The 57,671-nt window shown below is 68.0% G+C and carries 42 protein-coding genes and 1 pseudogene (2 of these 43 cut by a window edge); 21 read left to right on the forward strand and 22 right to left on the reverse strand.

The features are described 5' to 3' along the window. Both AC1AXT_RS01335 and AC1AXT_RS01340 read left to right on the forward strand, forming a co-directional pair. Nucleotides 1-200 carry the end of an ABC transporter substrate-binding protein gene (locus AC1AXT_RS01335; protein ID WP_476540000.1) on the forward strand. The gene continues 796 nt to the left of window position 1, outside the view, so the window shows 200 of its 996 coding nt (coding positions 797-996); its start codon lies beyond the left edge, outside the window; the stop codon is at nucleotides 198-200. Further along, a complete protein-coding gene (locus AC1AXT_RS01340) occupies nucleotides 197-904 on the forward strand; it encodes an ABC transporter ATP-binding protein (protein WP_476540002.1) in 708 nt (235 codons plus the stop codon). The genes AC1AXT_RS01335 and AC1AXT_RS01340 overlap by 4 nt, the downstream gene beginning before the upstream one ends. Before the next feature lie 114 nt (nucleotides 905-1,018). Here AC1AXT_RS01340 and mfd read toward each other — a convergent pair whose 3' ends face one another. The 6 genes from mfd to AC1AXT_RS01370 all read right to left on the reverse strand — a co-directional run bounded on the left by mfd (nucleotide 1,019) and on the right by AC1AXT_RS01370 (nucleotide 11,163). Next, on the reverse strand, nucleotides 1,019-4,597 hold the full coding sequence (gene mfd, locus AC1AXT_RS01345; RefSeq protein WP_476540004.1) for a transcription-repair coupling factor: 3,579 nt from the start codon (nucleotides 4,595-4,597) through the stop codon (nucleotides 1,019-1,021). Next, nucleotides 4,587-5,186 carry an aminoacyl-tRNA hydrolase gene (gene pth / locus AC1AXT_RS01350; protein ID WP_476540006.1) on the reverse strand — a complete coding sequence of 200 codons (600 nt, stop codon included), beginning with the start codon at nucleotides 5,184-5,186 and terminating at the stop codon, nucleotides 4,587-4,589. Before pth ends, mfd begins: the two co-directional genes overlap by 11 nt. Nucleotides 5,187-5,344: 158 nt before the next feature. Further along, nucleotides 5,345-5,881 carry an N-acetyltransferase family protein gene (locus AC1AXT_RS01355; RefSeq protein WP_476540008.1) on the reverse strand — a complete coding sequence of 179 codons (537 nt, stop codon included), beginning with the start codon at nucleotides 5,879-5,881 and terminating at the stop codon, nucleotides 5,345-5,347. 89 nt (nucleotides 5,882-5,970) lie between these two features. After that, nucleotides 5,971-9,204, reverse strand: coding sequence for a UPF0182 family membrane protein (locus tag AC1AXT_RS01360; protein WP_476540010.1), 3,234 nt, complete (start codon nucleotides 9,202-9,204; stop codon nucleotides 5,971-5,973). A gap of 90 nt (nucleotides 9,205-9,294) precedes the next feature. Then, nucleotides 9,295-10,635 (reverse strand): glycoside hydrolase family 3 N-terminal domain-containing protein, encoded by a 1,341-nt coding sequence (locus AC1AXT_RS01365; protein ID WP_476540012.1) that lies wholly within the window; start codon nucleotides 10,633-10,635, stop codon nucleotides 9,295-9,297. 66 nt (nucleotides 10,636-10,701) lie between these two features. After that, entirely contained in the window at nucleotides 10,702-11,163 is a 462-nt protein-coding gene (locus AC1AXT_RS01370) for a nucleoside 2-deoxyribosyltransferase (RefSeq protein ID WP_476540013.1), read from the reverse strand. 194 nt (nucleotides 11,164-11,357) lie between these two features. Here AC1AXT_RS01370 and AC1AXT_RS01375 point away from each other — a divergent pair, with 194 nt between their 5' ends. The 6 genes from AC1AXT_RS01375 (at nucleotide 11,358) to pgl (ending at nucleotide 17,472) form a co-directional block, all read left to right on the forward strand. Next, nucleotides 11,358-11,657 (forward strand): FeoA family protein, encoded by a 300-nt coding sequence (locus AC1AXT_RS01375; RefSeq protein ID WP_476540016.1) that lies wholly within the window; start codon nucleotides 11,358-11,360, stop codon nucleotides 11,655-11,657. A gap of 71 nt (nucleotides 11,658-11,728) precedes the next feature. Then, nucleotides 11,729-13,771 carry a ferrous iron transport protein B gene (gene feoB, locus AC1AXT_RS01380; RefSeq protein WP_476540017.1) on the forward strand — a complete coding sequence of 681 codons (2,043 nt, stop codon included), beginning with the start codon at nucleotides 11,729-11,731 and terminating at the stop codon, nucleotides 13,769-13,771. Then, nucleotides 13,768-14,109 carry a hypothetical protein gene (locus tag AC1AXT_RS01385; RefSeq protein WP_476540019.1) on the forward strand — a complete coding sequence of 114 codons (342 nt, stop codon included), beginning with the start codon at nucleotides 13,768-13,770 and terminating at the stop codon, nucleotides 14,107-14,109. Before feoB ends, AC1AXT_RS01385 begins: the two co-directional genes overlap by 4 nt. A 38-nt stretch (nucleotides 14,110-14,147) precedes the next feature. Then, nucleotides 14,148-15,707 (forward strand): glucose-6-phosphate dehydrogenase, encoded by a 1,560-nt coding sequence (gene zwf, locus AC1AXT_RS01390; protein ID WP_476540021.1) that lies wholly within the window; start codon nucleotides 14,148-14,150, stop codon nucleotides 15,705-15,707. Next, the gene (locus AC1AXT_RS01395; RefSeq protein ID WP_476540022.1) at nucleotides 15,704-16,678 is read left to right on the forward strand and encodes a glucose-6-phosphate dehydrogenase assembly protein OpcA; all 975 of its coding nucleotides are present in this window, start codon (nucleotides 15,704-15,706) and stop codon (nucleotides 16,676-16,678) included. Before zwf ends, AC1AXT_RS01395 begins: the two co-directional genes overlap by 4 nt. Beyond that, nucleotides 16,675-17,472 (forward strand): 6-phosphogluconolactonase, encoded by a 798-nt coding sequence (gene pgl, locus AC1AXT_RS01400; RefSeq protein ID WP_476540024.1) that lies wholly within the window; start codon nucleotides 16,675-16,677, stop codon nucleotides 17,470-17,472. The genes AC1AXT_RS01395 and pgl overlap by 4 nt, the downstream gene beginning before the upstream one ends. A gap of 81 nt (nucleotides 17,473-17,553) precedes the next feature. Here the strand turns inward: pgl and gndA are convergent, their stop codons facing one another. Both gndA and AC1AXT_RS01410 read right to left on the reverse strand, forming a co-directional pair. Beyond that, on the reverse strand, nucleotides 17,554-19,011 hold the full coding sequence (gene gndA, locus AC1AXT_RS01405) for an NADP-dependent phosphogluconate dehydrogenase (RefSeq protein ID WP_476540026.1): 1,458 nt from the start codon (nucleotides 19,009-19,011) through the stop codon (nucleotides 17,554-17,556). A gap of 59 nt (nucleotides 19,012-19,070) precedes the next feature. Further along, nucleotides 19,071-19,742 (reverse strand): Type 1 glutamine amidotransferase-like domain-containing protein, encoded by a 672-nt coding sequence (locus AC1AXT_RS01410; protein WP_476540028.1) that lies wholly within the window; start codon nucleotides 19,740-19,742, stop codon nucleotides 19,071-19,073. A gap of 233 nt (nucleotides 19,743-19,975) precedes the next feature. Here AC1AXT_RS01410 and brnQ point away from each other — a divergent pair. Next, a pseudogene (brnQ, locus tag AC1AXT_RS01415) lies at nucleotides 19,976-21,319 on the forward strand (branched-chain amino acid transport system II carrier protein); the annotation flags it as partial. A gap of 454 nt (nucleotides 21,320-21,773) precedes the next feature. Here the strand turns inward: brnQ and AC1AXT_RS01420 are convergent. Further along, nucleotides 21,774-24,671, reverse strand: coding sequence for a heavy metal translocating P-type ATPase (locus AC1AXT_RS01420; RefSeq protein ID WP_476540030.1), 2,898 nt, complete (start codon nucleotides 24,669-24,671; stop codon nucleotides 21,774-21,776). A gap of 220 nt (nucleotides 24,672-24,891) precedes the next feature. On the opposite strand from AC1AXT_RS01420, the gene AC1AXT_RS01425 reads away from it, so the two are divergent. Further along, complete coding sequence (locus AC1AXT_RS01425) at nucleotides 24,892-25,788, forward strand: SDR family NAD(P)-dependent oxidoreductase (protein WP_476540032.1); 897 nt, start codon at nucleotides 24,892-24,894, stop codon at nucleotides 25,786-25,788. Between the two features lie 11 nt (nucleotides 25,789-25,799). On the opposite strand, the gene AC1AXT_RS01430 is transcribed toward AC1AXT_RS01425, so the two are convergent. Further along, on the reverse strand, nucleotides 25,800-27,611 hold the full coding sequence (locus AC1AXT_RS01430) for a DEAD/DEAH box helicase (RefSeq protein WP_476540505.1): 1,812 nt from the start codon (nucleotides 27,609-27,611) through the stop codon (nucleotides 25,800-25,802). A 200-nt stretch (nucleotides 27,612-27,811) separates the two neighbouring features. On the opposite strand from AC1AXT_RS01430, the gene AC1AXT_RS01435 reads away from it, so the two are divergent. After that, nucleotides 27,812-28,756, forward strand: a complete 945-nt coding sequence (locus AC1AXT_RS01435; protein WP_476540034.1) for an AraC family transcriptional regulator — start codon at nucleotides 27,812-27,814, stop codon at nucleotides 28,754-28,756. On the opposite strand, the gene AC1AXT_RS01440 is transcribed toward AC1AXT_RS01435, so the two are convergent. Both AC1AXT_RS01440 and AC1AXT_RS01445 read right to left on the reverse strand, forming a co-directional pair. Then, the gene (locus AC1AXT_RS01440; RefSeq protein ID WP_476540036.1) at nucleotides 28,757-30,109 is read right to left on the reverse strand and encodes a uracil-xanthine permease family protein; all 1,353 of its coding nucleotides are present in this window, start codon (nucleotides 30,107-30,109) and stop codon (nucleotides 28,757-28,759) included. A 448-nt stretch (nucleotides 30,110-30,557) separates the two neighbouring features. Then, complete coding sequence (locus AC1AXT_RS01445) at nucleotides 30,558-31,643, reverse strand: YeiH family protein (protein ID WP_476540038.1); 1,086 nt, start codon at nucleotides 31,641-31,643, stop codon at nucleotides 30,558-30,560. 239 nt (nucleotides 31,644-31,882) lie between these two features. On the opposite strand from AC1AXT_RS01445, the gene AC1AXT_RS01450 reads away from it, so the two are divergent. Then, a complete protein-coding gene (locus tag AC1AXT_RS01450; protein ID WP_476540040.1) occupies nucleotides 31,883-32,938 on the forward strand; it encodes an alpha/beta hydrolase in 1,056 nt (351 codons plus the stop codon). Nucleotides 32,939-32,950: 12 nt separating this feature from the next. Here the strand turns inward: AC1AXT_RS01450 and AC1AXT_RS01455 are convergent, their stop codons facing one another. From AC1AXT_RS01455 to AC1AXT_RS01470, 4 genes are all read right to left on the reverse strand, one after another. Further along, the gene (locus AC1AXT_RS01455; protein WP_476540042.1) at nucleotides 32,951-34,174 is read right to left on the reverse strand and encodes a metal ABC transporter substrate-binding protein; all 1,224 of its coding nucleotides are present in this window, start codon (nucleotides 34,172-34,174) and stop codon (nucleotides 32,951-32,953) included. A gap of 438 nt (nucleotides 34,175-34,612) precedes the next feature. Then, the gene (gene ychF / locus AC1AXT_RS01460; RefSeq protein ID WP_476540044.1) at nucleotides 34,613-35,707 is read right to left on the reverse strand and encodes a redox-regulated ATPase YchF; all 1,095 of its coding nucleotides are present in this window, start codon (nucleotides 35,705-35,707) and stop codon (nucleotides 34,613-34,615) included. 240 nt (nucleotides 35,708-35,947) lie between these two features. Beyond that, on the reverse strand, nucleotides 35,948-36,739 hold the full coding sequence (gene proC, locus AC1AXT_RS01465) for a pyrroline-5-carboxylate reductase (protein ID WP_476540046.1): 792 nt from the start codon (nucleotides 36,737-36,739) through the stop codon (nucleotides 35,948-35,950). Nucleotides 36,740-36,791: 52 nt separating this feature from the next. After that, nucleotides 36,792-38,129: an alpha/beta fold hydrolase gene (locus tag AC1AXT_RS01470; protein WP_476540048.1), complete on the reverse strand. Its 1,338-nt coding sequence runs from the start codon at nucleotides 38,127-38,129 to the stop codon at nucleotides 36,792-36,794. Nucleotides 38,130-38,234: 105 nt separating this feature from the next. Here AC1AXT_RS01470 and AC1AXT_RS01475 point away from each other — a divergent pair, with 105 nt between their 5' ends. Both AC1AXT_RS01475 and AC1AXT_RS01480 read left to right on the forward strand, forming a co-directional pair. Beyond that, nucleotides 38,235-40,694 carry a sensor histidine kinase gene (locus tag AC1AXT_RS01475; protein ID WP_476562919.1) on the forward strand — a complete coding sequence of 820 codons (2,460 nt, stop codon included), beginning with the start codon at nucleotides 38,235-38,237 and terminating at the stop codon, nucleotides 40,692-40,694. 5 nt (nucleotides 40,695-40,699) lie between these two features. Continuing rightward, nucleotides 40,700-41,407: a response regulator gene (locus tag AC1AXT_RS01480; protein WP_476540051.1), complete on the forward strand. Its 708-nt coding sequence runs from the start codon at nucleotides 40,700-40,702 to the stop codon at nucleotides 41,405-41,407. Between the two features lie 18 nt (nucleotides 41,408-41,425). Here the strand turns inward: AC1AXT_RS01480 and AC1AXT_RS01485 are convergent, their stop codons facing one another. The 5 genes from AC1AXT_RS01485 to AC1AXT_RS01505 form a co-directional block, all read right to left on the reverse strand. Beyond that, nucleotides 41,426-44,071 carry an ABC transporter permease gene (locus AC1AXT_RS01485; RefSeq protein WP_476540053.1) on the reverse strand — a complete coding sequence of 882 codons (2,646 nt, stop codon included), beginning with the start codon at nucleotides 44,069-44,071 and terminating at the stop codon, nucleotides 41,426-41,428. 63 nt (nucleotides 44,072-44,134) lie between these two features. After that, entirely contained in the window at nucleotides 44,135-44,878 is a 744-nt protein-coding gene (locus AC1AXT_RS01490) for an ABC transporter ATP-binding protein (RefSeq protein WP_476540055.1), read from the reverse strand. A gap of 204 nt (nucleotides 44,879-45,082) precedes the next feature. Beyond that, nucleotides 45,083-45,898, reverse strand: a complete 816-nt coding sequence (locus AC1AXT_RS01495; protein ID WP_476540057.1) for a CbiQ family ECF transporter T component — start codon at nucleotides 45,896-45,898, stop codon at nucleotides 45,083-45,085. After that, complete coding sequence (locus AC1AXT_RS01500; RefSeq protein WP_476540059.1) at nucleotides 45,895-47,391, reverse strand: ABC transporter ATP-binding protein; 1,497 nt, start codon at nucleotides 47,389-47,391, stop codon at nucleotides 45,895-45,897. The genes AC1AXT_RS01495 and AC1AXT_RS01500 overlap by 4 nt, the downstream gene beginning before the upstream one ends. A 203-nt stretch (nucleotides 47,392-47,594) precedes the next feature. Further along, nucleotides 47,595-48,908, reverse strand: a complete 1,314-nt coding sequence (locus AC1AXT_RS01505) for an O-acetylhomoserine aminocarboxypropyltransferase/cysteine synthase family protein (protein ID WP_476540061.1) — start codon at nucleotides 48,906-48,908, stop codon at nucleotides 47,595-47,597. 307 nt (nucleotides 48,909-49,215) lie between these two features. Here AC1AXT_RS01505 and AC1AXT_RS01510 point away from each other — a divergent pair, with 307 nt between their 5' ends. The 7 genes from AC1AXT_RS01510 (at nucleotide 49,216) to AC1AXT_RS01540 (ending at nucleotide 57,189) form a co-directional block, all read left to right on the forward strand. After that, nucleotides 49,216-50,085, forward strand: coding sequence for a pyridoxamine kinase (locus tag AC1AXT_RS01510; RefSeq protein ID WP_476540063.1), 870 nt, complete (start codon nucleotides 49,216-49,218; stop codon nucleotides 50,083-50,085). A 102-nt stretch (nucleotides 50,086-50,187) separates the two neighbouring features. Beyond that, nucleotides 50,188-50,625 (forward strand): YraN family protein, encoded by a 438-nt coding sequence (locus AC1AXT_RS01515; protein WP_476540065.1) that lies wholly within the window; start codon nucleotides 50,188-50,190, stop codon nucleotides 50,623-50,625. Further along, complete coding sequence (locus AC1AXT_RS01520) at nucleotides 50,625-52,151, forward strand: YifB family Mg chelatase-like AAA ATPase (RefSeq protein ID WP_476540067.1); 1,527 nt, start codon at nucleotides 50,625-50,627, stop codon at nucleotides 52,149-52,151. Before AC1AXT_RS01515 ends, AC1AXT_RS01520 begins: the two co-directional genes overlap by 1 nt. A gap of 34 nt (nucleotides 52,152-52,185) precedes the next feature. Next, complete coding sequence (locus AC1AXT_RS01525; RefSeq protein WP_476540069.1) at nucleotides 52,186-53,538, forward strand: DNA-processing protein DprA; 1,353 nt, start codon at nucleotides 52,186-52,188, stop codon at nucleotides 53,536-53,538. Nucleotides 53,539-53,580: 42 nt separating this feature from the next. Further along, a complete protein-coding gene (locus AC1AXT_RS01530) occupies nucleotides 53,581-55,455 on the forward strand; it encodes an FAD-binding protein (protein WP_476540071.1) in 1,875 nt (624 codons plus the stop codon). 76 nt (nucleotides 55,456-55,531) lie between these two features. Continuing rightward, nucleotides 55,532-56,479, forward strand: a complete 948-nt coding sequence (locus AC1AXT_RS01535; RefSeq protein ID WP_476540073.1) for a succinate dehydrogenase/fumarate reductase iron-sulfur subunit — start codon at nucleotides 55,532-55,534, stop codon at nucleotides 56,477-56,479. Nucleotides 56,480-56,508: 29 nt separating this feature from the next. After that, complete coding sequence (locus AC1AXT_RS01540) at nucleotides 56,509-57,189, forward strand: O-methyltransferase (RefSeq protein WP_476540075.1); 681 nt, start codon at nucleotides 56,509-56,511, stop codon at nucleotides 57,187-57,189. Between the two features lie 99 nt (nucleotides 57,190-57,288). On the opposite strand, the gene AC1AXT_RS01545 is transcribed toward AC1AXT_RS01540, so the two are convergent. Next, nucleotides 57,289-57,671, reverse strand: partial view of an LOG family protein gene (locus AC1AXT_RS01545; protein ID WP_476540507.1) — the 3' portion only. The gene runs 295 nt beyond the window's last position; the window shows 383 of its 678 coding nt (coding positions 296-678); its start codon lies off the right edge, out of view — the gene reads right to left on this strand; its stop codon occupies nucleotides 57,289-57,291.

Genomic DNA, 57,671 nt, shown 5'->3' on the forward strand with positions numbered 1-57,671 from the left:
TCATCTACGACGCCTATGCGGGCTTCGGCGCCTCCGAGGGCATCATGGACGTCATCAAGGGCTTCAGCGTGCCGACGATCCTGCCGGTGGACGCCGACGGCCGCGCCATGCTCGACGAACTCGCCCGGCAGTACGTGGACTTCGGATTCATCGACGAAGCCCCCGACCTGGACGACTACGTGATGGACTGCACCGCATGAGCGCCGGCGACGGGGCCCTGGTGGCGCAGCTGGACGGCATCGGCGCCCGGTACGGCAGCACCGAGGTGCTCCACGACGTTTCGCTCTCCGTCCATCCAGGCGAATTCGTGGCGGTCGTCGGGCGTTCTGGCTGCGGCAAGTCCACGCTGCTGCGCATCATCGCCGGGCTCATGGAGCCGAGCGCAGGCCATGCCGCGTCTACCGAGCGCAAGGCGATGATGTTCCAGGATGCGCGGCTGCTGCCATGGAGCCGCGTGAAGGACAACGTCATGCTGGGACTGGCCGGCGGCAAGCGGCAACGTGAACAGGCCGCCAGCCACGCATTGCGGCTCGTGCAGCTCGAGGACCATGCCGGCAAATGGCCGGCCGGCCTGTCAGGCGGCCAGCAGCAGCGCGTGGCGCTCGCCCGGGCGCTGGCGCGCCAGCCTGACCTGCTGCTGCTCGACGAACCGTTCGGCGCGCTGGATGCGTTGACCCGGTTCGACATGCAGGACCTGCTGGTCCATGTGAAGGCCGCCACCGGCTGCGCCGTGGTGATGGTGACGCACGACCTTGCGGAAGCCGTCAGGCTGGCGGATACGGTCATCGTGCTGTCCGGCGGCCGCGTGGACGGCGTCGTATGCCCCGGGCGCGAATCGCTGGACGAATTCGGGCGCCCCCGTGACCATGCCGTCATCGAGGACCGGCTGCGAGCGCTGTTGTAGGGACGCGCGACCGGGCCGGAAACCGGGAGGGGCCGCAAGCCATCGCCATTGGCTTGCGGCCCCTTCATGCATCATGCTTTCCGTCCCGGGCTTTCTGGCACTGGGCTCCTTGTACTAGCCTTTCTGCGAGCGGGGAGCGGGCTTCCATGCCAGGTCGGCGAGCAGCTGCTCGGTCCAGGCCAGCACGGCCTGTTCGGGCATCGGCCCCGACCCCAGCGAGCCTGCGAACGGCGTGGGAACCGTATAGGTTTTCGTCAATGGCCGGTATTGCGAGCCCGGGTAGATGCGCGCCATGCGCATCTGCACCGAATCGGGCGGCTCGATCTTCCCGATGCGTATCGTCTTGCCCTGGGCGATGATGTCGGTGATGCCCATCGACCGGGCCTGTTCGCGCAGGCGTGCGATGTCGAACAGGGCGTTGAACGCTTCGGGAGGTTCGCCGTAGCGGTCCTTGAGTTCTTCTTCCAGGGCCTTCAGGTCGCCTTCGCTGCGTGCGCCGGCGAGCTTGCGGTAGATTTCCAGCCTCAGCTTGTCGGAGTCGATGTAGTCGACGGGGATGGAGGCTTCGACGGGCAGGTCGATCGTGACGGCGAGCGGCTCGACGCGGTCGGGCTCCTTGTATTCGTCGATTGCCTGGGAGACCATCCTGACGTAGAGGTCGAAGCCGACCCCTTCGATGTGGCCGCTCTGCTCGTCGCCAAGCAGGTTGCCGGTGCCCCTGAGCTCGAGGTCCTTCATGGCGACGTCGAACCCGGAGCCGAGGGCGGTGTTCTGGGCTATCGTGACGAGGCGTTCATGCGACTGCTCGGTCATGGGCCGTGCGGGATCGTAGAGGAAGTAGGCGTAGGCGCGTTCGCGCCCGCGCCCCACGCGTCCGCGCAGCTGGTGGAGCTGGGAGAGGCCGAACCGGTCGGCGTGGTCGACGATGAGCGTATTGGCATTGGAGATATCGAGCCCCGTTTCGATGATCGTCGTCGTCACCAGCACGTCGATGTCGCGATGCCAGAAGTCCTGGATGACTTCGTCGAGCTGTTTCTTGCCCATTTTGCCGTGGGCTATGCCGACGTTGGCTTCGGGGACGAGCTCCTTGATCTTCGCCGCCGTTTTGGAGATGTCCTCGACGCGGTTGTGCAGGAAGAAGACCTGGCCGCCGCGCATCAGTTCGCGCCGTATGGCGGCGGTGACCTGGGCGTCTTCGTAGGCGCCGACGTAGGTGAGGACCGGAAGGCGGTCCTCGGGGGGCGTGGCGAGCGTGGACATTTCGCGGATGCCGGTGATGGCCATCTCCAGCGTGCGCGGGATAGGCGTGGCGGACAGCGAGAGCACGTCGACGTTGGTGCGCAGGGCCTTGAGCGTCTCCTTATGCTCGACGCCGAAGCGCTGCTCTTCGTCGATGATGACGAGGCCGAGGTCCTTGAACTTGATGGAAGGGTTGAGCAGCTTGTGGGTGCCGATGACGACGTCGACGGAACCGTCGGCCAGGCCGGCTTCGGTTTCCTTGATCTCCTTGGCGCTCTGGAAGCGGCTCATCGTGCGCACGTTGACGGGGAAGCCTTCGAAGCGTTCGCTGAACGTTTCGAAATGCTGCTGCGCCAGCAGCGTCGTGGGCACGAGGACGACGACCTGCTTGGAATCCTGGACGGCCTTGAAGGCGGCGCGCACGGCGATTTCGGTCTTGCCGAAGCCGACGTCGCCGCAGATGAGGCGGTCCATCGGCATGGGCTTTTCCATGTCGGCCTTCACGTCGTCGATGGTCGTGAGCTGGTCGGCGGTTTCCTGGTATGGGAAGGCGTCCTCGAGCTCCTTCTGCCAGGGCGTGTCCTTGGAGAAGGCGAAGCCCTTGGAGCGCTGACGCGCCGAGTAGAGCTTGATGAGGTCTTCGGCCACTTCGTGGACGTGCTTCTTCGCCTTGGCCTTCGTGGACGCCCAGTCGGATCCGCCGAGCTTGTTGAGCTTGGGGGCGTCCGATCCGATGTACTTGCTGACCTGGTCAAGCTGGTCGGTGGGGATAAACAGCTTGTCCGGCGGCGCGCCGCGCTTGCTGGGGGCGTATTCGAGGACGAGGTATTCGCGGGTGGCCTTGCCGGCTCCCGCGCCGGTGGTGCGCTGGCGCATTTCGAGGAAGCGGCCGATGCCATGCTGTTCGTGCACGACGTAGTCGCCCGGCTTGAGCTCCATGAGGTCGATGGCGTTGCGCCGTTTCCTTTTAGGCGTCCTGGGCGCGCCTGCCGCGCTGGCGTGGCCGGTGATGTCCCGTTCGGTCAGCACGGCGATGCGGGCTGCCGGATCGATGAAGCCATCGAATGCCTGGGAGCGTACCGCGTCGACGGGGGCGATGCCCGCGGATGCCAGCATGCGCTTGAGGCGCGCCAGCGTGCCCTGGCCTGCGGCGGTGACGGTGACGCCGTATCCCTCCGCCAGCAGCCCGGCCATGCCTTCCGTCGTCTTGCGTTCGTCGCCGCGCCACGATCCGGGCGCCAGCGCGTCGAGCTGGACGTGGCCCGGCAGCGAGGCGTCCACCGACAGCGCGGTGACGTTCCACACGTCGCGCCTTGAGTTGGCCAGCATGGCGACGGTGGTCCCGTAGTCGTAGAAGTTGGCCGCGTCGAATGAAATGGGCGCGCCCGCGCCATGGCCGGAAGCGGCGACGTGCCAGCTGGTGGCGAGGAATTCATTGGCCGTCTTGTTCAGGTCGTCGACGGCGCGGCGCAGCTTTTCCGGGTCGCACAGCATGACGGTGGCCCGTTCGTCGAGCAGCGACGACACGGGCTGCATGTCGTCGACCAGCGCCGGCGTGAGCGACTCCATGCCTTCCACGGGGATGCCGTCGGCAAGCGAAGCGAGCATGTCGTCGGCATTGGGAATGGAGCCGATGAGCGAGCGGGCACGGTCGCGCACGGCCTGCGTCAGGGGCAGCTCGCGGCATGGCGTGGCCCAGACCTGTTCGATGGGCTCGCCGAACGTACGCTGGTCGGAGGCGTGGAACGCCCGGATGGATTCGATGTCGTCGCCGAAGAACTCGATGCGCACGGGATGCGGCGCCGTGGGTGGGAAGACGTCGATGATGCCGCCGCGTACGGCGAATTCGCCGCGGTCCATGACCAGCTCGACGCGCGTATAGGCGTTGGTGACCAGCGCTTCGGCCGCTTCGTCCAGCGCGATTTCCTCGCCTTGCGCGAAGACCAGCGGCTTGATGTCGCCGACGCCGGCGACGACCGGCTGGATCAGCGAGCGCACGGGCATGACGAGGATGTCGATGGGGCCGAACAGCGCGCTGCCCGGTTCGGGGTGCGCCAGCCGGCGCAATACCGCCATGCGGTTGGCAACGGTGTCGGCACGGGGGGAAAGCCGCTCATGGGGCAGCGTTTCCCATGCCTCGAGCAGCGCCACGGCCTGCGGGTCGCCGCCATACCAGCTGCGCACCGCGTTGAGCGTGTCTTCGGCATGGCGGCTCGAGGGGACGACGATGACGACGGGCGCGTGGGCGGCACGCGCCGCCGCCAGCGCGGGGCGGATGCCTTCGGGGGCGCCGACCAGCAGCGCGGGGTCGCCGGATCCAGGGGCGTCGCATTCCCCCGCGGCGAGCCTGCGGAACGAGGCGTCGGCGTTCAGGGCCTCCAGCAGGCCCGACAGGGAACCGGATTCGAGTTCGCGGGGTTCCTGGCTGCCGCGGTCGCGTGGCTCAGCGCACATTGTAGACGTCCTGCGCCTTGGCCAGCCCTTCGAACATGATCGCCTCCGTGGCGTCCGCCGCGTCGGCGAGGAATGCGGGCATCTGCTTTTCCTGGGCCTTGTTGAATTTGCCGAGCACGAAGTTGATGGAGTTCTCATGGGCGTCGCCGCCGCGCGACGAGTGGCCGGTGCCCATGCGCACGCGGAAGTAGTCGGGGGTGTGCAGGCACCGGTCGATGGACTTGATGCCGTTGTGGCCGCCGGAGGAACCGCCCTTCTTGAGCTTGATGCGGCCGAAGTCCAGGTCCATGTCGTCGTGGATGACGATGATATGCCCGGCGTCGATGTGGTAGTACTCGCGGATCGATTCGACGGCCTGCCCGGATTCGTTCATGTAGGTCAGCGGCTTGGCCAGGAAGAACTTCCTCGTCTCGCCGTGCAGCGACATCGTGCCCTTGCCGAGGTCGGCAAGCCCCTTGTGGTTGGAGAATTTCACGTCCCATCGTGCCGCGAGCTCGTTCGCCGCTGCGAATCCGATGTTGTGCCGGGTGCCACGGTATTTGGCGCCGGGGTTGCCGAGTCCGGCCACCAGCCAAAAATCTGACGACATGCTGCCTTCCTGCCTGTTTCGTGATGTCGGCGGCCGGGCCGCCAACGCATGCATGCCCGCACGCCTGGGGCGTGCGGGCCAAAGTGACAAGCATATCGTAGCCTGCGGCGTGGGCGGATGCGAAGGCGCCACGCACTGGGCGCAAAACGGCGCGCCGTTCAGGCGATGTCGCGGTACCAGTAGCTCATGTCGCGCATCATGCCGGTCGAATCGGTCGCTGCATCGGGCAGCAGCCCGAACCTGCGGAACCCGAAGCGTTCCATCAGCGCGATCGAGCCCTGGTTGGTGGCGAAGATGATGCCGACCAGCTTGCGCATGCCGCGCAGGCGCGCCTCGTCGATCAGGCCGGCAAGCGCAAACGAGCCGACGCCGCGGCGCCTCCAGGCGGGGTCGACGTAGTAGGCGACGTCAGCGACCCCGTTGTAGCCGGCGCGGCCGTAGAACTCCTCGAGCGCGCAGAACCCGACGGTGCCCAGCGCCTCGCCGTCCGCGCCGCGCGCCTCGATGACGAACACCTGGTAGGGGTCTTCATGGCCTTCGATCCATGCGAGCCGCTGCGCGACGGTGCGCGGGGTGGTGTCGGCTGAGGAGCCGCCCGCCTCGATGGCGGCGTTGTAGATGCCGGTGATGGCTTCGGCGTCGTGCGTCTCGGCCGGGCGCATGGCATAGCTGTAGGGAGGGTGCGTATCGTTCATGGCTGCCAGCGTAGCGGCGGCATACGATGACGGGGCGCAGGCATGGAAAAGGGCCCCGGATGGGGGCCCTTCGCTTGCCGGACGCCGGCCTATTCGAGCTCGATGGCCTTGTTGAGTGCCTCCTCGAGCTTCTTCTGCGCCTCGCCATAGGCGCTCCAGTCGCCGTTCTTCATCGCCTCGTCGGATTCCTTGAGGGCGTCCGAAGCGTCGGCGAGCGCCTGCTTGAGCGCCTCGGACGTGCCGGAGGAGCCCGAATCCCCCTTCGGGGACGAATCTTCGGGAGCGCTGCCCGAAGACCCGGAGGACGAACCGGACGATGCGCCGCCGGAGGAACCGGAACCGCCGGTGTTGGCCGCATCCCCCGCGTCGGCGCCGGAATCGCCGCCGAAGACCTGGTTGAGGGCCTCGTCCAGCGTGTCGGCGAAGCCCACCTGGTCGCCGAAGGCCACCAGCACCTTCTTGAGCAGCGGATAGCTGGTCGTGCCGGACGACTTGACGTATACCGGCTCGACGTAGACGAGGCCGCCGCCCAGCGGCAGGGTCAGCAGGTTGCCGCGCTCCACCTGGGTGGAGCCGGATTGCAGCAGGTTGAGCTCCTTCGACACGTCGGCGTTCGCGTTGAAGTTGTTCTGCACCTGGCCGGGGCCGGGCACGTTCGTGTCCTTGGGCAGTTCCTGCAGGCGTATCGTGCCGTAGTCGGGGCCGACGACCCCGGCGGTGCTTCCGGCATCCGAATCGACGGACAGGAAGCCGGTGAGGATCTCGCGGGTGGAGGAGCCGGCCGGAATGTAGCTGCTGGTCAGCGAGAACACCGGTTCGTCGGCGCCGCCGGTCTGCAGCGTCAGGTAGTAGGGCGGCTGCTGCACGTCCTTGGCCTGCTCGGCCTTCGATTCGGTCGGGTCGACGGGGACCTGCCAGAAGTCCTCGCCCGAGAAGAACTGGTTGGCGCTGGTGACATGGTACTTGCTCAGCAGCTGGCGCTGCACCTTGAACAGCCCCTCCGGATAGCGCATGTGGCTCATCAGGTCGCCGGACATGTCGGCGATGGAGTGGTACTGGCCCGGGAAGATCTGCCGCCATGCCTTGATGACCGGATCGTCCTCGTCCCATACGTACAGGTCGACCGAACCGTCGTAGGCGTCCACGGTGGCCTTGACGGAGTTGCGCATGTAGTTGACCTTCTTGCTGCCCAGCGACGAGACGGTATCGGACGATACCGTCGTCGAATCCTGCGTCGCTTCCGACAGGTCGGTCATCTGCGCGTACGGCATCTGGTCGGAGGTCGTATAGCCGTCGATGATCCACTTGACGCGCCCGTCGACGACCGCCGGATAGACGCGGCCGTCCAGCGTCAGGTAGGGGGCGACCTTGGCGACGCGTTCCCTGGGGTTGCGGTCGTAGAGGATCTGCGACTCCGAGGTGACGCGGTCGGAGAACAGGATCTGGTCCGAGCCGAAGCGGATGGCGTACATCAGGCGGCTGAAAATGTTGCCCAGGCCGGGGCCGCCATCGCCGTCGAACGTCGTCGTCGCGCCTTGCGAGCCGGTCGGGTAGTCGAACTCCCAGCTTTCGGTGCCTTCCGGCGCGCCGACGATGGAGTATTCCGGCGCTTCGGGAGAGAAGTAGATGCGGGGCTCGTAATGCTGCGTCTCGGTCAGGTAGCCCTGCGTCGGGATGCCGTATTCGAAGAACTCGGGCTGCCCGTCGCTGGTGACCTTGTTGCCGTAGGCCGCCACGACGCCGTAGCCGTGCGTATACACGGTGTGGTCGTTGACCCAGTTGCGGTTGTCGTTGCCCGACAGGTCCAGCTCGCGCGCCGCGATGACGGTGTCCTGGCTCGTGCCGTCGATGTCGTACTTGTCGACGGAGAGCGTGTCCGCGAACGTGTAGTACTGCTTCATCTGCTGCAGCTGCTTGAACGTCGGCGACACGATCTGCGGGTCGAGCAGGCGGATCTGCGCGGTCGTTTCCGCTTCCTGCGACAGCGCGCCGCTTTCCGCCTTGGTCGTCGCGTCGTATTCCTCCGTCTTGACGGCGTCGAGGCCGTAGGAGGCGCGCGTGGCGTCGATATTGCGCTGGATATAGGCCGACTCCTTCTCCTGCGCGTTCGGGTTGACGACGAAGCGCTGCAGCAGCGCAGGGTAGAGCACGCCGACCAGCAGTGCGGCCACCACGCCCACGGCGACGGACACGGCCGGCACGCGCCATTCGCGCCACGCGGCGCGCGGCGACGCATAGCGGGTCTGCGCCGTGGCCGACAGCGACCTGGCCGTCAGCAGCCAGACGCCCACGGCTATGCCGATGGCCAGCGTGATGGCGGCCATGATGGCGATGGCGGGGATGGAGGCCTGCACGTCGGTGTAGGTGGCGCCGGTAATGCGATCGCCTTCCTGCGTGAGCGTGTCGAACATGCCGAGCCCCTGGTTGGCGGCCCAGCCCGCCATGACGAGGATGAACCATACGGCGATCTGGCGGCGCGCCCGCGTGGTCATCGTGAACAGGCCGCGGCCATGCACGGGCATCGTGAACCGGATGCCGCTCATCGCCACATGCGTGACGACGCTGAACAGCAGCCCGGCGACCAGCAGCACCTCGACGGCACCCATGATGAGCTTGAGGCCGGGCAGCACGAAGACGTAGAAGCCGTAGTCGATCCCGAACTGGGGATCGGACTGTCCGAAGGACTGCGCGTGGAACATCAGCAGCAGCTCGGTCCAGTTGAAGTTGAACTGCGCGCCGAACGCCAGGCCGGCGATGGCCGAGCAGACGATGGCCACGCGGCGCGCGCCCTTCGACGTGACCGACTTGCCGATCTCGATCGTGTCGCCGTTGAAGCGGATCGTCGAGCCGTCCGCGCGGTCGGGGCGTGCGCGTATCGCCAGCGTCGCCGATAGGTAGCTGACGAGCCCCATCGCCACGACGTAGACGGCCCATAGCCCGACTCTCGTGCCCAGCTGGGTCCAGACGACCGACTCGAAGCCGAGCTGGCCGTACCACATCACGTCGGTGACGAACCGCGAGAGCGCGAAGAACAGCGCGACGATGACGGCGAGCGCGACGAGCACGCCGATGAGGATCTTCGTGCCGCGGCCGGAATGGGGGCGCCTGGGACGCGGCGCCTTGCGCGTGATGCGCGGGTGGGAGCCGCCGGGAGGCGCACCGGAACCGGCGGCGTCGCCGTCGGCCTGCACGTCGAGGATGACCGGGTCGCCCGGATCAGCGGACTGTCCGGAAGACGGGGAATTGCCGTCCTTCCCCTTGCGCGGGTCGCTGCCGCCGCTGGAGGGGGTGAACATCGGTCCGAATGCATCGAAAAAAGACATTGTTCCAGCATACCGGAAGTTTCTTCTCAGCATGCGGAGCCCCACATGGCTCCACAGATTCTTTCCAAGCGGCGCGCGTGGCCTTTCGGCTCAGTTCTTCTGGTTGAGGTTCATGCGGTATTTCAGGGTGAGCACGCGCTCGGCCGCCGCCTTGACCTGCGAGCGGAACGTCGCGTCCGTTTTGGCCAGCCCCACCATGCCCTCGAGGATGGGCTCGACGAGGCTGCGGTCCCCGACGCAGATGAGGTCGCCGCCTGCGGATACGAAGCGGGTGCCCAGCTGCGTGGCGGGGAACCCGGAAACGGTCGCCGCGGACAGGGAATCGGAGACGACCACGCCGTCGAAGCCGGTCTGGCCGCGCAGGATGTCGGTGATGATGTAGTGCGAGAAGCAGGCCGGGGAACCCGGATCGAGGTTCGTGTAGGTCGCCAGCGACATCATCACCATCGGCGGATCGCCTTCCTTGATTGCCTTGGTGAACGCCTCCATCTGGATGCTGTCGACCGACGTGACGTCGTCGACGGTGCCTTCTTCGCTGAAGTCCGTATTGCCGGTCACGGCGCCCAGTCCCGGATAGTGCTTGACGGCGGAGGCGATGCCGGCCGCGGACATGCCGTCGATGAACGCCACGGCATGCCTGGCGTTGCCATCGGCGTCAAGGCCGAAATCGCGGTCGAGCGCCCCGATCGGCGCGTTCGAGGAACGGTCGATGACGACGGTGTCGACGCTGGGCGCCAGGTCGACGTTGACGCCGGACGTGTTCAGCTGGCCGCCCCAGGTCTGCGCGTCGGACTGCAGCTGCGCCACAGTCATCCTGCCCTGTTCGACGGCGGAGGGAATCGTGGAGAAGCCGGCTCCCTTCAGGCGCTGCACCTGACCGCCTTCCTGGTCGGCGGCGATGAACAGCGGCATCTGCTTGCTGCCGGCGGCGTAGGACTGCAGCGCGGTCGTGACCTGCCGGACCCCGGCGATGCCGTCGGTCCAGTTGCCCAGCAGCAGGACGGACCCGACCTTGTCGGTCTCCACCAGCTCCTTGACGGCGGTGGCGTCCTCCCCGGCCGACAGGGGCACCATGACCAGCTGGCCGATCATCTCGTCGATGCCCATCGCGTCGACCGCGTCCTTGGCGAGGCTTTCCGGCGTGGCGCCGGCAGCTTCCTCCTTGCCGGAGGCCGAAGCGTGCGGGGCTGCCAGCTTTTCCAGGTCGCTGGAAATGCGCGTCGCCGAATCGCTGGCGATCGTCTCCTGCCGTTTCAACCACGTCTTGCCGCCGAAGAACCACGATCCGAAGACGAGCGCGACGGCGACGATGGCGACGACGGTGAGGAACGATGCGCTGCGCAGCTTTTCCAGGCGCCGCCGCCAGCGCCCGTGCCGGGCGCCCCCTTCCGGCTCGTCCGCCGTCCCTCGCATGTTCTTCGGTCCGTTCATAGCTGCCATTGTGCCACGGGGACGCCGCCGCGCCCCGGCAGGCGCGCGCGGCGTTCCCCCTAATCTTTAATAGATGTCGACGCTTACCGACTCGAACTTGCCTGAATCGAGCAGCGCCTCGAGGTCCGCCGGGCCGGTGAGGATGACCTTGGCGGCCTCGACGATCTTCAGGTTCATCCGCGTGCCCGGCAGCATCCCCTCGTCGTAGACGTATACCGGCTTGCCCAGCGCATAGGCATAGCCGATGTCGAACATCGTGCCCGGATCCTCGTCGAGCACGTTGGCGATGACGGCCTCGCTGTTGGCGATGGCGTTGAGGTCGGTCTGGAAGCAGCGTTCGGGGCCGAGCGTGTCGAGCGGCGCGTCGAAGCGCGGGCGGAACATCTTCTTGTGCCGCACCTGCAGCACGTGTTCGAGCCGCTCCATGCTTTCCATCTGCGGATGCGTGAAGAACGGGCCGGCGACGTAGAAGTCGTAGATCGGCTTGTCGGAAGTGAAGTCAACGGTTTCGGTATGCAAAGTTTCCATGCATCCATTGAACCTCGCCCTCCCTTTTCAGGTTGCCGGGTTGGCTTTGGGATTAACGCGGCGCATGCCCGCAGAAGGGATAACTAATCCGTTTTGATGGACGCTAATCCAAAAATTCCGCAATGCGGAACCTTTCCACGGCATTTCGCGCCAATCGGTTGACGGCCTTTCGCATTTCCTCCACAATCGGAACCATGAACCCTTCCCCCTGCGCCGGCATGACGCTGCGCGACGCCCCGCTGCAACGCGACGTGACCATCAGCGCAATCCATCTTGACGAGCGGCACCGCTTCCGCATGCTCGAGCTCGGGCTGCGCGCCGGCACCGTCGTGCGGGTCACGCAGAAGGCCAGCTTCGGCGGCCGGGTCGTCGCCCGCGGCAACGAGCGCATCGCGCTGGACGGCGCCACGGCACGCAGCATCGACGTCGCGCTCAAGGCACCCATCGAAGGGCGTGCCGGCGTCGCCGTCGCGCCGGTAGGGCCGCAAGCCTGACGGCCCGCAAGGCCGCCCTGCGCATTCCGGCACCGCCCCCCCCTTATTCCCGATCACGAAAGACGCCGACGATGAATGACTGCCATGAATCACGGCGCGGCCTTGCCGCGCTCCTGCCCGAACGCCGCCACGGCCACGAAGATGCCGGCGGCGCGTGCTGCACGGCCCCGGACGGCGCCAGCACAGCCCCCCGCGCGCCGCGCGTGGTGTTCATCGGCAACCCCAACGTCGGCAAATCGTCGCTGTTCAACGCGATACTCGGCGCCAAGGCGCGCGTCATGAACGCCCCCGGCACCACGGTGCTGCTCGAACGCGGCGAGTACGCGGGCCCCGACGGCAGGATCTGGAACCTGATCGACACCCCGGGCACCTATTCGCTGCTGCCGCTGTCGCCCGACGAGGAAGTGGCATCGCAGGCTGTGACGGGCGCCGAAGGCGAGCCCTCCCCCGACCTCATCGTCGCCACCCTCGACGCCACGAACATCTCGCGCTCCCTGTATTTCCTGGCGATGGTCCTCGAACTGGGCCGCCCCACCGTCGTGGCGCTGACCATGAACGACCTGGCGCGCAGGAACGGCGCGCGGGTCGACCCCCAGGCGCTCAGCGACGCGCTGTCGGGGGTGCCCGTCGTCGAAGTCGACGGACGCACCGGCGCGGGAACGGCGCAGCTGATGGACGCCATTGCCTCCGGATTCGCCGGAACCCCGATGCCGCAGGGGCTCGAACCCGTCGATGCCGCGCACGCCGATCTGCGCGCGTGGGTCGAGGAAGGCGCCGACGAGCGCTTCGACTGGGCGGCGCGCGTCATCAGCTGCCTCGACCTGGAAAGCCGCCAGCGCGAAACGCTCTCCGACCGCATCGACCGGTGGCTGCTCAACCCGGCGCTCGGCATCGTGCTGTTCCTCGCCATCATGTTCCTGGTGTTCCAGGCCACGACGTGGCTCGCCGGACCGATGCAGGACTGGATCGACGGGGACCTGCGCGGCTGGATCGTCGGCGGGGCCGACGGCCTGTTCTCGCTCTTCGGCCCCGCCGCGGCAGACGGCTGGTTCCACGGGATGGTGGTCGACGGCGTCATCGACGGCATCGTCACCGTGCTGACGTTCCTGCCACCGATGGGCATCATGTTCATCCTGCTGTCGCTGCTTGAGGATTCGGGCTACCTGGCGCGCGCCGCCTTCGTCATGGACCGCGCGATGCGCATGGTGGGCCTCGACGGGCGCGCGTTCCTGCCGATCGTCGTGGGCTTCGGCTGCAACCTACCGGCGCTGGCCGCCACCCGCACGCTGCCCGATTCACGCCAGCGCGTGCTTACCGGCATGCTGATTCCGTTCTCCTCATGCACCGCGCGCCTGTCGGTCTACCTCGTGCTCGCCTACGCGTTCTTCCGCGACCAGGCCGGGCTGGTCGTATTCGGCATGTACGTGTTCTCGGTGCTGCTCATCCTTGCCGTCGGCGTGCTGCTGCGCAAGGTGAAGTTCCGCTCGCTGGAACCCGAGCCGTTCGCCATCAGCCTGCCGCCCTACCAGTGCCCGAAGGCGGTGGCGCTGGTCAAATCGGTGCTCCTCAAGCTCTGGAACTTCATGAAGGGCGCCTCGACGATCATCGTTTCGATGATCGTGCTCATGTGGTTCCTCCAGGGCATTCCGGCCACGGCCAGCGCCGGGTCGTTCGGCGACGTCGAGGACGTGCACGATTCGGTGTACGGCGTCGTCGCGGACGCCATCGCGCCCGTCTTCAAGCCCGCGGGCTTCGGCGACTGGCACGCTTCGGCGGCCCTGATGACGGGCTTCGTCGCCAAGGAGGTCGTCGTCGGCTCGCTCGCCCAGTCCTACGCCATCAATACCGGCGACGAGGACGAAGCGCAGCAGGGCGAGGGCTCGCTGGGCGCCGCGATCCGTACCTCGTTCGACGAAACGTCGGCAGGCCACGGCCGCGCCGCGGCCATAGCGTTCCTGCTGTTCACGCTCGCCTACACGCCCTGCCTGGCGACGGTGGCCGAGCTCAAGAGGCAATTCGGCGGCAAGGTGGCGATGCAGACGGTCGGCCTGGGCCTGGTCGTCGCCTATCTGCTGGCCGTCATCGCCTTCCAGACGTTGAGGTGGGTGCTGTGAACGGCGCCTTCCGGGCCACGGGACACGGCACCGCGGCTGCCCGGCGCCCGCAAGGCGTCGTCGAGCGGGTCGTCGCCAGCCTCAAGGGCGGCATGAGCGTCAGCCAATGCGCGCAGGCCATGCGCCTGCCGCGCGATTTCGTCGAGCAGATCGTCGAACATGCCCGCGCGGCCGGCAGCCTCGACGTCGTCGTGCTCGACTACCGCAATGGCTGCGGGTCGGGAGCTTGCGACCCCGACCCCTCCTCGCTGGTATGCGCAGGGTGCCCGCTCGCTCCGGCAGGCGCCGCTCACCGCATCGGCATCCGCGCGGCGCTGCGGCGCCTGGGGCGCCATTGAGCCGGGATGGTGAGGCCGCGGCGTTAGGATGGTGCGTTATGAATGAAAGTCCCCTGGCTGCCAAGCCATCCGAAGCGTGGCGCAACCCGCTGCGCGACCCGCGCGACCTTCGGCTGCCGCGCATAGCGGGGCCCTGCAGCATCGTCATCTTCGGCGTTACCGGCGATCTGGCGCGCAAGAAGCTGCTGCCCGCCATCTACGACCTCGCCAACCGCGGGCTGCTGCCGCCCGCCTTCGGGCTGACCGGCTTCGCGCGCCGCGACTGGACCGAAGAGCAGTTCCGCCAGTTCGTCAAGGACAACGTGCAGGCCCACTGCCGCACCCGCTTCGACGAAGCCACCTGGAGCCAGCTGGCGCGGGGCATCCGCTTCGTGCAGGGCACGTTCGAGGACGCCAGGGCATTCGAGCGGCTCAGCGACACCGTCGCCGAACTCGACCGCGACCGGGGCACGCGCGGCAACCACGCATTCTACATGTCGGTGCCGCCGCGCGATTTCCCCACCGTGGCCCGCCAGCTGGCCAACTGCGGCCTGGCCCATTCGACCGAAGGCTCCTGGCGCCGCGTCATCATCGAAAAGCCGTTCGGCCACGACCTGGAAAGCGCGCGGCGCCTCGACAAGGTCGTCTCGGAGGTGTTCGACCCGCGTTCGGTGTTCCGCATCGACCATTACCTGGGCAAGGAAACGGTGCAGAACCTGCTGGCGCTACGCTTCGCGAACACGATGTTCGAGCCGGTGTGGAACGCCAACTACGTCGACCATGTGCAGATCACGATGGCGGAGGACATCGGCGTCGCCGGGCGCGCAGGCTACTACGACGGCATCGGTGCCGCCCGCGACGTCATCCAGAACCATCTGCTGCAGCTGCTGGCCCTCACGGCGATGGAAGAGCCCGTCTCCTTCGCCGCGGAGGACCTGACCGCCGAGAAGACGAAGGTGCTGTCCGCCGTGCGGCTGCCACGCGACCTGGCGGCCCATACGGCACGCGGCCAGTACGCCGCCGGCTGGCAGGGTTCCGAAGAGGTGTGCGGGTACCTCGAGGAAAAGGGCATCGACCCGCACTCGACGACCGAGACCTACGCGGCGGTGCGCCTCGACATCGATACGCGACGCTGGGCCGGCGTGCCGTTCTACCTGCGCACCGGCAAGCGCCTGGGGCGGCGCGTCACCGAAATCGCCGTCGTATTCAAGCCGGCCCCGCACCTTCCCTTCGAGTCGACGGCGACCCAGGAGCTCGGCAAGAACGCCATCGTCATCCGCGTCCAGCCCGACGAAGGCGTGACGCTCCGCTTCGGTTCCAAGGTCCCTGGAGGCACCTCGATGGAGGTGCGCGACGTGTCGATGGACTTCAGCTACGGCCGCTCGTTCACCGAATCGAGCCCCGAAGCCTATGAACGGCTCATCCTCGACGTGCTGCTCGGGGATCCGCCGCTGTTCCCCACCACCCGCGAGGTGGACCTGAGCTGGAAGATCCTCGATCCCATCGAAGGGTTCTGGGCCACGCTCGGGCAGCCCGAACCATACCGCGCCGGAACGTGGGGGCCTGAATCTGCCGATGAAATGCTCGCCCGCGACGGGCGGCGCTGGAGGATGCCATGATCATCACGATGAGGGACACCGAAACCAACGAGGTGTCCGACAAGCTCAACGCGCTGCACGAGGAGCGGGGCGAAGCGGTGCTCGGCCGCGTGCTCACGCTGGTGGTATCCGTCGCGGAAGGCCAGCTGGAGGATGCGCTGCGCGTCGCCAACGATGCCAGCCGCGAACACCCGTGCCGGGTCATCGCCATCGCGCCAAGCATCCGCCCGGATGACGAGCGCGACGAGGCCGGCCGCACGTTCCTGGATGCCGAGGTGCGCATCGGAGCCGACGCAGGCGCCGGGGAAATCATCGTCCTGCGGCCGCGCGGCGGCCTCGTGCACCATCAGGATTCGCTGGTCATCCCGCTGCTCGTGCCGGATGCGCCCGTCGTGGCGTGGTGGCCTACTGAGGCGCCGGCCAACCCTTCGAAGGACCGGCTGGGGGCCATGGCCACCAGCCGCATCACCGATGCGATGCGTTCGTCCAACCCGATGCGCACGATGGCGGACCTGCGGCGCAACATGAGCCCGAAGAACGTCGACATGAGCTGGACGCGCATCACCGTCTGGCGCGCGATGCTCGCGTCGCTGCTTGACCAGCCGCCGCACCTGCCCATCACGTCGGTGCGCGTCACCGGACCGCAGGGGTTCCTGCCGATGGACATGCTCGCCGCGTGGCTGCGCCTCAAGCTCGGGGTGCCCGTCACCATGGAGGCCGAGCCCGATGCGACGGCGGTGACGGGCGTATACATGACCCGCGCCGACGGCGTCGTCAGCCTTGAGCGGCGCCCCGCCGACGAGGGCATCGCGACCGTGCGCTTCCCCGGCCAGTCCCCGCAGGCCATCACCGTGCCGACGCGCACGCTGCAGGAGTGCCTGAGCGAGGAACTCGGGCGGCTCTACCCTGATGAAATCTATGCCGAAGTAGTCACGCGGGGCTGGGACCTGATCCACCCCGACAATCCCAAGCAAAGGAGCAACGAAGCATGAGCAGGCACCGGATCATCGCCTACCCCTCCCCCGAACTGATGGCGCAGGCCGTGGCGGCGCGCACGCTGCTGCTGCTCGACGACCTGCTCGCCCAGCCGGCGCGTCAGCGCGCCGATATCGCCGTGACCGGCGGCAGCGACGGCACGGCCATCCTCAAGGCGATGGCGGCATCGCCGCTGCTCGACGTCGTCGACTGGTCCCGCGTGCACGTATGGTGGGGCGACGAACGCTTCGTCAAGGCCACCGATCCCGAACGCAACGCCGCGGCGGCCCGCGAGATCCTGTTCGACCAGCTGGTCCGGGAAGGCAGGATGCCGCAGGAAAACGTCCACGAAATGCCGGCGGATTCACGCTCCCCCGAGGAGATCGCCCATGCCGGCGATGACGAGAACGCCACGATGCTGGCGAATGCGGCAGCCGTCTACGAGGAGGAGCTGCGCGCGCAGCTCGGCCCCTCCCCCTCGCTGGACATGGCGATGTTCGGCCTGGGACCCGACGGCCATTTCGCATCGCTGTTCCCAGGCCGGGACGAGGTGCTGCTCGACAACCCCGACCAGCTGGTGACCTTCGTCGATCACTCCCCCAAAATGCCTCCGCTGCGCCTGACCATGACGGTGCCGATGATCACGCGTTCGAACCGTACCTGGATCTGCGCGTCCCGCCCGGTCAAGGCGCGCGCCGTCGCGATGACGTACCTGGGCCATCGCGACCCGCAGGCGCCCGCTTCCTTCGCCGACGCCGCCGAGGAGCTGATCTGGTTCACCGACGCCGACGCCGCTGCGCGGGTGTGCTGACGCGCCAACGGAAATCGGGAAATCAGGAGAGGGGTGCCGGTCCAGTCCGGCACCCCTCTTCTATTTCCCGCGGCAAGAAGCCTAGGCCTTCACCTCGCGCTGCGCGTCACCCTCTTCGGCCCACAGGATGTGGAAGCTGCCGGGCTCGTCGACGCGCTCATAGGTGTGCGCGCCGAACAGGTCGCGCTGCCCCTGGATCAGGGCCGCCGGCAGGCGCGTGGAGCGCAGCCCGTCGAAATAGGCCAGCGAGGAGGAGAAGACCGGGCACGGGATGCCGTGTTCGGCGGCCTTCGCCACCACCTTGCGCCATGAAGGCTCGCTCGCCTCGATGCCTTCCTTGAAATAGGGGGCGAACAGCAGCGACACGTCGGCCGCGCCCGATTCGTACGCTTCGGCGATCCGGTCGAGGAACTTGGCGCGGATGATGCAGCCGGCGCGCCAGATGCGCGCCACCTGCGCGAGGTCGAGGTTCCAGCCGTATTCGGCGCCGGCCGCGGTGATTTCGTTGAACCCCTGCGCGTAGGCGACGATCTTCGAGGCGTACAGCGCCTTGCGGATATGCTCGATGAACGCGTCGCGTTCCTGTTCGGTGACGTCGAAGCCGGCCTCGGGGCCGGTGAACCCCTGGCGCTGCGCCTCCTCGCGCAGCTTCGCCTGCGACGACAGGCCGCGGGCGAAGACCGCTTCGGCGATGCCCGTCACCGGCACGCCGAGCGTCAGCGCGCTCTGCACCGTCCACGTGCCGGTGCCCTTCATGCCGGCATGGTCGACGATGACGTCGACCAGCGCCTTGCCCGTCTTCGGATCCTCCTTGCGCAGCACCTGCGCGGTGATCTCGATCAGGTACGAGTCGAGCTCGGTGGAGTTCCACTGCTCGAAGACGTCGCCGATCTCCTTCGGGCTCATCTTCAGGCCGCGGCGCATCAGGTCGTAGCTTTCGGCGATCAGCTGCATGTCGGCGTATTCGATGCCGTTATGGACCATCTTGACGAAATGGCCGGCGCCGTTCTCCCCGATATGCGCCACGCAGGGCGTGCCGTCGGAGGCCTTCGCGGCGATGGCCTCGAACATCGGGCGCAGGCGCTGCCACGACTGCTCGGAACCGCCAGGCATCATCGACGGGCCCAGCAGCGCGCCTTCCTCGCCGCCGGAGACGCCGCAGCCGACGAAATGGATGCCCCGCTTGCTCATGTCGCGTTCACGGCGCACCGTGTCGCCGTAATAGGCGTTGCCGGCGTCGACGATGATGTCTCCGGGTTCCATGCAGTCGGCCAGCTCGTTGATGACCGCGTCGGTGGGCTCGCCCGCCTTGACCATGATGATCGCCACGCGCGGCTTTTCCAGGCTCGCCACGAACTGCGCGACGGTGGTGGACGGCACGAAGGAGCCCTCGTCGCCGTAGCGTTCCATGAACCGTTCGGTACGTGACGCCGTGCGGTTGTAGACGGCTACCGTGTATCCATGGCGCGCCAGGTTGCGCGCCAGGCTCGCGCCCATTGCAGCCAGCCCGACCACGCCAACGTTCGCTTCTGCACCCATGCCAAACCTTCCTTATGATTGCCGGGATTAACGCATTCGAACGACCAGTGTACGCGCCGCTACACCCACCCCAGCGGGTTCGGATAGGAACGCACCCGCAATGCGCCGCCTTCCACGATGGCCGCCTGGTCGTTGCGCAGCGGCAGCGGCGCAGGGCCGCCGCGGGCACGCTGCATGACGCGCGTGGCGCTGGCGCCAAGCGTAGCCGAACCCACATGGGGGACGACGCGCCGGTCTATGAACCCAAGCCCCGACAGGTCCGCCAGCCCCGGAGCGGCGCTGGCCCGGTCCATCGCGCCGATATGGCCGATGTGGGCGCCGGCGATGACGGCGCCGGCCGATTCGCCTGCATACGGCTTGCCGGCGCGCACCAGCGTTTCGATCAGGCATGCGGCGCCCGAACGGCGCAGCTCGTCCATCAGGTAGAACGTGTTGCCGCCGCACACGTAGATCACGTCCGCTTCCGACAGCTGCTGCGCCACCCATGACGGCCGGGCATGCCCGGCGCGCACCAGGCGCACCTGCACGCCGAGCGCATGCTCCAGCGGCCAGCGCATCGCCCTGTTCACCCAGCCGTAGCCTTCCGGATAGCTTGCGGACGAGATGAACGCCACCGTGCGCCCCTTGAGCCATCGGGCGCCGAACGCCTGGCGCATAGCGGGGATGACGCAGAACATCGAGCCGGCAAGGACCAGCCGCATCGCCGGACGCCTTTCAAGCGCGCATCCCATGGGTTCCTCCTTGCCGCTATGCCGGTATGCCGGCATTCCGGCACCGTCGGATATCTTATCGCCGCCGGATGGGCGCCTCCCCATTCAGCCCACAGCGCGCCGCCGGGGCCCCGAGTTCCGCGGCGCCAGCGTTCCGCGGCTTTTTGGTGCGTTATGGTGGAACAGTCCAATTCCATCGAACTACCAAGACCATGCGCGGGCCGCAAGCAGCCGGCCGCGCTACGGAGCACACCATGAGCGATACACCACGCGGGGCGGCAGGCCGCCCGCAGCTGTCGGGACGGGCGCGAGCCGTCGTCGCCGTCACCTTCTTCTCCATGTTCTTCGGCGCCGGGAACCTGATCTTCCCGCCCTATGTGGGCGCGCTTGCCGGCAACCAGGCCCCCGCGGCGCTGCTCGGCTTCATCATCTCGGCCGTCGGGCTGCCGGTGCTGGGCGTCGTGGCCGTCTCCTTCGCCGGCGGTTTCGCGCGCCTCGCAGGACGCGTGTCCAAAGGCTTCGCGACGGTGCTGGCGATCGCGATCATCCTGACCATCGGCCCGCTGTTCGCCATTCCACGTACCGCCTCCACGTCCTTCGAAATGGCCGTCGCGCCGTTCGTGGGCGACGGCGCGCAGGGATGGGCGCAGCTTGCCTATTCGCTGGTCTTCTTCGTGCTCGCGTTCCTGGTGGCCCAGCGCCCCGAAAAGCTCTCGAAGGTGCTCGGACGCATCATGGGGCCGGTATTGCTGGCGATGATCGTCGTGCTGCTCGTCGTATGCCTGTTCATCAAGCATCCTTCGTTCAGCGCGCCTGCGGGCCCGTTCAGCGCCAACCAGTTCGGGGAGGGATTCCTCAACGGCTACCAGACGATGGACCTGCTCGCCGGGCTGTACTTCGGCATCGTCATCTCCGCGAATATCCGCGACATGGGCGTCAAGGGCCGCAAGGCCAACCGCCGCGAAACGGCGCGCTCCGGCGTATTCGCCGGCATCATGCTCGTCGTCGTCTACGCCGCGCTGGGCTTCATCGGCATGGTGTCCGGCTCGATCGCGCCCATCGACGCGGACGCCGACACCGGCGCCACCGTGCTGACCAACCTGACCCAGCATGCGTTCGGGGAAACCGGCACCGTGTTCGTCGGCATCATCTTCGTCATCGCCTGCTTCAACGTATGCGCCGGCCTGATCAGCACCGTCAGCTCGTTCTTCCATGACCGCTTTCCCACGGTGGGCGGCACAAAGGTGGGCTACCGGGCATGGAGCGCCCTGTTCACGCTGGTCAGCCTCGTCATTTCCAATCTCGGCCTCAACGCCATCATCAAGATTTCCGAACCGATCCTCGAAGCGCTCTACCCAATCGCGATCGTGCTGGTCGTGCTGTCGCTGCTGCACAAGCGGTTCACCGGAAAGCACCGCCGCGTCTACTTCTGGACGGTGCTGTTCACCGCCATCGATTCGGTGGGCACCTGCATCGTCAGCCTGACGGAGCTGTTCGGAGGCCATATCGACTGGCTGTCGCAGCTGCTCGATTCCATCCCGCTGTCGGAAATCTCCCTGGGATGGGTGGTGCCGGCCTTCGTCGGCGCCGTCATCGGGTTCGATATCAGCATGTTCCACCGCAACTGGAAGCATGACGAGGACGATATGCCGGCCGACGAGGATGCCGATGAGGAAGGCGTCGACGAGGACGGCGCCGCGCAGATCGCGCCGCAGCCGGACGAAGGAGGCAAGCCGCTCACGCACCGGGAAAGGAAGGAAGCGCGCAGGCAGGAGGCCAGGCGCGCGGCGAACGAAGCGCGCAAGGCGCGGGTGGCTGCCCGCGAGGAAGCCCGGCAGGCGCCCTCGCCGATTGCCGGGGGCACCACCGTCGCGCAGCAGGTGCGCATGGCGCAGGAAGCCAAGCGGCGGCGCGACGAGGAGGACGAGCTGCCCGAGGATTAAAGCGGCTGCCCAGGCGGGGCGCATGGGCGCCCCAGGGCAACGATGAGGGGGGCGCCTTTCAGCAAGGCGCCCCCCTCATCGTTGCCCTACGAAAACGTGGCCTTAGGGCTCAGTGGTTGGAATTCGAATCATGCTTGGCCAGGCGGGTCGGGCTGTCGCAGTACAGCGCCGGGTTGGCGTCGAACTTCTCGGCGCACGCCACGCTGCAGAAGTGGAAGACGTGGCCCTCGTACTGGCGTTCGGCTGCAGCGGTCTCGCTGGTCACCATCATGTCGCATACCGGATCGATTTCCGGTACGCCCTCTACGCTCTTGCGTTCCTTCATGGCAAGTCCTTTCACGGTTTGCTGTGCTGTCATCGGGCCCGGCTGCCCCTGCCAATCGAAATCGAGGTCCAGGGGCTTGGCGCCGCGCCGCTTCGTACTTCTAGGCTTAGCATGCCCTGGCTGGAACGCGTGCAGCCTGTTTGCGTTCAGCACAACCGACAGCGACGAGAACGCCATGGCGGCGCCGGCGATCATCGGGTTGAGCAGCACGTGGAATACCGGGTAGAGCACGCCGGCCGCAACCGGTATGCCGAGTCCGTTGTAGCCCAGCGCGAACGCGAGGTTTCCCCGGATGTTGCGCATCGTGGCGCCGGAGAGGTCCAGGGCGGTCACCACCTGCATCAGGTCGCTGTTCATCAGCGTCACGTCGGCCGACTCGATCGCCACGTCGGTGCCGCCGCCCATGGCGAACCCGATATCGGCGCGGGCCAGCGCCGGGGCGTCGTTGATGCCGTCGCCCACCATCGCCACGCACCGTCCCTGCGCTTCGAGCGCGGCGATGACCTGTTCCTTATGCTGCGGCTTGACCTGGGCGACGACATGGCGGATGCCGACCTGCGCCGCCACCGCGTCGGCGGTGGCCTGCGAGTCGCCGGTCAGGAGCACCACGTCGATGCCGCGCTCCTCAAGGCTGCGCACGGCGCGCGCGGACGTGGGCTTGATTTCGTCGGCGACGGCGAACACGGCGGCCAGGCTGCCGTCGATCGCGGCGGCGACCGGGGTGGCGCCCTGCGCGGCGGCCCGGCCCATCATCTCCTGCGCCAGCGCCCGCTGCGGCGCCGGGATGGCGCCCGCAAGCAGTTCGAGATTGCCGACCAGCACCTGTCGGCCGCCTACGACGGCACGGATGCCTTGGCCGGCAAGCGCTTCGAAGCCATCCGCGTCCTCGAGCGGCCCGGCCGGATCGGCGGCCTGGGCGATCGCCTTCGACAGCGGGTGTTCGGAAGGCCGTTCGGCGGCCGCGACGGCCTGCAGCACGGCACGGTCGGAATCTTCGTCGGGGTCGCCTTCGAAGAACGCGCCGTTGTCGAACACCCACCATGCCACGAGGCGCGGCTTGCCTTCGGTGACGGTCCCCGTCTTGTCGAGCACGACGGTGTCGACGCGCCGCGCGTTCTCCACCGCTTCGGCGGAGCGGAACAGCACGCCGTATTGGGCGCCCTTGCCGGTCGCGATGGTGATCGACAGCGGCGTGGCCAGCCCAAGCGCGCACGGGCAGGCGATGATGAGCACCGAAATGGCCGCTACGAGGCCCTGCAGCCCTACCGGCGGCACGCCGGCGACCCACCATAGCGCGAAGGTCCATATGGCGATGAGGATGACCGTGGGCACGAAGATGCCGGCGACCTTGTCCGCCATCCGCTGCACCGGAGCCTTCGACGTCTGGGCGGCCTTGACCAGCGCGATGATCTGGGCGAGCACCGTGTCGGAGCCGACGCGCGTGGCGCGGTAGCGGAAGGTCCCGTTGGCGTTGACGGTGGCGCCGGTGACGGCGTCCCCCTCGCTTTTGGACACCGGCATCGGCTCGCCCGTCACCATCGATTCGTCGACCGATGAGCGGCCCGACACGACGACGCCGTCCACCGGAAGCTTGTCGCCCGGGCGTATTTCGAGGATGTCGCCCGGCACGACGTCGGCGGCGTCGGCATCGCGTACCGTGCCGTCGGCGCCGACGATCCGGGCCGTGGAGGCCTTCAGGCCGACGAGGGCGCGCACTGCCTGTCCGGTCCCCTCGCGGGCCTTGGCTTCCAGCAGCTGGCCGAGGATCATCAGCGCGATGATGGTGCCGACCGCTTCGTAATAGGGTTCGCGGGATCCTTCAGGCAGCAGCGACGGGGCCACGGTGGCCACCAGGCTGAACCCGAATGCCGCGCATGTGCCCAGCGTGACGAGCGAATTCATTTCCGGCGCCCGGTGCGCCAGCGCCAGCCAGCCGGTGCGGTGGACGGGCCAGCCGCAGTAGAGTATGACCGGCGTGGCGAGCGCCAGCTGCAGCCACGGCGACAGCGCCCAGGCAGGCAGCGAGGAGCGCGCCCAGCCGCCTACGGCGGGGATCATCGGCAGCATCGCCACGCACAGCAGCGGCACGGCGAAGATCAACGCGACGGCCAGGCGCCTTTTCAGCGAGGAGATTTCCTCCCGCTGGGCGATGCGTTCCGCCTCCTCGACGTCGGCGGCGTTGTCCGTGGCGCCGGCATCGCCATATGCCGCGCCGCACTGGCGTTCCGCGGCGTCATGCGCCGGTTGCGGCGCCGGCATCGGGGCGGCCGGGTCGCCGTGCGCATCGGGTTGCCCGCCCCGCGCGCCATCCGGCTCCCCGGCCACGCGCAGCATGCCGTGCAGCATGTTCATGCCGCACGCATAGCCATAGTCGCCGCTGGCGAGCGCCGGCAGGTCCACTTCGGTGCGCGAGAACGGGGCCAGCGCCACGTCGATGCCAAAATCCTCGAACACGACGTGCGACGAGCATTCCCCGCTCTCCTGCCGGTCGAACGTCAGATGGACCGGCTTGCCGGGCTCCAGCTGCAGCACGGCCGGGGTGTACCCTCCCCGCACGGTGATGACTGCCGATTGCGAACCCGCCTTCTGGGTCGCCCCCACGGCCTTGCGCGGCGCGAAGAAAAACCACAGCAGCAGCGCGGACAGCAGCGCCGCCACGATCAGGACGATGGCTGTCGACATGTTTCCCCTCCCTTGGTGTTGGCCAATGATTCTAGAAGATGAACCGCACGGCACGGCGAAATCTTCCGCGAACGGCCCGATTGCGCCGTAAACCGGGCGATTCGCGGCGCATCGTCGCGACAATGCGCCTTGTGCTGGACGCCAAAGCCGGCACGGCTCCCCCGGCGCGGAGGGACAATGGAAACGTTACGGACATGCCACGGTTCACAGGAGGCTAGCGATGGCATATACGGTCGTTACCGGAGCGGACGGGGGGCTGGGACGCGAGCTTGCGATGCAGAGCGCGCAGGCAAACCAGGACCTCGTCCTCACGGGACTCAGTCAGGAGGGCCTTGACCAGGTCAAGGCGGAAATCGAAGGCAAGCTGCATGTCAAGGTCGCCACGATCGCCCTTGACCTGAGCAAGCCGGACGCCCCGGCGCAGCTGCATGCGTTCACGCAGCGAAACGGATTCGAGGTGACGCGGCTGATCAACAACGCCGGTTTCGGCGACTATGCGAAATTCGTCGACGCGAAGTGGGGCAAGCTCAACGCGATGATGGCGGTGAACATGCACGCCGTCGCCGAACTGACCTACCTGTACGGCAGGGACTTCGTCCATCAGGGCGACGGCAAGATTCTCAATATCTCGTCGATTGCCGGCACGATGCCGGGACCCTATATGGCGATGTATTTCGCCACGAAGGCGTTCGTGCGTTCGCTGGGGCTGTCGCTCGCCTATGAGCTGCGCGGCACCGGGGTGACGATTACGACGGTATGCCCCGGCCCCGTCGCCACCGGCTTCGAAAAGGCCGCTTCCATGCGCGGCAAGAACTTCTACAGCTATGTCAAGCCGGCCACGGCGCAGCAGGTGGCGGCCTTCGCGTTCAAGAAGATGATGGGCGGCAAGCCGCTGGCGTATGCCGGATGGTTCGCCAAGGCCGGTTCACTCGCCGCGCGGCTGCTGCCGAGCCGGCTGATGGCGTCCATCGCGGCGACGATGAACGGCGGCGACCCCGACGCCGTGCCGTCGCAGCGCCAGGGCGGCTGCCCGCTGCGCCGGCTCGTGCGCAAGGAGGAGACGCGGCACGCCGAGCAGAAGGCGCAGGATGCGGCGATGGGGCCGCGCCTCGAGTAGCAGGGAAACCCTTACCGGCGCCGTCCGCCCTGGCGGAACGGCGCCTTGCTTTTGCGTGTGGGCTTGCGGCCCGGGTTGCCTGCGGCGCCCCTGCGCGGGCCCTTGTCCTTCGCGCGCTTGCGCTGCGCCTGTGCGCCACGGGATGCCGCGTTCTTGCCGGAGCCTTTGCCGGCCTTGCCGCCTTTCGGCTTCTTGCCGTAGCGTTCGTCGTCGCCGTCATGGAGATGCCCGTCGCGGCGCTTGCCTTTCACGCCGGCCTTTGCGCCCGTTTTCGCCGCGCGGCGTTCGGCTGCCGCGCGCCGTTCGGCATCGACCTGCCCCAGTTCGCGGTCCAGGTCGAACGGCTCGCCGGAGCGCTGCGGCTTGCGGCCGGCGTATTTAGCCGCCCGGCGTTCGGCCCGGTTGGCGGGGCGGCCCGTACCGCTGGCGTTGCGCCCGTTCCCGTGGCCCTTGCCGCGCGGGCGGGAGGAACGCCCCTTCCCCCGGCTCTGGGCCTTGGGCTCCTCGAGCGTCCATCCGAAGACGGGTTCGGCGGCCTGCCCGACCAGCTGGGAAACCAGCGGGTCGTCCACCGTCACCTTCACCGGCTTCCATTCGATGCCGGCTTTCTTCACCAGATGCTTGACGTAGCGCCGCTCTTCGGGCGTCATGACGGTGACGACGTCGCCGGCACGCCCGGCGCGGGCGGTGCGGCCGGAACGGTGCAGGAACGACTTGGCGTCCTGGGGAGGGTCGACCTGCACGACGAGCTCGACGTCGCTGACGTCGATGCCGCGGGCCGCCACGTCGGTGGCCACCAGCACGTTCACCGCGCCGGTTTCGAAGGCCTTGAGATTCCTGTCGCGCTGGTTCTGCGAAAGGTTGCCGTCCAGTTCGGCGGCGGGGATGCCCGACTGCGTCAGGTGCTTGGCAAGCTTCTTGGCCTGGAATTTGGTGCGCGTGAACAGGATGCGCCGCCCGCTGCCGGAAGCGAGCCTGTCGACCAGCGCGGCCTTGTCGGACTTGCGGATCTGGAACACGTGGTGCGTCATCGAATCGACGGCGCTCGTCACCTCGTCGACGCTGTGTTCCTTGGGGTCGTGGAGGAATTCCTCGACGACGTTGCCGACGCCATGGTCCAGCGTGGCCGAGAAGAGCATGTGCTGCGCCGAGGGGGCCACCTGCCGCAGAATGCGCTGGATGGGCTCGAGGAAGCCCATGTCGGCCATTTCGTCGGCTTCGTCGAGCACGACGACCTGCACGTCCGCCAGCGTCAGCTGGCCTTGTTCGACGAGGTCCTCCAGGCGCCCCGGGCAGGCGACGACGATGTCGGCGCCATGGCGCAGGTCGCCGATCTGGCGCTGGTAGCGCACGCCGCCGTAGACGGTCGTCACGTCGATGCCGACGATCGACGCCAGCGGCGTGACGACTTCGGCGATCTGGTTGGCCAGCTCGCGGGTCGGCGCCAGCACCAGGCCGCGCGGATGGGGCACGAACCCCTCGGCCATGCGCTCCTCCTTGCGGCCGTCGCGCGAACGCTTGACGGCCTTGCGGAACTGGCTCATCGTCGCGTTGCCGTCGAAGCGCACTTCGGAAAGCCTGGCGACCATCGGAATGGCGAAGGCGAGCGTCTTGCCCGAGCCGGTGCGCCCGCGCCCCAGCACGTCGCGTCCGGCCAGCGAATCGGGCAGCGTATCGGCCTGGATGGGGAACGCCGTCTTCTTGCCGTCGGCGGCAAGCACCCGCACCAGCGGGCCGGGCACGCCGAGCTCGGCGAACGTCGGCGCCGGCTGCCCGTCGCCGTCGAGGCGTTCCAGTTCGTCGACGTCCGCGGACGGTTCCATCGCCAGCGGCATCGGCTCGTTGATTGGATGAAGTTCAGATTCAGTATTCGGCACGATGGCCTTTCACATAGTAGGAGCTGCGCATAGGCGCGCGAAACCATCCCACCTTAGCGCCATCCCCCAACTTTTGGTATCCGGGGCGGCGGCGCTGTAATATCAGAATCGTATTTTCCATTCGGACAGCACAGGGAGAAGGGGCGATGGGACCTGCACGGCCAGCGCAGCGCCATGCGGCCGATACGGCGCACTGCAGCACGGTGTTCTCCGATTTGTCGGAACGGCTTGCCTACAACGATCCGCAGGTGCCGATCTATGCGCGCCGCGATCCGATCTCGGCGCTGCCGAACTACCGGTGCCCGTGCCACTGGCACCGCGACCTGGAATTCATACGCGTCGTCAGCGGCGAGCTGGGGTATTTCGTCAACGGCGCCACGATGGCGATCGGCGCCGGCAACGGCATCGTCGTCAACTCCAGCCGGCTGCATTATTCCTTCTCCCCCGGCCGCAAGGAAGCCTGGTACGAATGCGTCGTCGTTTCGCCGGCGCTGTTCGAATCGCTTTCCAGCGCCACCCAGGCGCGCTGCAGCCATGCGTTCGCCCAGAACATGGACGATTTCCTGCTGCTCGATTCCCGCCGGGACGCGGACCGGCCCACGCTGGAGCTGATCGGTTCGGTCGTCGACCTCATGGCCCGGCCAGCCAACCCGCTTCCGGCCGTCAGCCAGGCAATCGCGCTATGCGACGGCGTGCTGGACCGCTTCCAGCCATCGAGCGCCGAAGGCGCCGCCTCCCCGCTGGAGCAGCGCGACCGCATGACGATCCTCGAAATGACCGGCCTGATCCAGCGCAGCTACGCCCAGCCGCTGGGGCTGGACGACATCGCGGCCGCCGGCCTGGTGAGCCGCTCGCAATGCTGCCTGCTGTTCAAGAAATACGTGCGCCGCACGCCGAACGAATACCTCACCGAACGCCGGCTGGAGGCGGCCAAGCAGATGCTTGCCGACACCTCCAGCCCGGTCGGGGAAATCGCGCGGGCGTGCGGCTTTTCGTCGTCGAGCTACTTCATCGCCGTGTTCCGCAAGGCGATGGGCGCCACGCCGAAGGAATACCGCCAGTCGCTCGAAGCGCGGCGCGCCGGGCTGTAATCAGTCCTCGCGCTCGACGAATTGCCCGGCCCTGCCTTCAAGCGGGTCCGTGATGGGTTCGTCGACGATCTCCTCGTAGCCGCCCTTCGGAATGGCGCCGGTGGCCTTGCCGATGGCCTTGAGGCCGTGGTAGAGCACGAGCACGGCGATCGAGCCGATGGCGATGCCGTTGAACTGCACCTCGCCGGCGGCGAACGTGAAGTCGGCGATGCCGACGATCATGACGACCGAAGCGGTCATGATGTTCAGCGGCTTGCCGAAATCGACCTTGTTGTCCACCCAGATCTGCACGCCGATCATGCCGATCATGCCGTACAGCAGCGTCGTGACGCCGCCGAGAACGCCGGCGGGGATCGAGTTGATGATCTCGCCGAACTTCGGGCACAGGCTCAGCAGGAACGCGAATCCGGCCGCGCACCAGTAGGCCGCCGTCGAATACACCTTCGTGGCGGCCATGACGCCGATGTTCTCGCCGTACGTCGTGGTGCCGGAACCGCCGCCGAAGCCGGCGATCGACGTGCCCAGGCCGTCGGCGATCAGCGCGGTGCCGATCTGGTCGTCGTAGTCGCGCCCGGTCATCTGCGCCACCGACTTGACGTGGCCAACGTTCTCGGCGACCAGCACGAGCACGACCGGCAGGAACATCGGGAGCACCGAGAAATCGACCTGCGGCGTATGGAACTGCGGGAAGCCGAACCATGCCGCTTCCTTGACGGCCGTGAAATCGACCTGGCCGCGCGCGCACGCGTAGGCATAGCCGATCAGCACGCCCAGCAGGATGTTGAGGCGCCCCAGCATCCCCTTGAACAGCATGCCGACCAGGAGCACGGCGGCCAGCGTGATCAGGGCCGTGTCCGGCGCCGCCTGGAAGTTGCTCCACACGCTGGGCGCAAGGTTGAACCCGATGATCGCGACGATGGCGCCGTTGACGACCGGCGGCATGATGCGGTCGATCCATATCGACCCCGCGTAGTGGACGATGACGCCGATCAGGGCCAGCAGCAGGCCCGTGCACATGATGCCGAAGCTCGCCACGGCGATGCCCTTGCCGGAGGAGTAGACGGCGGCGATCGGGGCGATAAAGCCGAAGGAGGAGCCGAGGTAGCTGGGCAGCACGTTCCTGTTGATCAGCAGGAACAGCGCCGTGGACAACGCCGTGAAGAACAGCGTCGTCGAAGGATCGAAGCCCGTCAGGATCGGCACGAGGAACGTGGCGCCGAACATCGCCACGACATGCTGCGCGCCGATGCCGGCCACGCGGGGCCACGTCAGGCGCTCGTTGGGCTCCACGACTTCGCCTGGCCCGAGCTTCTTGCCGTCGCCGTGGAGCTTCCAGGTGAACATATTGGACATCTTTCCTCTTTCGTTGATTTCCGTTGGTGCGCAGGAACGACAGGGCCTGCGGGCGGCAAGCCGAAGATGTCCCAGCGCGCACTCCCCCGCGGAATCTTGAAGGAAAGAAACGCGAAAACCGGAAGCGGCCGCACGAGCCGCCGGTCGAATATCCGGGCCGTGCGAACGAGCCCGGTCAAGCAGGGCCGTCCACCGGCTCCGCTTTACCCGGCGTAATTGTAGCGGCATCGGCGGCAACGCGCATGCCGGTACCCACATAGCGGGCACTCCATACCGGATTGCGGAACGGAACGCATGCTAAAACGTTTTGGCATGCCGATACTGTGAGCCACGCCACATTCCGGATAGAGGGGAAGACCCCGACGCCGGCTGCAACGCATAAGGCCCCTCCCCGACCGGGAAGGGGCCTAGAGGGGCGCCTCGGGGCGGCATACCCCGGCGGAGCCGCCTAGAAGAACACGACGGCGATCAGCACGCAGAAGCCGAGCAGCAGCACCGATGCGATGAAGCTGGCCAGCATCGCGTTCTTGCCGCGCTTGGCGAGCACCGAGAAGTTCACGTTGATGCCCAGAGCCGCCATGGCCATGCCCAGCAGGATGTAGGCGATGTCGACGCAGACGTTGGTGATCTGCTGGCCGGTGGCGCCGCAGGAGGCGATCAGGATCGTGCCGATGACGGAGGCGACGATGAAGCCGATCATGAACCACGGGAAAGCGACCTTGCGCTTGCCGTCCGTCTTGACCTCCGACTTCGTCTTGTCCCACCAGATCGCGATGATGATCGCCGCGAACACGAGCATGAGCACGCGCGAGAGCTTCATGATCATCGCCATCGTCTCGCCTTCGGAACCCAGCGCCGCGCCGACCGCGACCGCATGCGCGATTTCATGCAGCGAGCCTCCGGCGACGATGCCCAGCTGGGTCTTCGACAGGCCGGTCATCGGGCCGAACACCAGTTCGATGAGCGCGAAGACGACGCCCATGATCGCCACGATGGCCACGGCGATGACCTCGTCGTTCGCCTTCTCCTCCTTGCGGTCGTCGGCGACGTTCATCGAGCCGGAGATGCCCATGACGGCGGCGGCGCCGCAGATGCCGGTACCGCCGGCGACGAGGATGGCCAGCATCGGATCGACCTTGAGCCAGCGCGCGATGGCGTAGGTGACGACGACGGTCAGCGCGACGATGACGGCGGCCAGCGGCAGGCACTTGGCGCCGGTGGTGAGCAGCAGCTCGAGGTTGAGCTTGAAGCCGAGCAGGATGATGCCCAGGCGCAGCAGCTTGTTGGCGATCAGCCCCGCCGCGTCCTTGACGCCCGCGGCGCGCGTTGCGTCGCCGTGCACGTACCAGGAGCGCAGCGGGAACTGGATGACCATGCCGATGAGCAGCGCGATGATCAGCGCGCCCAGCAGGCTGAATCCCGGATACTGCTTCAGCCATGAGCCGATAAACGACGCGGCCAGTGTGAGGACCGCTACCACCGCCATCTGCGGGGTGGCGATCCGCTTCCCCCATTTTGTACAGAACTCTTTCATGCTTCCATTAAAACCCCTCGCACTGAACTGTATGGACACTGCCGCCCGTTTTCTCGCTGCCAACGAACGCCGCGCAACCCCAGCGAGCCGTAGGCAGGGGGCCCATCGGCAGAAAACGTTTACCGGCAATCTTCTCCACAAAACCCACGCAAAGGGGGCGCCTGGCTGCGCCCGCGGCGCCGCGGAGGTATCGTAGACGCCAGCATACGCCGCGCATGCGCGCGGCGGGGAAGGACGATATGGCAACGCACAACCCGTACCCCCATCCGGCCAGCTGGGACGGCCCGGTTCCCGACGACGAGACGATGGCGAAGCTGGCGCGCTACTGGACGCAGATCGACGGCGACACGCAGGGCTCCGCCACCGCAGAGCGCATCGTGCGCAGCCGGCTGGACACGGCGGCATTCGATTTCCCGCGCACCGCCTACTGGCACGATCCCGAGGGCATCGACGTCTTCGAGGACCTCCCCTACCTTCCCGACGGAGGGTATGGGGACGGCGAATGCCGCGGCCACCTGCTCGACCTCTACCTGCCGCACGACGCGGCGGTGCGCGGAGGGCACACGCTGCCGGTGTTCATCGACATCCACGGCGGCGGCTTCAGCTACGGCTACAAGGAGCTCAACCGCAATTTCTGCACGCATCTGGCGGCCGAAGGGTTCGCCGTGTTCAATCTCAATTACCGCCCGGCCCCGCAGACGGACCTCAAAGGCCAGCTTGGCGACATCCAGGCGGCGCTGCGGTGGATCGCCGCGCATCTTGGGGACGTGCCGGCCAGCGGGCGCAACGTGTTCCTGACAGGAGATTCGGCAGGGGGCGCGCTGGCATGGCTGACGGCGCTCATCGCCGCAAGCCCGTGGGCGGCGGCGCAGGCCGGCTTCGGCGACGCGGCGCCGTTGCCGGTCGCCGGAGCCGCGCTGGTCAGCGGCGCCTTCCGCCTCGCCCCCGGCGCGCAGGCGCGCGAAGGGCTGGAGCACAGCCTCGGCGACGGGTTCTTCGAAGGGGTCGGCGCGGCGCTGCTCGACCCGGCGCAGGCCGTTGCGGCATTAAGCGAACGGGCCGAGCCGTTGCCAGCGCTGTACCTGCTGACCAGCAGCGACGATTTCATCCAGACCGAAACGCTCTCGCTGGCTGCGGTGCTGGCCGAAGCCGGCGCCGATTTCGAGCTGCACGACGTCAAGGTGGCTCCGACGCAGACGCTCGGCCACGTCTTCCCCGTATGCATGAGCTGGCTCGACGAAAGCCGGCATGCGCTGCAGCAGATCAGGCGGTTCGCCTACCGCAACTGCCGCTAGCGGCGCCGCGTGTCAGTCGACGGCGCAGACGTTGGCATGGATGTTCTTCGCCATGCCGTCGGTCGTCGCGTTGAAGTTGTATTGCGGGAAGTCGCTGTCGGCGTATATCGCGTTCTTGTCGGCGCCGAGGAACAGGTAGGCATAGCTGTTCGCGGCGCCTTCCCAGTCCCGTTCGCCGTTGACGCCGTAGGTGACGGACGGCGTCGACGTGCCGCAACGCTCATAGGCGGCGATATGGCTGATTTCATGGCGGATGACGGCGCCGAAATCGGCGCTGGCGGACGCCCGATCGTAGGCATAGTACCGCTGCATCGAAGCAAGTTCTGAGTTCATGACGTAGATGAGCGGCACCCCGCTGGACGCCGTGTCCAGCACGCACACGAAGGCGGCCGTGTTGTCGTCCCCGAGATTCTTGAAGTCGCTGCCGTCGCTCTGCTTTGCCTTGCACGACGCGGCCGAGGAGGAATCGACGTAGCGCACTTCGGTGCCCGCGGCGTTCGCCAGCGTTTCGGCGATGCGCTTGGGCTCCATGCCGTCGGTGGACAGCGCGGCCACCTGCTGTTCGCGTGCGTCCCATGCCGCGATGGAGTCGAGCATGTCGCCCAGCCCGTAGTCGTCCGAGTAGCTTCCGCTGGCGCTGGGAATGGGTTCGCGCGCCTCGAAGGCGCTGACGATGCCGTCGGCGCGGCTGCGGTAGTCTGCCGCATCGGCCGCGGACAGCGACGGCGAGGCGAGCCTGTCGCGGACGTTGCCCAGCGACCTGAGGAACCCCTGGGCGTATTGCTTCGATACCGAGCGCGCCGGCAGCCCCAGCTGCGCAAGGGCGGCGTAGGTGACGTCGCCGGCGTTGCCGCTGGACGCGCCGAGCTTGGCTGCATAGGCATCGTACTGGCCGCTGACGTATTCGTAGGCTTCGCTGGCCGTCTGGCCATCCGCTCCGGAGCCGGACGAGGCCGAAGGCTGCGATGAGGAATAGGGCGTCGACGAGGCGGAAGGGCGTGCCGACGAGCTGGCATAGGCGCCGGAGAACGCGGACGACGACATCCGGTTCGTCTGGCTGGCCGCGATGGCCAGCATCAGCAGGAACGGCAGCACCAGGATGACGACGACGGCCAGCACGGCCGCCTTGCCGCCGCCGGAGCCCCGGTGCACGGCCATGGGGCGGCCGCCAGGCACCCCCGCCTGCGCATAGGCGCCCGGGCCATATGGCGCCGCGGCGCGCATGGGGCCGGCCATATACGGCTGCTGCGCAGGAGGGTAGGCGGCCCGCCCCCGGTAAGGGGCTTGCGGCGCGGCGGCGCGCGGCGGGGCATAGGACGCCGGCCGCCTCTGGCCGGAAGGCCCGGCATAGCGCGGCTGCCGGGCATAGGATTGGGCATAGGGCTGGGCCGCCTGGAAGCCACGCCGCGGCTGCGCATAGCGTTGGGGCTGTCCCTGGGGCTGCTGCTGGGGGTATGGCCGTGGCTGTCCGTAGCGAGACTGCCGGGCATAGGGCTGTCGCGCAGTACCGGCCGCGCCCTGCACAGCAGGCTGGGCCGCATGGGGAGGGTCGGCCGGACGCACCGGCATGCCCTGCGGGCCATGGGCGCTGTATACAGGCGGCTGGTACCGGGGTCCTGCAGGCTCTCGGTTCACGCTTTTCCCTCCTGGGCTGGCCAAGGCTTGTCGAACGGCTTATTTCGAAACGTTGAACTTGAATTCGACGATGTCGCCGTCGGCCATGACGTAGTCCTTGCCCTCGAGGCGCAGGCGTCCCTCTTCCTTGATCTTCGCCATCGAGCCGCCCGCTTCGACGAAGTCGTCGTAGGAGACGACCTCGGCCTTGATGAAGCCCTTTTCGAAGTCGGTGTGGATGACGCCGGCGGCCTGCGGGGCGGTGGCGCCCTTCTTGATCTGCCAGGCGCGCACTTCCTTTTCGCCGGCGGTCAGGAACGTCTGCAGCCCGAGGATGTCGAAGCCGACGCGGGCCAGCTGGTCGAGGCCCGATTCGGCCAGGCCGGCGTCCTCGAGCATCTCCCGCGCATCGGCCTCGTCGAGCTCGGTCAGCTCGGCCTCGAACTGGGCGTTGAGGAAAATGGCCGGCGCCGGGGCCACCGAGGCCGCCAGCTTCTGCTTGAGCTCCTCGTTGGACAGCTCGGCGTCGTCGACGTTGAACACGTAGATGAACGGCTTGGCCGTCAGCAGGTGCAGGTCGTAGACGTCGGCCTTGTCGATTTCGCCGTTCTGCGCCGCCGCGTCGATCGTGCGGCCGGATTCGAGGATCTCCTTGGCCTTCTTGACCGCTTCCATGTAGGAGGGCTCGATCTTCTTGCCGCGCAGGTCCTTCTCCAGCTTGGGCAGCGCGTTGTCGATGGTCTGCAGGTCCGCGAGGATGAGCTCGGTGTTGATCGTGTCGATGTCGTCGGCCGGGTCGACCTTGCCGTTGACGTGGACGATGTCGTCGTCCTCGAACGCGCGCACGACTTCGCAGATCGCGTCCGCCTCGCGGATGTTGGCCAGGAACTTGTTGCCCAGGCCCTCGCCTTCCGAAGCGCCCTTGACGATGCCGGCGATGTCGACGAACGTGACGGTCGCCGGCACGATCTTCTCGGTGTGGACGAGGTCGGCCAGCACCGGCAGGCGGCTGTCGGGCAACGGCACGATGCCCGTGTTCGGCTCGATGGTGGCGAACGGGTAGTTTTCCGCCAGGACGTTGTTGCGGGTCAATGCATTGAACATGGTGGACTTGCCGACGTTGGGCAAGCCGACGATACCAATCGTAAGAGACATGCCTACCAACGTACCTTGCCGGCTTGTCATTGGCAGCAGCCCGTCCTGGCGCAGGCCCAGGGTCACACGAGGCTGAAGCCGAGCCCCTTGCGCCCCTGGATCACGCCGCGCGCCATCTCGTCGAACGCCTGCGGGGCCGATCCACCGGCACCTTCTAAACCACCGGCGTCACCAGGCCCTGGGCGCCGAAATCGAACGCCTCCTCGAGGTCCTTGCGCGTGCCGGCCCACACGCCGTCCGCTATTGCTCGATGGCGTCGACGGCCTTGATGACGGCGCCGCGGAACGCCGACTCCTCCAGGCTGGCGACGCCCTTGATCGTCGTGCCGCCAGGGCTGCATACGGCGTCCTTCATGGCGCCCGGATGGGTTCCGGTCGCCAGGTAGAGGGCGCCGACGCCTTCGATCATCTTCGCGGCGAGGCGGTAGGCGGTATCGCGCTGCAGCCCGTACTTGACGCCGGCATCGCCGAGCGCCTCGAGGTACATGTCGGTAAAGGCAGGGGCACACCCGGCGATGCACATGCCGATGCCCATATGGGCGGCATCGACGCGCTCGACCAGGGCGATGGATCCGAACAGCGTCTCGAATTCCTCGCGCTGCGCACCCGTAAGCGTGTTGTCGGTTTCGGCGATCAGGACGCCTTTGCCCACCGCCATCGGCGTATTGGGGATCGTGCACTGGATGTGGATGCCTTCGGCCGCCGCCCCGAACATCTCCAGATACGACGCGAGGTCCCAGCCTGCCGCAAGCGACACGAGCATCGTGGACGGGTTGGCCAGCTGCGCCGCCAGCGGGCCGACGACGGCCTCGATCTGGTACGGCTTGATCGCCACGATGACGATGTCGGCTTCCTGCGCCACTTCGGCGGCCGAATGCAGCGGACGGACGCCCAGCGCGCCGGCATTGCGTTCCAGCTTGTCGAAGTGGGCGGCGCATGCCACCATGTCCTTCCCGCTCGCCGTTCCGGCGCCGATCAGTCCCTTCGCGATGGCCTGGGCCATGTTGCCGAAGCCGATGAATCCAATGGTCATGTAATTCCTCCTCGATGTTCTCGAATCCTGGCTGGCGCCGTCCGGCCGGAGCCTAGAACAGCCCTTCAAGGTCGCCGCGGGCCAGCGCCTCGTCGAACAGGTGCCGGAACACCTTCGGGCCGTGCACGCCGTCATGCTCGAATTCGTTGGTGACCCACGCATGGGCGTTGCCGATGCGCGAAAGCGTGTCCAGCGACAGGTCGCTCGGCACGTACATGTCGTCATAGTAGACGGCGGCCTGCAGCGGCACGTCGTTGCGCGCCAGCCTGCGGGCATCGTATACCGTTCCGAAAACGGTCGACTCCATCATCGCCTCCACGGCACCGCGGAACGGCTTGAGCTGGCGCTCCTGCTCGAACATCCACGGGAAGGCCGCTTCCCCGGTCATCATCAGCGGGCGCCTGGATACGTCGAACTGGGGCAGCGAATCGCGCACGCGCTGCGCCGCCCATGCAATCGGCCTGTCCAGCTGCCCGTTGGCGTAGATGAATTCCTGCAGCGGCCAGTACAGGCCATGCGTGGCCGTGGCTGCCATGACGTCGAACAGGAAATCGTCGGCGAGCCGGGAATTGGGATTGGCCGAACCGTCGCCTGCCGCGAACGCTTCGTCGAGCAGCCAGTGGACCTTCTCGAAGCTCGGCTTCATGCCGAACGACGCGCCCAGGGTCTGCAGCCGTTCGACGGTGAAGGGGTCGCCGTTGGGCAGCGCCACGTCGCCGGCCGACAGGCGGTCCGCAATGAGATTGACGCGCTCGACGTCGCCCGGATAGCGCGCATAGAATTCCGCCGTCTTCTTCTCCATGCGGGGGAACGTATGCCGGTACAGCTCCTCGGCATCCGCCGGAACGTGCGGGATGCCGCCGGTCGTGAAGCACGCCGACAGGCCTTCGGGGAACAGCGACAGGTAGGTCAGCGTCAGGAAGCCGCCATAGCTTTGCCCCAGCGTCGTCCACTTGGCGCCGCCGAATTCGGTCAGGCGCAGGTGCTCGAAATCGCGGATGATCGAGTCGGCGAGGAATTTCTTGAGATAGGCCGCGCCGTCTTCGGCATCCATCGCGGCGATGACGCCGGCGTCGACGTGGGAGGAGCGGCCGGTGCCGCGCTGGTCGGGCAGCACGATGCGGAAATGCCTGGCCGCTTCGGCAATCCAGCCATCCGAATCGGGCGACAGGGGCCGCGGGCCCGCACCGCCCGGGCCGCCCTGCAGGAATACCAGCAGCGGCAGGTCGTCATGGACATGCTCCGCGGCGCACACGACCCGGTAGAACAGCGAGAGCCGCTTGCCGCGGAACCCCTTGCCGGGAACGTGGCCTTTCCAGTCCAGCGGAACGGTGATGGAGCGGTCCTCCACCTTGAGCCCGGGCACGTAGTATTCATCGAGTAAAGCCATCTGGACACCTCCGGGCTGCCATTATCCACCCAGCCACGGGCAAAGCAGCCGCATCGTCCTGGAAGACTATGGCGGCCGCCATCGGTTCCCGGTACGGTGGAAGCCATGACGACACGAGGCAGGGCCGCGCGCTGGATGCGCGAGCATCCGACGGTACAGGACGCGCTTGGCGCCGCCATCTGCATGACGGTGCTGGTGCCCGCAGCCGCAGCGTCGGAACACGCCGACGGGCTGCTGTTCGCCATGTCCCCGCTGGCGCGCGGCGCGTGGGCCGTCGCGCTGCTGCTGCCGATGGCGCTGCGCCGGCGCAGCCCGGTGCTGGCGGCCAATCTCTTCCTGCTCGTCGCGGGAGCGCAGATGCTGTTCGGCCCCGTCCTCATCGACGCCGACATCGCATCGCTGGCGATGCTCTACGCGGTGCTCGTCTACGGCCCCAGGCAGCTTGGACGCCGCTACGTGGCGCTGGCCACGCTGTACGTGGCGGCGGATGCGGCCGCGGAGTCATGCAATTCGGCGTTCGGGCCGCTGCTGCAACGCGACGTGCCGGATGCCGATGGATCCTATCCCTGCCGCGCCGTGGTCGCCGAAGGCGAGCCGCTGGCGGAATGCCGGTATCCGTTCGCCGTGAACTTCGCCGCGCTGTGCGCGGCCCTCATGGTCTTCATCATCGCCACCGCGCTGATCGCCTACTGGCAGCGCGCTCGCCTTGAAACCCTCATCGCGCAGCGCGAGCGCAACGAGGCCATCGCTGCCCGCGACGCCGAGGAACAGCGTATCGCCGCGCTCGCCGAACGCGCGCGCATCGCCCGCGAGATGCACGACGTCGTCGCCCATACGCTGTCGATCATCATCGTCCAGGCCGATGTAGGACGGTACGCAGGCGCGGAGGACGCCGCCGTGGCGCGCAGCACGATGGAGACGATCCGGCAGGCTTCGCGCCACGCGCTCGACGACATGACGGCGCTGCTGGGCACCGTGGGCGACCCGCAAGCCGCCGGGGGCCAGCCTGCTGAGCCGCGCAGCGGGCCCGGGCCGCTGCATGGCTACGATTCGATCGGCGTCCTGCTCGACGAGGCCCGCGACGCCGACGGCGCCATGGCGCTGCGCAGGAAAATCGAAGGGGCCCGCGTTCCCGGGCGCCTCTCCCCGCAGGCTTCGGATGCCGTGTACCATGCGGTGCAGGAATCGCTGAGCAACATACGCAAATACGCCGGGCGCCATGTCAAGGCGACTGTGACGGAACGGTGGCTGCCAGACCGCCTGGAAGTCGATATCCTCGATGACGGCAAGGGGGCGGCCGCCAATCTGGACGGACACCAGCCGGGCTATGGCCTGATGGGCATGCGCGAGCGCATCGGACAATGCGGCGGAACGCTGCACGCCGGCCCTCGGCTGGCGGGCGGCTTTGCCGTGCAGCTGGCGGTGCCCTACGACGGCGAGCGTGCGCTGTCGGCGCCGCCGCAGCCGTCGGGCAGCCCGCTGCCGCGGCACGAAGACGCCCCGGACAGCCCCTCCAGCCCCGCGGATGCCCACGGCCTGCGCGCCAGGCTGCGCACGCGCCGCCTGCACCGGCCCCCTGATGGCTGGATCGCGCGCGCATCCCGCTGGTGCGCCACGCACTATGTCGTCATGGACGTCGCGCTGGCGGCCATGCTGTTCCTGATGTTCGGCGACGCCGACGATTTCTCGCTGACGGCTCCCTATGGCCTGGCGTCGGCGGCGATGGGCCGTACCGCGGCCCTCGCGTGGCCGGCGGCGTTTTTCGCGCCGTTCGCCATCCGCCGGCGCTTCCCGCAGCTTTCGGCCGCGCTCGTCGCGGCGGTCGCCGTAGGCGAAATGCTGTGGTGCCCGACCATTGGCGTATTCAACGCCTTCGCCATCATGTCGGTCTATTCGGTCGCCGTATACGGTCCCGCGCATGTCGCGCGATGGGTGGTGCCGCTGTTCACCGGCGCCTCGGCGCTGCTCGGCGTGCGCGCCGCGGCCAATGCTGCCGGATTCACGACGCTTGCAGGCTATTGGACGGGCGCCGCCGCGCAGGGCACGGCGTTCGCCGGTTCCGCCACCCCCATCGGCGTGCAGTTCGCCGTCATGTCGTGCGCCCTGTGCCTGATCGCCTTCGTGCGCGGCCGCTGGGAACGCGAGTCCGGAGACAATGCGCTGGTGCTGCGCGAACGCGAGTCGGCGCTCATCGAGGCGCAGGGCAAGCTTAGGACGCTTGCCGCCAATGAGGAGCGCGCCCGCATCGCCGGCAGGATCCAGGAGGAGGTCGCCTCCACGCTGATGCATGTGTCGGCGCAGGCCGAACACGGCATCGCGATGATCGACGCGGCGGCTGCTGCCGGAAACCGGCCTTCGGCAGAACAGATCCGCCATGCGTTCGGCGCCATCAGCGCGCAGGGCCGCATCGCGTTGGCGCGGATGCGCGAGCTGCTGGGGCTGCTGCGCCAGACGGGTTCCAGCGACGAAGCCCATGAAGGGCGACCGGCCGCCATGAATCTCAAGCCGGCGCCGGCCATGGCGCGGCCAAGCGGGGCCTGCGAGCCAACGCAGCCGCTACAGTAGGAGGCATGAACGCATCCGAACCGATCCGCATTGTCATCGCCGACGATCAGGAGCTGGTACGCGCCGGCTTCGCGATGGTCATCAACTCGCAGCCCGACCTGCAGGTGGTCGGCCAGGCGCAGGATGGCGCCACGGCCGTGGCGATGGCCCAGACGCTCAAGCCGGATGTCGTGCTGATGGACGTGAGGATGCCCGGCATGGACGGCATCGAGGCCACCCGCCAGATCAGCGCCGCGCAGGCGTCGCGCGTCATCATCCTGACGACGTTCGATCTCGACGAATACGTCATGGCCGCCATCAATGCCGGCGCTTCGGGGTTCCTGCTCAAGGACACCGAGCCGGAGACGCTGCTCGCCTCGATCCGTACCGTCCATCAGGGCAACGCCATCATCGCCCCGACGGCCACCAAGCGCCTGATCGAGCAGATGATGGCGTCCGGATTCGCCGGCGCGGCCTCCGCACGCCGCCCCGGGGAGGGCTCGGCGCAGGCGCCGGGGAGCGCCTACCGCGACCCGGAACTGGACCTGCTGACGGCACGGGAGCGCGAAGTGCTCATCGAGATCGCGCATGGCCTGTCCAATCAGGAAATCGCCGACAAGCTGTTCATCAGCCTGCCGACGGTCAAGACGCATGTCGCGCACATCCTCGGGAAGATCAATGCGCGTGACCGCGTCCAGGCCGTCGTCTTCGCCTACGACAACGGCCTGGTCTAGGCAATCCGGCGTAGACGATCACGACGCTTCCGCCAGCGCCTCGACCGGCGCCGTGCGCACGGCCCGGCGCGCCGGCAGCACGCTGGCGGCGAGCGCCGCAAGCACCGCTATGGCCACGATGGCCGCATCGGCGCGCCAGTCGAAGGGGCACACGACGTCGGCATACTGGCTGAGCACCATCGTGGAGCCGATCCATCCGAACGCGGTGCCGAGCGCGACTCCCCCGATGGACGCGACCAGCGCGATGATGGCGGCCTCCGCTGCGAGGCTGCGCCGCAGCTGCCCCCTGGTCATGCCGATGGCGCGCAGCGTGGCGGATTCGCGCGTGCGCTCGATGACCGACAGGCTCAGCGTATTGGCGACGCCGATCAGCGCGATGACGACGGCGACGGCAAGCAGCCCCACCAGCAGCGCCAGCAGCGAGTCGACGACCGAGTTCCACTGCAGCCGGATCGCGATCGGGCCGCTCACCATGACGTCCGGCGAGTCGGCGAACGCCTTCTGGAGCGCGTCGATCACGTCGCCAGCGGCCACGTCCTGCGTATCGGCCTTCATCAGCATCATATGGCCGGTAGCCTGCAGCGTGCCGTCGGAGAACAGCGCCGCGTCGACAAAGCCGACCGTGCCGTATTCCGGAGTGACGCCGCGCAGGTCGAGCGTCGTCGCGGCGAAGTCCACGTTCCTGGCCCCCGAGGGTTCCTGCACGCTGGCTTCCAGCCGCCCCGCGCGGGTATCGACAGGCTCCAGCGTGCCGGTTTCCTTGTTCTGCAGCACCATGGCGTCGCCGCCAAGGGACGCGCCGGAAACGTCGACGTTCATGACGTCCTGCAGCTGCCGGATGCCCGGAACGCCGACGATGAGCAATGAGGTCTCCCTGCCGCCGTTGTCGAAGGTCGCCGACGCCGTCGGGGCATAGAGGGACGCGGCGACCCCGTCGACATGCGCGGCCTTGGCCGCGTCCTGTTCGCTCACGTCCCCTCCGAAGGCCACGATGTCGACGCTGTAGCGCGAATCCAGCGCCTGGTCCATCGTCGCCTTGGCGCTTGCGGCGCCCGTCGCCATCGTGACGACCAGCGTGACGCCGATGAGCAGCGCGGTGCCGGTGGCGGCGATGCGGCGCGGGTTGCGGGAGATGTTCGCCGCGGCGATGCGCGCGCTGGGCCCGGCGTGCGCCGCCAGCCGTCCTGCGGCGCCCATCAGCACGGGCATCCAGAATGCGGCGGTGACGACGGCGCCGATGAACAGCGCCGCGCAGCCCAGGACGGCTGCGGCCAGCATCATGATGGCCCCGGATTCGCCGGCCAGATGGCCGCCCAGCAGCGCGAAGGACACCAGCGCGATGCCGATGGCCAGCAGCGCGATGCCCAGCACGGCGCGCAGGCGCCGGCTGCACCTGCGTTCGGACGTCTCAGCCGGCCGCAGCGCCTCGAGCGGGGAGACTGCGGTCGCCGCGCGGGCGGCGCCGGCGCTTGCCAGCATCGTGACGGCCACCCCGAACACCGCCGGCACGGCTATGGCCTGCCAGCTGAACGAGAACGGCATCGGGGCGTCGGAGCCGAACGTCACGCCCGCGGCCGCGAGCGCGGCCATGGCCGCCGTGGCCAGCGCGGCGCCCAGCAGCGACGCCAGCAGGCCGACGAGGCCCGCTTCCAGCAGCACACAGCGGTACAGCTGCCCCTTGCTGGCGCCGATGGTCCGCAGCGTCGCCAGCATCCGGCGGCGCTGCGCCACGAGCACCTGGAACGTGTTCGCGATGACGAGCGCGGCGACGAGCATCGCGAGGACGCCGAAGCATAGCAGGAACAGCGTCGAGGCGTTCACGCCGTTGAGGCTCATCGAGGCGATGGCCTTATCGGCTACCTGCGTGCGCGAATGCAGCTGGTATTGCGCGGGCAGCAGCCTGGACAGGTTCGATTCGACGGCGTTGAGGTTCCCGTTCGCCTTCGCGGCGTCCAGCTGCAGGTAGACGCGCGTGCAGGGCAGCGCATCGAACGACGGAGCGAGGCTGGCGTGCGCCATCAGCTCGTCGGACAGCACCGCGGCGCCGCCATAGTAGGCGTATGCGCCGCGCGGATCGGAGGTCAGGCCGGTCACGGTCGCGTCGTACCAGCGTTCGGCGTCCGCGCCGTCCACGCCGCCGCCTGCCGGCGTCGCCATGGCCGAGGCATAGGCGTTGCGCACCTGCACCGTGCCGCCGATGCCGACGGACAGGCGGCGCGCCTGGTCCTGCGTCAGCGCGATTTCGCTGCCCGTTTGCGGCGCGCGCCCGCTGGCGATGTCGACGGGCAGCATGGCCGCGCGCCGCGCGGTCGCCTCCCCCAGTCCGGTCGCGCTGGCGTCGCCGGAGCGCACGGCGATCAGCGCGCTGACGTCGGGCCGCACGCCGGCGGCGCCGGCGGACTGGCGCATCGTGTCGAGGCGGAACGACGCGACGGTCGCCTGCGCCGCCTGCTGCGTCTGGGTTTCATCCAGGCCGTCCTTCATCGTGACGACGTAGTTGGCGTCGCCGAACGTCTTCGTCGCCTGCTCGCGCAGCTGCGCGTCCATGGCGTTGCCGAACAGGAACGTCGCCGCGATGAACGCGCAGCCGACGGCGACGGCCAGCCCTGCGGGCACCAGCATCCGCAGGTTCTTCTTCATCATGCTCCAGGTGAGCTTCCACATGGGTTTCGTTCTCCTTCAGGATCCAGAATTCAAGATTCCCGGGCGTCGGGTCGCGTCCGGACCTTACGCCAGCGCCGCATCGCCCCGGACCGACATCATCAGACGGCTCATTTCCTGGGCGTCCGGTTCGGCGACGTCGGCGACGACCTTCCCGTCGGAGAACAGCAGCGCCCGGTCCGCATAGGCCGCCGCGACCGGATCATGGGTGACCATGACGACGGTCTGGCCCAGGTTCCTGACGGAATCCTTGAGGAAGCCGAGCACTTCGGCGCTGCGGGCCGAGTCGAGGGCGCCGGTGGGCTCGTCGGCGAACACGAGATCCGGCTTGGCGATCAGCGCCCGCGCGATGGCGACGCGCTGCTGCTGGCCGCCGGACAGCTGGCTTGGCTTGTGGCCGAGGCGCCCGCGCAGTCCCAGCGTCGTGGCCAGCCGGTCGAACCAGGCGTAGTCGACCCGCTTGCCGGCCAGCGTCAGCGGCATCAGGATGTTCGCTTCGGCGCTGAACATCGGCAGGAGATTGAAGCTTTGGAAAATGAACCCGATATGCTCGCGCCGCAGCAGCGTCAGCTCGTTGTCGCCGAGCGCCGCCAGGTCCTTGCCGTTGAACCACACGTGGCCTGAAGAGGGCCGGTCGAGCCCCGTCATCGTGTGCATCAGCGTCGATTTGCCAGAGCCGGAAGGCCCCATGATGGCGGTGAACTTCCCCCGTTCGAATGCGACGCTGACGTCGTCAAGCGCCGTCACGGCGCCGTCGCCTTCCCCGTAGGTTTTCGTAAGGCCTTGCGCGTAGATTGCATGGCTGTCCATGCCGTACCCCTCTTCCGTAGCTGCATGCGGCGCCGGTTGCGCCGCATGCCTTCACGCTACGGGAGCGCCGCTGGCCCCGGCATCGGCCGCCGGAAGGAAAGGCGGCGGCTTGTCATCCATCAGGATGAACCCCGTCACGGCATGGTTCGGGGCCTTCCCCTAGGGGAAGGCCCCGAACCATGCCGGAAGGCTGCGTACGCGGCGCTACCAGCCGAGCCACATCATCGTGGCCACGCCGGCGATGGCGGCGATGATGAGCAGCAGGTCGATCCAGTCCATCGGCCGCATGGCCACCTGCAGGTACTGGGTACGGCGCAGGCCCTGGCGATCCATGCGCGAGCCGCGGGCCTGCATCGCCCATTCGCGGCGTTCGGCTTCGAACCGGATGCGCCGCTTGGTGGCGCGCCGCAGTTCGAACCGCGCGCCGATGCGGGCGGCGATATGCCCGAAAGGATTGGGGTACCGCTGATTCGACCCCTTGCCCTGCACTGCCAGCCCCCTGGCCTGCTGGGCCTGCTGCACCTGGCGGCGTACCGCACGGTAGACGGGGACATGGTCGATGAAGCGCACCCATGCCAGCGACGCGCGCAGCGGAATGCCGAACCGTGCCAGTGCGCCTGTCCATTGCGCGGTGCTGGTGGAGAGCAGCACGAGCACGACCGCCAGGACGACGGCATCGATTCTCAATGCAGCCACGCCGGCGTCGGCCAGGTTCCGCCAGGTGACGCGCAGCCAGCCCCATTGCCATGCCACGTCGGCGCCGCGGCCGTCTATCGCGATCCATGCCGCCATGACGATGATGTCGATGATCGCCAGCGCGCCGACGATGCGCCCCATGCGCCGGCGGCAGGGCCCGTCGGCGAGGAGCATGACGACCAGCAGCGCCACAAGCGCCGCAAGGAAAACGAGATTGCCCCACAGGCACCCCAGCACGATGGCCGCCAGCGCCAGCAGGAACTTGACGCGCGGGTCGAGCCGGTGCAGCCAGCCGTCGCCGCGGGCATAGAATTGCGCGTTCATGAATCCCTCCGGGTGCAATAGTCCGCCAGGGCGCCGTTGTCGAGGCGCACCAGGTCGCTGCAATGCTCGGCCGCAAGCCGCTCGTCGCTGCTGATCATGACGATCGTCGTCCCGGCGGCGTTCAGCCGCCTGACCATCGCCATGAGCCGCGAGGAAAGCCTGCGGTCAAGGCCTGCCGTCGGCTCGTCGAGCACCAGCACGTCCGGCTTCATCGCCAGCGCGCAGGCCAGCGCCACGGCACGGCGCTCGCCGTAGCTCAGCGCGCGCGGATCGGCGTCCTCGATGCTGAACAGGTCGAACAGGCCAAGCATCTGCTCCACGCGCTTGCGGGTCTCCTCGTCCCCCAGGCGCAGCTTGCGCGGGCCGAAGGCGATTTCGTCGCGTACCGTCTGCGCGACCAGCATGTCGTCCGGGTTCTGCCGCACGACGGCCACGCGCTGCGCCATCTGCCCGACGGCATGGCGCGACGTGCGCATGCCGGCCACGTCGACGCGGCCCAGCGTCGGCTTGACGGTGCCGTTAAGCAGCCCGGCCAGCGTCGATTTTCCCGATCCGTTCGGGCCGGTGACGCCGAGGAAGGCGCCCCGCGGCACCTGGAACGTCACGTCGTTGAGGGCCGGCGGCTGGCCGGCATCCGCCTGCGGATACTGCACCGAAACATGGTCGATGGCGATGACCGGATCATCGACGTCGTGGTGCCTGCGCGGCACGAAGCCTTCCACCGGGCCCTGTTCGCGCGGCGGGGCCACGCCCACGGATTCCAGCAGCGCCTTCTCCCGCTCGAAGATCGCCGTATCGGTACGCCGGATGATCTCCCCGTCGACCATGAGGAACACGGCGTCGGCCTGTCCGGCGATTCCCGCGGTGTCCTGGTCGATGAGCACGACGCTCAGGCCACGTTCGTCGCGCAGGCGCCCCAGCAGGGAGAACAGCGTCTCGCGTCCGCGCGCATCGAGGGCCGACGTCGCCTCGTCGACGACCAGCACTTCCGGTTCGGCCGCCAGCGCCGAAGCGATGGCAACACGCTCCGCCTCCCCCGCCGACAGCGTCGCCGGATCGCGCCGTTTGAGCGCCCCGATATGCAGCATGGCCAGCGTGTCGTCGACGCGCCGGGCCATTTCGTCGCGGGCGATGCCGCGGTTCTCGAGCGCGAACGCCACCTCTTCGCCAACGCTATGGGCGAACAGCCGGTCCTTGGGGTTCTGGCATACATAGCCGACCCGGTGGGAAAGGTCCGATACGGACGTGCTTTTGACGTTCATGCCGGCGACGCGCACGAAGCCGGTCATGACGCCGGGCGCCAGATGCGGCACGATGCCGGCAAGGGCCCGCGCCAGCGTGGTCTTGCCGGCTCCCGTCGGCCCGATGATGCCGGTAAAGCTGCCTGCCGGCATATAGCAGCTGACATTGTTCAGGCCGGTGACCGGCGCGCCGCCATCGAGCAGCGGCGCATACTGCCATCCCAGCTTGTTCACGGTAATAATGTCGGCCACACCATTTCTCCCGGTCCTGCCTGACGCCGCCCGCAAACGCCCACAACCGGCGGCGGCGTCGCTGCGTCTCCATACGGTTTTCCATTATCGTATACCACCGCTGCGCAAATCTGCACGCTTCCTGAGAAGAGACTGCAAAGGGCGGCGGCCACGATGGGAAACAGTGTAGGCGCCGGCGCCGAAGAACCGGCGGGAGGGTGCCGTCAGGCCTCGGCGAGGCCGCTGGCGCGCACGGCCTGGAAGCCGGCCTCCAGATCGGCGATGATGTCGTCGATATGCTCGGTGCCGATGGACAGGCGGATCGTGCCTTCGTGGATGCCCTGCGATTCCAGCTCTTCCGGCGTTTCCTGCGAATGCGTCGTGGAGGCGGGGTGGATGACCAGGCTCTTGGCGTCCGCCACGTTGGCCAGCAGGCTGAACAGCTTCAGGTTGTCGATGAAGACCCTGGCCGCCGGCTTGCCGCCCTTGATGTCGAACGTGAAGATCGAGCCGCCCCCGTTGGGGAAGTACCGCTCGTACAGCGCGTGGTCGGGCCGCCCCTCGATGGACGGATGGGAGATGGAGGCGACTTCGGGAACCGTCTTGAGGTAGTCGATGACCTTGAGCGCATTGGATACGTGCCGCTCGACGCGCAGCGACAGCGTCTCGGTGCCCTGCAGCAGCAGGAAGGCGGCGAACGGCGAGAGCGTCGCGCCGGTATCGCGCAGCAGGATCGCGCGGATGCGCGTGACGAAGGCGGACGGCCCCAGCGCCTCGTAGAAGTTCAGGCCATGGTAGGAGGGGTCCGGCTCGGTGAGCGTGGGGAACTTCCCGGGCACGCGCGCCCAGTCGAAGGAGCCGCCTTCGACGATGACGCCGCCCAGGGTGGTGCCATGGCCGCCGATGAACTTCGTCGCCGATTCGACGACGATGTCGGCGCCGTGTTCGAGCGGCCGGAACAGGTAGGGCGTCGCGAAGGTGTTGTCGACGATGACGGGCAGCCCGTTGCGGTGCGCGATCTGCGTGATGCGCTCGAAGTCGGGCAGGTCGGCGTTGGGGTTGCCGAACGTCTCGAAATACACGAGCTTCGTATTGTCCTGGATGGCGGCCTCGAAGGCGTCCGGGTCGCCGGCGTCCACGAACGTCGTGGTGATGCCGTCGCGCTGCAGCGTATGGCGCAGCAGGTTGTAGGTCCCTCCGTAGATGTTCTTTGCGGAGACGATATGGTCGCCGGCCTGCGTGATGTTGCGCACGGCGTATTCGACGGCGGCCGCCCCCGACGCCACGGCGAGCCCCGCCACGCCGCCTTCGAGCGCGGCGATGCGGTCCTCGAACACCGCCTGGGTCGAATTGGTCAGGCGCCCGTAGATGTTGCCGGCGTCGGCGAGCGCGAACCTGGCCTCGGCATGGTCGAAGTCATGGAAGACGTAGCTGGTCGTCTGGTAGATCGGCACGGCCCGCGCATCGCTGGCCGGATCCGGGTTCTCCTGGCCGACATGCAGCTGCAGCGTTTCGAAACGGTAGTCGTTGGTTGCCATGGGTGCTCCTTGGGGGACGAAGTGCATTGACGTGTTGGGACACGACGATACGGTTCGCCCGGGCGCGGCGCAAGCACGCCGGTATCGCAGGAATCTATACCCGATTATCAACCGACGGCGCGGGCGCCTTCGCCGCCCGGCGCGGCCCGGCGCCGCGTTCCACTATGCGGTCATCGGACGCCGGGGCGCCGGGCGGCCGGCATAGGGCGCCCCCTTGCCGTTTGGCGGCGAGTGGGCCTAGAGTCGTGGCTACGGGCGTCCAGCGGCGCCCGGCATGTTCCAATGTTTCGAAAGGGGCCTGGCCGCCATGAGCGTCACGCTGTACAACCGCAATCCCGAATACATCCCCCGCATCGCCGCCGTGCATGACATGTGCGGATACGGCAAGTGCTCGCTGACCGCCGCCATCCCGATCCTGTCGGCCGCCGGCTGCGACGTCTGCCCGGTCCCCACCGCCCTGTTCAGCGCGCATACGCGCTACAAGGTCTTCACGATGCACGACACCACGGAGATCCTGGACGGCTATCTCGACGCATGGCGCCAGGAGAACGTCGACATCGACGGCGTCTATTCCGGCTTCCTCGGCTCGGCGCAGCAGGTGGCGGTCATCCAGCGGCTGTACCGCGAATACCCCCATGCGCTGCGCCTGGTCGACCCGGTCATGGGCGACGGCGGCGAAATGTACCCCACCTATACGCTCGAGATGTGCGAGGCGATGGGCGCGCTGGCCGACGGCGCCGACATCCTGATGCCGAACCTGACCGAGGCGGCGATCCTGACGGGACGCGAGTACCCCGGACAGGACATCGACGACGCGCAGGTCGAGGATATCCTGCAGGCGCTGCTCGATCTGGGCGCGAAGAACGTCGTGCTCAAGGGCATCGACCGCGGTGACGGACGCCTGCGCAACTACGTGGCCAGCGCCCAGGAGGGGGCGAAGGCGAGGAAGGAGCTGGTGCATGAGAAGCTTCCCTACATGATCCACGGCACCGGCGATGCGTTCGCGTCCGCCCTGATCGGCGCGGTCATGTCCGGCCGCGACCTGGCCGAATCGGCGCGTATCGCCGGCGAATTCGTCCGCAATGCGATGATCAGCACGCGCCACCAGCCGAATTTCGAGGAACGTGGCGTGAGCTTCGAGCTCAACCTCGGCGAAATGGCGACGCTGATCGACTAGCCGTCCACATGCGCAACGCGTCCGGTGTGGACGACACGCGTTGCCATCCACAATGCCCCGTCGCGCTGGCGACGGGGCATTCGCGTCTGCTGGAGTGGATGCATGAACATTGCACGATGCTTGGATACGGTACATCTGGATGGCTGGCTTGGCGACGGCGCGGCCAATGAGCTGGCGTCATGCGCGCCGCGCCGGCTGGGCGAGGCCGGCGAAACGCTGGCCGCCCGCTGGCTTGAAGCGCAGGGCTGGCGGGTGCTCGAGCGCAATTGGCATTCGAGGTTCGGCGAGCTGGACGCCATCGCCGTCGACACGCACGGGCGCCTGGTGTTCGTGGAGGTCAAGTCCCGTCGCGGCACGAGGTACGGCACGCCGCAGGAGGCGGTCACGCGCGACAAGCAGGCGCATCTGCGCGCGGCGGCATGGCTGTGGATGCAGCAGCGGCGCGGGTCCCTGGGCACGCGCGGCGTGCGGTTCGACGTCGTCACCGTCTTCGTTCAGGGCGCCGACGCGAGGATCGAGCATATTCCGGGGGCGTTCTGATGGCCGTCGGAAGCTCGCTGTCCGTAGGGCTCATGGGGCTGGACGCGTTCCTGATCCAGCTGCAGGCGTTCGTGTCGCCCGGATTGCCCTTCTTCTCCATCATCGGGCTGCCCGACGCTTCGCTGGCCGAAGCCAGGGAACGCGTCCGGTCGGCATGCGTGGCGACGGGGTTCGGCTGGCCGCAGACACGGGTGACGGTGAACATGTCGCCGGCTTCGCTGCCCAAGCGCGGCGCAGCGCACGACCTTGCCATCGCGGCCAGCGTGCTGAGCGCCGCGGGCGCCATCCCTCCCGACTGCCTTGCCCGCACCGTGGTCATCGGGGAGCTCAACCTGGACGGCACGGTGCTGCCGGTCAACGGCATGCTGCCGATCCTGCTAGGCGCGCGCAACCGGGGCATCCGGTCGGTCATCGTGCCGCGTCTCAACGAAGACGAGGCGGCCCTGGTGTCGGGCCTCGACGTGCGATGCGTGTCGCACGTAGGCGAGCTCATCGAGATGATGGGCGGCCAGGCCCGGCATTGCCAGCCTACCTGCGTAGCGGCGAGCGCCCCCAGGGGCGGCGCCCTGTCGGCCGCGCCGCCGGTCGGCGACATGGAGGAAGTCGTAGGGCAGGAACAGGCCAAATGGGCGCTGGCGGTGGCGGCTGCAGGAGGCCACCACATGCTGATGGTGGGCCCTCCCGGCACCGGCAAGACGATGCTGGCCTCGCGCATGCCGGGCATCATGAGCCCGCTGGATGCCGACGAGCAGTTCGAAGTCGCTTCGATCCGCTCGCTGTGCGGCACGCTGGGCGCCTACGGCATTACCGACGTGCCGCCGTTCGAAGCGCCGCACCACACCGCCTCTACCGCTTCCCTCATCGGGGGCGGCGCGGGCATCGCGGAGCCCGGCACCGTCACCAAGGCGCACTGCGGGGTGCTGTTCATGGACGAGGCTCCCGAGTTCAGCCCCCGCACGCTCCAGACGCTGCGCGAACCGCTCGAATCGGGGACCGCGACGATTTCCCGGTCCAGGGGGACCACGTGTTTCCCGGCCCGGTTCCAGCTGGTGATGGCGGCCAACCCGTGCCCATGCGGCTACGGCTACGGCGACTGTTCGCGCTGCACCTGCCGCGAGCGCGACCGGATCCGCTATTTCCACCGCCTGTCGGGCCCGATCCTCGACCGCATCGACATCCAGGCGGACGTGCTGCCGGTCACCCACGTCGCCCAGCGCACGTCACGCCATGGCCCCTCGTCGGCCCAGCTGCGGCAGACCGTATGCCAGGCACGCCAGCGCGCCCAGGAACGGTTCGCGGCCGAAGGATGGAAATCCAATGCGCAGGCGCCGGGCTCCTGGCTGCGTTCGCACACGCCCGACAGCGCGCTCGGCATCGTCAATGAGGCGGTGGACCAGCAGCGGCTGACGCTGCGCGGCGCCGACCGCACGCTGCGGCTGGCGTGGACGCTCGCCGACATGGGCGGCAAGCCGCGTCCAGGCCGCGACGAGGTGTTCGAAGCCATCGCCCTGCGCACCCGGATCTAGCGCGATGCGCAGGACATAGGGAAAGGAGACGACCATGGAACCCAATACGCAGGCGCAGGGCGCTGCAGACGGCGCGACGGCGCCCCCGGATGCCGATGCGCTGGCGCGCGCCGTGCTCGCCTCATGCGCCGACGGCTGCGACGCGCTGATGTACGCCGCCCTGAAGGGCTATGGGGATGCGGTGGCGCTGTGCACGGACCTTGTCCATGCGCTGCTTGGCGACGCCGACAGCGGCGGCCTGCCGCCCGCAGGCGCGTTGCAGCCTCTCGACGACCATTTCGCCGCCGGGCTGGCCCGATGGGGCAAGCGGCTCACCGCGCAGGGCCTGAAGGCCTTCCATCGGGCGGTATGCCGATGGCGTTCCCGTTTCGTTGCGCGCCCCTTCAGCCTCGATGAGCAGTCCATATGGGCCTGGGCGACGCAGGGAGGCGAATGGTGGATCGCCGCCCCGTCATGCCCGCAATGGCCTTCCCAGCTCGACGACCTGGCCGTACGGGCCGACTGGGCGCCCCCGCTGTGCCTGTGGGGCGTCGGGCGCCCCGAAGCGCTCGCCAGCTGCCCGGCGCCGATTGCCATCGTCGGCTCGCGCGCGGTGACGCCGGAAGCCAGGGCCGTAGGACGGCAGCTGGCATGCAACGCCGCCATGGAGGGGCATCTGGTGGTCTCGGGAGGGGCGATTGGCGCCGATGCCAGCGCCCATCAGGGGGCGCTGGACGCCTATGGCTGCGCCGGGCCTTCCAGGGCCGGGCGCACGGTCGCCGTATTCGCCGGCGGCCTCGATACGCGGGGGCCGGCATCGAACGCGAAGACTTTCGACGCAATCGTGGAAGCCTCGGGAGCGCTCATCAGCGAGATGACGCCGGGGACGCCGCCGGAGCCGCGACGGTTCCTGCTGCGCAACCGGCTGATCGCGGCGCTGGCGTCCACCATCGTCGTCGTGCAGGCCAGGCGCCGTTCCGGAGCGCTCAACACGGCTGCCTGGGCCGGCGAAATGGGACGCGACGTGCTGGCCTGCGCCGGCGGCGCGCTCAATGCCGATTTCTCCGGCTGCAACGCGCTGATCGCCGACGGCAAGGCGCGGCTGCTGGCCAGCGTGGACGACATCGAGGCGATATGCCATGCAGCGCACGCGCCCGGGCTGCCGGCCATCACCACGCAGGATGCACCCAATCCGGCCACAGACCCGGTCTATGCAGCCATTGCATCGTGCCGGCGCAGGTCGGTGCCCGCGACCCCCGGCGCCGTATTGGGCGAATGCCGCCGCATGGGGCTTGACGGCGCGCCGCAGACGCTGTCCGACCTGTTCGCCCGGGCAGGCGAGCTGGAAATGGCCGGCCTCATCGGCTACGAGGCCGGGCAATACCGCACCCATGGAACGGCTGGCTAGCAGCAGTCCGGGAATTCGGCGGGATGTGCGACAATCGAGCCTATGAGCCCGAAGAACGTCGAAACAATGTACGATGCCGTCATCATCGGAGCGGGCGCCGCCGGCCTGTCCGCCGCCCTGGGATTCGCGCGCAGCGAGGCGGCCGCCGATCTGGCCGCACGCGGCATCGAGCCGAAGGTGCTCGTCATTTCCAAGCTCCAGCCCCTGCGCTCGCATACCGGTTCCGCGGAAGGCGGCATAGCGGCCAGCCTGGGCAACATCGAGCCGGATGAATGGCAATGGCATTTCTACGACACGGTAAAGGGCGGCGACTACCTCGTCGACCAGGACGCCGCAGAAATCCTGGCCAAGGATGCGCCGATGACCGTCATCAATCTCGAACGCTCGGGCGTGGCGTTCTCGCGCACCGAGGACGGCCACATCGCGCAGCGGCGGTTCGGAGGCCATACCCGTGATTGCGGTGCGGGCCCGATGGAGCGCGCCGCCTATGCGGCCGACCGCATAGGCCACCAGATCCTGACGACGCTGTGGCAGCAGTGCGTCGCCTACCGCATCGAGTTCGCCGAAGAATGGTACGTCACCGACCTCGTGCTCGACGAGGGCCGCGAACGGTGCCTGGGCGTCGTGGCGTTCGATACGCATGCCGGCACGGTCCATGCGCTCCGGGCGCGCAACGTCATCCTCGCCACCGGCGGCGCCGGCCGGCTGTTCCACACCACGTCGAACTCGTACGACCTGACCGGCGACGGCATGGCGCTCGCGCTCAACGCCGGCCTGCAGCTCGAGGACAGCGAGTTCATCCAGTTCCACCCCACCGGACTGGGCCATACGGGCATCCTGCTGTCGGAGGCCAGCCGCGCCGAGGGCGGCGTGCTGCGCAACGCGCAGGGCGAGGCGTTCATGCGCCGCTATGCCCCCGATCACGGCGACCTCGCCGCCCGCGATGTCGTCAGCCGGGCGATCCGCAGCGAAACGGAGGCCGGCCGCGGCGTGGCCGACCCCAAGGACCCGCAGGGCCCGAAGGACTGCGTCTGGCTGGATATGACGGCCATCGATCCCGCGCGCATCCATGAAGCGCTCCCCCAGGTCGAGGAGACGGCGCGCGTCTATGGCGGGGTCGATCCGGCGAAGGAGTGGATCGCGGTCAAGCCCACCGCGCACTACACGATGGGCGGCATCCCCATCGGGCTGGACGGCAACGCGTACTGGATGGACGGCGACGGGCGCCATATGGTCGAGGGGCTCTATGCCGCCGGCGAATGCTCGTGCGTCTCGGTGCATGGCGCCAACCGGCTTGGCGGCAATTCGCTGCTCGAGGCCTGCCTGTTCGGCACGAGGGCCGGCCAAAGCGTCGCCATGCGCGTCTACGAAGACCCCGTCGGCGCGAGGGAAGAGCCCTGCGAAGGCGAAACGGCGCCCGACGACGCGCTGTCGCAGGCGGCCGCCGCCCGCAAGGCCATGATCGACGGGCTGCTGGCGCCGGCTGGCGAGGACGCGGAACCGGGCGCCGAGCCTGACCCGAGCCCCAACCCCTATCGCATCATGGCCCGGCTGGGGGAAATCATGGATGCCAACCTGGCGGTGCGCTGCGATGCCGCAAGCATCCAAAAGGCGCGTGAAGCCATCGAAACGGAACTCGATCCTGCCGCGGCCGCGCTGCGCACGACGATGGACAGCGCCGCCTACAACCAGCAGATCACGGCGATCATGGAGGCGCGCAACCTGCTGACGCTGGCGAAGGCGGTGCTGGATGCCAGCATGGCGCGCCATGAGTCGCGCGGATCGCTCGCGCGCCGCGACTACCCCGAACGCGACGACGAGCATTTCCTCAAGCATTCGATGACCGGCATCGACGGCGTCCAGGCATGGGAGCCGGTGCATCCCGGCCCGCTCAAGCCGGAACGCCGGTCCTATTGATTTTCCCCATGCGATGCGGCCTGAACACTGGCGAGGGGCTGTGCCACACTGGAATGAAACGGCAGAAAGGGGCTCGATGAGCCAGGAACAGACGATGGTGAAGGTAACGCTGGACATAGAGCGTTTCGCGCCGAAACCCGCGAAGGAGCGCGCCCGCGGCGGCAGCCCCTTTGCCCGGCGTTCCTCCTCGCCATTCGCGGGTTCGCGCCGCCCCCGCGGCAAGCAGTGGACGCAGTCCTACGAACTGCATGTCTCCCCCGACGCCACGCTGCTCGACTGCCTGATGGACATCAAGCGCAACGCCGATCCCTCGCTGTCGTTCCGCTATTCCTGCGGGCATGGCATGTGCGGTTCCGATGCGGTCGCCGTCAATGGCGCCCCGACGCTGCTGTGCACGGCGAAGGTGCGCGACTACGCGAGCGCGCTGCAGCCGGCCCATGGCTCTTCCTTCCGCAAGACGGGCGAACCCGGCGCCGACGAGCCGTCGGACGGCGACAGCCAGGCCGCCCAGCCGCTGCCGGACGATCTGGGTTCCATCGCCATCGGGCCGCTGCCGGGCTTCCCGGTCCTGCGCGACCTCATCGTCGACATCGACCCCATGCTCGACCAGATCCGCCGGCTGCAGCCCTTCCTGCAGAACGACGGCATCCTGGCCACTACCGTCGACGGCAAGGTGGACGTCTTCGAATACCTCCAGCGCCCCGAGCAGCTCAAGCGCTACGAGGCGCTGACCAACTGCATCATGTGCGGCGTGTGCGAAGGCGCATGCCCGGTCTATGCCGGCGGCGACGCCTTTGCCGGGCCCGCTGCGCTGATCAACGAGGCGCGTTTCGTGGACGATTCGCGCGACCTGGCCACCGCGCGGCGCCTGGAAATGGTCGATACGGCCGATGGCGTCCAGGCATGCCAGTCGGTGCGTGCATGTTCGCGCCCGTGCCCGAAAGGCATCGACGTCGGCGAGGAAATCTGGCAGCTGATCGCCCAGGTCCGGCAACGGGACGAAGCTGCGGGAGACGGGGAATGAGGAACAAGCGAGTAAGGGAGCTCAGGGCAATGGACAGGCAGTCGTTCAATGGCCATGCCAAGGCATGGCAATACGTCGAGGACCATGAGCTGGACCAGGAGACGGGCCTGGTCGCCCTGGCGCGCGCGCAGGCGCTCGAAGCCGGGCTGCCGCAAAGCTCGGCCGCCCAGGGACGGCTGCTGGCCACGCTGGCGACGCTCAACGGCGCCACGTCGGCCATCGTCGTCGGCACGGGCGCGCTGGTGGAAACGGCCCAGCTTATCGAGGGGCTCGCCCCGGCCGGCAAGGCCGCCAAGCTTACCGCCGTGGATTCCTCAAGCGCGGGAATCGCGCAAATCAGGTCGTTCTTCAATGCCGTCTCGGATGCGACCGATGCGACGCTGCGGGCCGTGGCTGCGCCGCCCGCCGTCTACCTGACTCGTCTGAATGCGCAGGACTACGACCTGCTCGTCGTATCCGGAGATCCCGGCAACTATGCCGCCTCCTTCGAACAGGCGCCGCGGCTGCTGCGCCGTGGAGGCGCCATCGTCTTCACCGATGCGCTGGCCATGGGTGGCGCCGACGGCGATGCGGGGCTGTTCAACGCGGCCGACCGCAGCCCGAAGGCCGTGGCAATGCGCGAGCTCATCGGCACGGTGCAGGACGACGAACGCTTCGTCACGTCGCTGACGGCCACCGGCACGGGGCTGCTCATCGCCGTCATGCGCTGATCAGCGCCCGCGGGGCCATCCTGTGTGCGCTGCAGGAGGACGTAGCAGGGATATGGCGAGGCACTGGGGATGCCAGGATTACGCCGGGCAGCCTTTCCGTCACTGGCGGATGGCGCTGGTCGCCATCGACACCGCTTCCTCGACGTCGTCGGTAATCGTCACCAGCGACGGGTCGAATTCCGAAATCATGCCATGCTCCGATACGGTGCCGTTCAGCCATTCGAACAGTCCTGCCCAGTAGTCCTTGTCGAACAGCACGACCGGCATCGAGGCCACCTTATGGGTCTGTACCAGCGTCAGCAGCTCGAACGTCTCGTCAAGCGTGCCGAAGCCGCCGGGGCAGATGATGACGCCGCTCGCGTACTTGACGAACATCGTCTTGCGCACGAAGAAATACCGGAAATTCAGCCCCAGATTGACCCATTCGTTGATGCCCTGTTCGTGCGGCAGCTCGATGCCCAGGCCGACCGAGACGCCCCCTG

The organism is Bifidobacterium sp. LH_450 (genome assembly GCF_056356715.1).

Excerpts from the sequence above, each read along its gene's own strand:
- AC1AXT_RS01340 (WP_476540002.1), top strand. The coding sequence starts at position 197 with ATGAGCGCCGGCGACGGGGCCCTGGTGGCGCAGCTGGACGGCATCGGC.
- mfd (WP_476540004.1), bottom strand. The coding sequence starts at position 4,597 with ATGTGCGCTGAGCCACGCGACCGCGGCAGCCAGGAACCCCGCGAACTC.
- pth (WP_476540006.1), bottom strand. The coding sequence starts at position 5,186 with ATGTCGTCAGATTTTTGGCTGGTGGCCGGACTCGGCAACCCCGGCGCC.
- AC1AXT_RS01355 (WP_476540008.1), bottom strand. The coding sequence starts at position 5,881 with ATGAACGATACGCACCCTCCCTACAGCTATGCCATGCGCCCGGCCGAG.
- AC1AXT_RS01360 (WP_476540010.1), bottom strand. The coding sequence starts at position 9,204 with ATGTCTTTTTTCGATGCATTCGGACCGATGTTCACCCCCTCCAGCGGC.
- AC1AXT_RS01365 (WP_476540012.1), bottom strand. The coding sequence starts at position 10,635 with ATGAACGGACCGAAGAACATGCGAGGGACGGCGGACGAGCCGGAAGGG.
- AC1AXT_RS01370 (WP_476540013.1), bottom strand. The coding sequence starts at position 11,163 with ATGGAAACTTTGCATACCGAAACCGTTGACTTCACTTCCGACAAGCCG.
- AC1AXT_RS01375 (WP_476540016.1), top strand. The coding sequence starts at position 11,358 with ATGAACCCTTCCCCCTGCGCCGGCATGACGCTGCGCGACGCCCCGCTG.
- feoB (WP_476540017.1), top strand. The coding sequence starts at position 11,729 with ATGAATGACTGCCATGAATCACGGCGCGGCCTTGCCGCGCTCCTGCCC.
- zwf (WP_476540021.1), top strand. The coding sequence starts at position 14,148 with ATGAATGAAAGTCCCCTGGCTGCCAAGCCATCCGAAGCGTGGCGCAAC.
- AC1AXT_RS01395 (WP_476540022.1), top strand. The coding sequence starts at position 15,704 with ATGATCATCACGATGAGGGACACCGAAACCAACGAGGTGTCCGACAAG.
- pgl (WP_476540024.1), top strand. The coding sequence starts at position 16,675 with ATGAGCAGGCACCGGATCATCGCCTACCCCTCCCCCGAACTGATGGCG.
- gndA (WP_476540026.1), bottom strand. The coding sequence starts at position 19,011 with ATGGGTGCAGAAGCGAACGTTGGCGTGGTCGGGCTGGCTGCAATGGGC.
- AC1AXT_RS01410 (WP_476540028.1), bottom strand. The coding sequence starts at position 19,742 with ATGGGATGCGCGCTTGAAAGGCGTCCGGCGATGCGGCTGGTCCTTGCC.
- AC1AXT_RS01420 (WP_476540030.1), bottom strand. The coding sequence starts at position 24,671 with ATGTCGACAGCCATCGTCCTGATCGTGGCGGCGCTGCTGTCCGCGCTG.
- AC1AXT_RS01425 (WP_476540032.1), top strand. The coding sequence starts at position 24,892 with ATGGCATATACGGTCGTTACCGGAGCGGACGGGGGGCTGGGACGCGAG.
- AC1AXT_RS01430 (WP_476540505.1), bottom strand. The coding sequence starts at position 27,611 with ATGGAACCGTCCGCGGACGTCGACGAACTGGAACGCCTCGACGGCGAC.
- AC1AXT_RS01435 (WP_476540034.1), top strand. The coding sequence starts at position 27,812 with ATGGGACCTGCACGGCCAGCGCAGCGCCATGCGGCCGATACGGCGCAC.
- AC1AXT_RS01440 (WP_476540036.1), bottom strand. The coding sequence starts at position 30,109 with ATGTCCAATATGTTCACCTGGAAGCTCCACGGCGACGGCAAGAAGCTC.
- AC1AXT_RS01445 (WP_476540038.1), bottom strand. The coding sequence starts at position 31,643 with ATGAAAGAGTTCTGTACAAAATGGGGGAAGCGGATCGCCACCCCGCAG.
- AC1AXT_RS01450 (WP_476540040.1), top strand. The coding sequence starts at position 31,883 with ATGGCAACGCACAACCCGTACCCCCATCCGGCCAGCTGGGACGGCCCG.
- AC1AXT_RS01455 (WP_476540042.1), bottom strand. The coding sequence starts at position 34,174 with ATGGCCGGCCCCATGCGCGCCGCGGCGCCATATGGCCCGGGCGCCTAT.
- ychF (WP_476540044.1), bottom strand. The coding sequence starts at position 35,707 with ATGTCTCTTACGATTGGTATCGTCGGCTTGCCCAACGTCGGCAAGTCC.
- proC (WP_476540046.1), bottom strand. The coding sequence starts at position 36,739 with ATGACCATTGGATTCATCGGCTTCGGCAACATGGCCCAGGCCATCGCG.
- AC1AXT_RS01470 (WP_476540048.1), bottom strand. The coding sequence starts at position 38,129 with ATGGCTTTACTCGATGAATACTACGTGCCCGGGCTCAAGGTGGAGGAC.
- AC1AXT_RS01475 (WP_476562919.1), top strand. The coding sequence starts at position 38,235 with ATGACGACACGAGGCAGGGCCGCGCGCTGGATGCGCGAGCATCCGACG.
- AC1AXT_RS01480 (WP_476540051.1), top strand. The coding sequence starts at position 40,700 with ATGAACGCATCCGAACCGATCCGCATTGTCATCGCCGACGATCAGGAG.
- AC1AXT_RS01485 (WP_476540053.1), bottom strand. The coding sequence starts at position 44,071 with ATGTGGAAGCTCACCTGGAGCATGATGAAGAAGAACCTGCGGATGCTG.
- AC1AXT_RS01490 (WP_476540055.1), bottom strand. The coding sequence starts at position 44,878 with ATGGACAGCCATGCAATCTACGCGCAAGGCCTTACGAAAACCTACGGG.
- AC1AXT_RS01495 (WP_476540057.1), bottom strand. The coding sequence starts at position 45,898 with ATGAACGCGCAATTCTATGCCCGCGGCGACGGCTGGCTGCACCGGCTC.
- AC1AXT_RS01505 (WP_476540061.1), bottom strand. The coding sequence starts at position 48,908 with ATGGCAACCAACGACTACCGTTTCGAAACGCTGCAGCTGCATGTCGGC.
- AC1AXT_RS01510 (WP_476540063.1), top strand. The coding sequence starts at position 49,216 with ATGAGCGTCACGCTGTACAACCGCAATCCCGAATACATCCCCCGCATC.
- AC1AXT_RS01515 (WP_476540065.1), top strand. The coding sequence starts at position 50,188 with ATGAACATTGCACGATGCTTGGATACGGTACATCTGGATGGCTGGCTT.
- AC1AXT_RS01520 (WP_476540067.1), top strand. The coding sequence starts at position 50,625 with ATGGCCGTCGGAAGCTCGCTGTCCGTAGGGCTCATGGGGCTGGACGCG.
- AC1AXT_RS01525 (WP_476540069.1), top strand. The coding sequence starts at position 52,186 with ATGGAACCCAATACGCAGGCGCAGGGCGCTGCAGACGGCGCGACGGCG.
- AC1AXT_RS01530 (WP_476540071.1), top strand. The coding sequence starts at position 53,581 with ATGAGCCCGAAGAACGTCGAAACAATGTACGATGCCGTCATCATCGGA.
- AC1AXT_RS01535 (WP_476540073.1), top strand. The coding sequence starts at position 55,532 with ATGAGCCAGGAACAGACGATGGTGAAGGTAACGCTGGACATAGAGCGT.
- AC1AXT_RS01540 (WP_476540075.1), top strand. The coding sequence starts at position 56,509 with ATGGACAGGCAGTCGTTCAATGGCCATGCCAAGGCATGGCAATACGTC.